This window comes from Pantoea alhagi (assembly GCF_002101395.1).
Lineage (GTDB): Bacteria > Pseudomonadota > Gammaproteobacteria > Enterobacterales > Enterobacteriaceae > Mixta > Mixta alhagi.
Window position 1 is genome coordinate 745,822 of the sequence record NZ_CP019706.1, and the last position, 57,671, is coordinate 803,492.

The 57,671-nt window shown below is 54.9% G+C and carries 47 protein-coding genes, 1 pseudogene and 1 riboswitch (2 of these 49 only partly in view); of the genes and pseudogenes, 19 read left to right on the top strand and 29 right to left on the bottom strand.

Annotated features, from left to right (window positions below; all coding sequences use genetic code 11):
- The 14 genes from murC to ilvI form a co-directional block, all read right to left on the bottom strand.
- On the bottom strand, window positions 1-184 hold the start of the coding sequence (gene murC, locus B1H58_RS03505; protein WP_085068003.1) for a UDP-N-acetylmuramate--L-alanine ligase. It extends 1,292 nt beyond the left edge of the window; 184 of the gene's 1,476 nt are visible here — the first part of the coding sequence; the start codon lies at window positions 182-184; its stop codon lies off the left edge, out of view.
- 45 nt (window positions 185-229) lie between these two features.
- Window positions 230-1,291 (bottom strand): undecaprenyldiphospho-muramoylpentapeptide beta-N-acetylglucosaminyltransferase, encoded by a 1,062-nt coding sequence (gene murG / locus B1H58_RS03510; RefSeq protein WP_085068004.1) that lies wholly within the window; start codon window positions 1,289-1,291, stop codon window positions 230-232.
- Window positions 1,288-2,505, bottom strand: a complete 1,218-nt coding sequence (ftsW, locus tag B1H58_RS03515) for a cell division protein FtsW (protein ID WP_085068005.1) — start codon at window positions 2,503-2,505, stop codon at window positions 1,288-1,290. The genes murG and ftsW overlap by 4 nt, the downstream gene beginning before the upstream one ends.
- The gene (gene murD / locus B1H58_RS03520; protein ID WP_085068006.1) at window positions 2,505-3,821 is read right to left on the bottom strand and encodes a UDP-N-acetylmuramoyl-L-alanine--D-glutamate ligase; all 1,317 of its coding nucleotides are present in this window, start codon (window positions 3,819-3,821) and stop codon (window positions 2,505-2,507) included. The genes ftsW and murD overlap by 1 nt, the downstream gene beginning before the upstream one ends.
- Window positions 3,822-3,823: 2 nt before the next feature.
- Window positions 3,824-4,906, bottom strand: a complete 1,083-nt coding sequence (mraY, locus tag B1H58_RS03525) for a phospho-N-acetylmuramoyl-pentapeptide-transferase (protein ID WP_085068007.1) — start codon at window positions 4,904-4,906, stop codon at window positions 3,824-3,826.
- A complete protein-coding gene (gene murF / locus B1H58_RS03530; RefSeq protein WP_085068008.1) occupies window positions 4,900-6,261 on the bottom strand; it encodes a UDP-N-acetylmuramoyl-tripeptide--D-alanyl-D-alanine ligase in 1,362 nt (453 codons plus the stop codon). Before murF ends, mraY begins: the two co-directional genes overlap by 7 nt.
- Complete coding sequence (murE, locus tag B1H58_RS03535) at window positions 6,258-7,745, bottom strand: UDP-N-acetylmuramoyl-L-alanyl-D-glutamate--2,6-diaminopimelate ligase (RefSeq protein ID WP_085068009.1); 1,488 nt, start codon at window positions 7,743-7,745, stop codon at window positions 6,258-6,260. Before murE ends, murF begins: the two co-directional genes overlap by 4 nt.
- Window positions 7,732-9,501 (bottom strand): peptidoglycan glycosyltransferase FtsI, encoded by a 1,770-nt coding sequence (locus B1H58_RS03540; RefSeq protein WP_085068010.1) that lies wholly within the window; start codon window positions 9,499-9,501, stop codon window positions 7,732-7,734. Before B1H58_RS03540 ends, murE begins: the two co-directional genes overlap by 14 nt.
- A gap of 15 nt (window positions 9,502-9,516) precedes the next feature.
- Complete coding sequence (ftsL, locus tag B1H58_RS03545) at window positions 9,517-9,837, bottom strand: cell division protein FtsL (protein WP_085068011.1); 321 nt, start codon at window positions 9,835-9,837, stop codon at window positions 9,517-9,519.
- Window positions 9,834-10,772 carry a 16S rRNA (cytosine(1402)-N(4))-methyltransferase RsmH gene (rsmH, locus tag B1H58_RS03550; protein ID WP_085068012.1) on the bottom strand — a complete coding sequence of 313 codons (939 nt, stop codon included), beginning with the start codon at window positions 10,770-10,772 and terminating at the stop codon, window positions 9,834-9,836. The genes ftsL and rsmH overlap by 4 nt, the downstream gene beginning before the upstream one ends.
- A gap of 2 nt (window positions 10,773-10,774) precedes the next feature.
- Window positions 10,775-11,233, bottom strand: coding sequence for a division/cell wall cluster transcriptional repressor MraZ (gene mraZ, locus B1H58_RS03555; protein ID WP_085068013.1), 459 nt, complete (start codon window positions 11,231-11,233; stop codon window positions 10,775-10,777).
- Between the two features lie 537 nt (window positions 11,234-11,770).
- Entirely contained in the window at window positions 11,771-12,775 is a 1,005-nt protein-coding gene (cra, locus tag B1H58_RS03560) for a catabolite repressor/activator (RefSeq protein ID WP_085068014.1), read from the bottom strand.
- Window positions 12,776-12,969: 194 nt separating this feature from the next.
- Complete coding sequence (gene ilvN, locus B1H58_RS03565; protein WP_085068015.1) at window positions 12,970-13,461, bottom strand: acetolactate synthase small subunit; 492 nt, start codon at window positions 13,459-13,461, stop codon at window positions 12,970-12,972.
- 2 nt (window positions 13,462-13,463) lie between these two features.
- Window positions 13,464-15,188: an acetolactate synthase 3 large subunit gene (ilvI, locus tag B1H58_RS03570; protein WP_085068016.1), complete on the bottom strand. Its 1,725-nt coding sequence runs from the start codon at window positions 15,186-15,188 to the stop codon at window positions 13,464-13,466.
- 752 nt (window positions 15,189-15,940) lie between these two features.
- Here ilvI and leuL point away from each other — a divergent pair.
- From leuL to leuD, 5 genes are all read left to right on the top strand, one after another.
- A complete protein-coding gene (gene leuL / locus B1H58_RS21255; RefSeq protein WP_353738452.1) occupies window positions 15,941-16,024 on the top strand; it encodes a leu operon leader peptide in 84 nt (27 codons plus the stop codon).
- 99 nt (window positions 16,025-16,123) lie between these two features.
- Window positions 16,124-17,689, top strand: coding sequence for a 2-isopropylmalate synthase (gene leuA / locus B1H58_RS03575; RefSeq protein ID WP_085068017.1), 1,566 nt, complete (start codon window positions 16,124-16,126; stop codon window positions 17,687-17,689).
- 2 nt (window positions 17,690-17,691) lie between these two features.
- Window positions 17,692-18,783 carry a 3-isopropylmalate dehydrogenase gene (gene leuB / locus B1H58_RS03580; protein ID WP_085068018.1) on the top strand — a complete coding sequence of 364 codons (1,092 nt, stop codon included), beginning with the start codon at window positions 17,692-17,694 and terminating at the stop codon, window positions 18,781-18,783.
- Window positions 18,784-18,785: 2 nt separating this feature from the next.
- On the top strand, window positions 18,786-20,186 hold the full coding sequence (gene leuC, locus B1H58_RS03585) for a 3-isopropylmalate dehydratase large subunit (protein WP_085068019.1): 1,401 nt from the start codon (window positions 18,786-18,788) through the stop codon (window positions 20,184-20,186).
- 10 nt (window positions 20,187-20,196) lie between these two features.
- Window positions 20,197-20,802 (top strand): 3-isopropylmalate dehydratase small subunit, encoded by a 606-nt coding sequence (gene leuD / locus B1H58_RS03590; RefSeq protein WP_085068020.1) that lies wholly within the window; start codon window positions 20,197-20,199, stop codon window positions 20,800-20,802.
- 53 nt (window positions 20,803-20,855) lie between these two features.
- Here leuD and B1H58_RS03595 read toward each other — a convergent pair whose 3' ends face one another.
- The gene (locus B1H58_RS03595) at window positions 20,856-22,034 is read right to left on the bottom strand and encodes an MFS transporter (RefSeq protein WP_085068021.1); all 1,179 of its coding nucleotides are present in this window, start codon (window positions 22,032-22,034) and stop codon (window positions 20,856-20,858) included.
- A gap of 327 nt (window positions 22,035-22,361) precedes the next feature.
- Here B1H58_RS03595 and sgrR point away from each other — a divergent pair, with 327 nt between their 5' ends.
- The 4 genes from sgrR (at window position 22,362) to thiQ (ending at window position 27,475) form a co-directional block, all read left to right on the top strand.
- Window positions 22,362-24,023, top strand: coding sequence for an HTH-type transcriptional regulator SgrR (sgrR, locus tag B1H58_RS03600; protein ID WP_085068022.1), 1,662 nt, complete (start codon window positions 22,362-22,364; stop codon window positions 24,021-24,023).
- A gap of 37 nt (window positions 24,024-24,060) precedes the next feature.
- A riboswitch (TPP riboswitch) is annotated at window positions 24,061-24,163 on the top strand.
- Between the two features lie 45 nt (window positions 24,164-24,208).
- Entirely contained in the window at window positions 24,209-25,195 is a 987-nt protein-coding gene (gene thiB, locus B1H58_RS03605; RefSeq protein WP_085068023.1) for a thiamine ABC transporter substrate binding subunit, read from the top strand.
- Window positions 25,171-26,781: a thiamine/thiamine pyrophosphate ABC transporter permease ThiP gene (thiP, locus tag B1H58_RS03610; RefSeq protein WP_085068024.1), complete on the top strand. Its 1,611-nt coding sequence runs from the start codon at window positions 25,171-25,173 to the stop codon at window positions 26,779-26,781. The genes thiB and thiP overlap by 25 nt, the downstream gene beginning before the upstream one ends.
- The gene (gene thiQ, locus B1H58_RS03615) at window positions 26,765-27,475 is read left to right on the top strand and encodes a thiamine ABC transporter ATP-binding protein ThiQ (protein ID WP_085068025.1); all 711 of its coding nucleotides are present in this window, start codon (window positions 26,765-26,767) and stop codon (window positions 27,473-27,475) included. Before thiP ends, thiQ begins: the two co-directional genes overlap by 17 nt.
- Window positions 27,476-27,563: 88 nt before the next feature.
- On the opposite strand, the gene B1H58_RS03620 is transcribed toward thiQ, so the two are convergent.
- The 3 genes and pseudogenes from B1H58_RS03620 to B1H58_RS21260 form a co-directional block, all read right to left on the bottom strand.
- Window positions 27,564-28,328, bottom strand: coding sequence for a DedA family protein (locus tag B1H58_RS03620; RefSeq protein ID WP_085068026.1), 765 nt, complete (start codon window positions 28,326-28,328; stop codon window positions 27,564-27,566).
- Window positions 28,329-28,520: 192 nt separating this feature from the next.
- Window positions 28,521-28,664 (bottom strand): DUF943 family protein, encoded by a 144-nt coding sequence (locus B1H58_RS03625; RefSeq protein WP_085068027.1) that lies wholly within the window; start codon window positions 28,662-28,664, stop codon window positions 28,521-28,523.
- Window positions 28,665-28,677: 13 nt separating this feature from the next.
- Window positions 28,678-28,818, bottom strand: a pseudogene (locus tag B1H58_RS21260) (DUF3289 family protein); the annotation flags it as partial.
- Between the two features lie 239 nt (window positions 28,819-29,057).
- On the opposite strand from B1H58_RS21260, the gene polB reads away from it, so the two are divergent.
- The 3 genes from polB (at window position 29,058) to rluA (ending at window position 35,152) form a co-directional block, all read left to right on the top strand.
- Entirely contained in the window at window positions 29,058-31,418 is a 2,361-nt protein-coding gene (polB, locus tag B1H58_RS03630; protein ID WP_085068028.1) for a DNA polymerase II, read from the top strand.
- Window positions 31,419-31,571: 153 nt separating this feature from the next.
- Window positions 31,572-34,475 carry an RNA polymerase-associated protein RapA gene (gene rapA / locus B1H58_RS03635; RefSeq protein ID WP_085068029.1) on the top strand — a complete coding sequence of 968 codons (2,904 nt, stop codon included), beginning with the start codon at window positions 31,572-31,574 and terminating at the stop codon, window positions 34,473-34,475.
- Between the two features lie 23 nt (window positions 34,476-34,498).
- A complete protein-coding gene (rluA, locus tag B1H58_RS03640; RefSeq protein ID WP_085068030.1) occupies window positions 34,499-35,152 on the top strand; it encodes a bifunctional tRNA pseudouridine(32) synthase/23S rRNA pseudouridine(746) synthase RluA in 654 nt (217 codons plus the stop codon).
- Between the two features lie 516 nt (window positions 35,153-35,668).
- On the opposite strand, the gene djlA is transcribed toward rluA, so the two are convergent.
- Window positions 35,669-36,496 (bottom strand): co-chaperone DjlA, encoded by an 828-nt coding sequence (djlA, locus tag B1H58_RS03645; protein WP_085068031.1) that lies wholly within the window; start codon window positions 36,494-36,496, stop codon window positions 35,669-35,671.
- A gap of 146 nt (window positions 36,497-36,642) precedes the next feature.
- On the opposite strand from djlA, the gene lptD reads away from it, so the two are divergent.
- The 6 genes from lptD to apaH are packed head-to-tail and all read left to right on the top strand — an operon-like array spanning window position 36,643 to window position 43,483.
- Window positions 36,643-39,039, top strand: a complete 2,397-nt coding sequence (gene lptD / locus B1H58_RS03650; RefSeq protein ID WP_085068032.1) for an LPS assembly protein LptD — start codon at window positions 36,643-36,645, stop codon at window positions 39,037-39,039.
- A gap of 53 nt (window positions 39,040-39,092) precedes the next feature.
- Window positions 39,093-40,388 (top strand): peptidylprolyl isomerase SurA, encoded by a 1,296-nt coding sequence (gene surA, locus B1H58_RS03655; RefSeq protein WP_085068033.1) that lies wholly within the window; start codon window positions 39,093-39,095, stop codon window positions 40,386-40,388.
- Window positions 40,378-41,370 carry a 4-hydroxythreonine-4-phosphate dehydrogenase PdxA gene (pdxA, locus tag B1H58_RS03660; RefSeq protein ID WP_085068034.1) on the top strand — a complete coding sequence of 331 codons (993 nt, stop codon included), beginning with the start codon at window positions 40,378-40,380 and terminating at the stop codon, window positions 41,368-41,370. Before surA ends, pdxA begins: the two co-directional genes overlap by 11 nt.
- A complete protein-coding gene (gene rsmA / locus B1H58_RS03665) occupies window positions 41,363-42,184 on the top strand; it encodes a 16S rRNA (adenine(1518)-N(6)/adenine(1519)-N(6))-dimethyltransferase RsmA (protein ID WP_085068035.1) in 822 nt (273 codons plus the stop codon). Before pdxA ends, rsmA begins: the two co-directional genes overlap by 8 nt.
- A gap of 4 nt (window positions 42,185-42,188) precedes the next feature.
- On the top strand, window positions 42,189-42,566 hold the full coding sequence (gene apaG / locus B1H58_RS03670; RefSeq protein ID WP_085068036.1) for a Co2+/Mg2+ efflux protein ApaG: 378 nt from the start codon (window positions 42,189-42,191) through the stop codon (window positions 42,564-42,566).
- Window positions 42,567-42,619: 53 nt separating this feature from the next.
- Window positions 42,620-43,483, top strand: a complete 864-nt coding sequence (gene apaH / locus B1H58_RS03675; protein WP_085068037.1) for a bis(5'-nucleosyl)-tetraphosphatase (symmetrical) ApaH — start codon at window positions 42,620-42,622, stop codon at window positions 43,481-43,483.
- 30 nt (window positions 43,484-43,513) lie between these two features.
- On the opposite strand, the gene B1H58_RS03680 is transcribed toward apaH, so the two are convergent.
- Both B1H58_RS03680 and folA read right to left on the bottom strand, forming a co-directional pair.
- Entirely contained in the window at window positions 43,514-45,397 is a 1,884-nt protein-coding gene (locus tag B1H58_RS03680) for a PhoX family protein (protein ID WP_085068038.1), read from the bottom strand.
- A 106-nt stretch (window positions 45,398-45,503) separates the two neighbouring features.
- Window positions 45,504-45,989, bottom strand: coding sequence for a type 3 dihydrofolate reductase (gene folA, locus B1H58_RS03685; protein WP_237172446.1), 486 nt, complete (start codon window positions 45,987-45,989; stop codon window positions 45,504-45,506).
- Between the two features lie 631 nt (window positions 45,990-46,620).
- Between folA and B1H58_RS03690 the strand changes: the two genes are divergently transcribed.
- A complete protein-coding gene (locus B1H58_RS03690; protein WP_085068040.1) occupies window positions 46,621-47,289 on the top strand; it encodes a bactofilin family protein in 669 nt (222 codons plus the stop codon).
- Between the two features lie 98 nt (window positions 47,290-47,387).
- Here B1H58_RS03690 and B1H58_RS03695 read toward each other — a convergent pair whose 3' ends face one another.
- The 8 genes from B1H58_RS03695 to ileS all read right to left on the bottom strand — a co-directional run.
- Window positions 47,388-48,536 (bottom strand): porin, encoded by a 1,149-nt coding sequence (locus tag B1H58_RS03695; protein WP_085068041.1) that lies wholly within the window; start codon window positions 48,534-48,536, stop codon window positions 47,388-47,390.
- Between the two features lie 145 nt (window positions 48,537-48,681).
- Window positions 48,682-51,909, bottom strand: a complete 3,228-nt coding sequence (gene carB, locus B1H58_RS03700; RefSeq protein ID WP_085068042.1) for a carbamoyl-phosphate synthase large subunit — start codon at window positions 51,907-51,909, stop codon at window positions 48,682-48,684.
- 26 nt (window positions 51,910-51,935) lie between these two features.
- A complete protein-coding gene (gene carA / locus B1H58_RS03705) occupies window positions 51,936-53,081 on the bottom strand; it encodes a glutamine-hydrolyzing carbamoyl-phosphate synthase small subunit (protein WP_167373280.1) in 1,146 nt (381 codons plus the stop codon).
- Between the two features lie 456 nt (window positions 53,082-53,537).
- Window positions 53,538-54,356 carry a 4-hydroxy-tetrahydrodipicolinate reductase gene (dapB, locus tag B1H58_RS03715; RefSeq protein WP_085068045.1) on the bottom strand — a complete coding sequence of 273 codons (819 nt, stop codon included), beginning with the start codon at window positions 54,354-54,356 and terminating at the stop codon, window positions 53,538-53,540.
- Between the two features lie 529 nt (window positions 54,357-54,885).
- The gene (gene ispH, locus B1H58_RS03720) at window positions 54,886-55,839 is read right to left on the bottom strand and encodes a 4-hydroxy-3-methylbut-2-enyl diphosphate reductase (protein WP_085068046.1); all 954 of its coding nucleotides are present in this window, start codon (window positions 55,837-55,839) and stop codon (window positions 54,886-54,888) included.
- A complete protein-coding gene (gene fkpB / locus B1H58_RS03725) occupies window positions 55,836-56,291 on the bottom strand; it encodes an FKBP-type peptidyl-prolyl cis-trans isomerase (protein ID WP_085068047.1) in 456 nt (151 codons plus the stop codon). The genes ispH and fkpB overlap by 4 nt, the downstream gene beginning before the upstream one ends.
- The gene (gene lspA, locus B1H58_RS03730; RefSeq protein WP_085068048.1) at window positions 56,288-56,800 is read right to left on the bottom strand and encodes a signal peptidase II; all 513 of its coding nucleotides are present in this window, start codon (window positions 56,798-56,800) and stop codon (window positions 56,288-56,290) included. The genes fkpB and lspA overlap by 4 nt, the downstream gene beginning before the upstream one ends.
- Window positions 56,800-57,671: the end of an isoleucine--tRNA ligase gene (gene ileS / locus B1H58_RS03735; protein ID WP_085068049.1), read on the bottom strand. The gene runs 1,945 nt beyond the window's last position; 872 of the gene's 2,817 nt are visible here — the last part of the coding sequence; the start codon falls outside the window, past its right edge — the gene reads right to left on this strand; the stop codon is at window positions 56,800-56,802. Before ileS ends, lspA begins: the two co-directional genes overlap by 1 nt.

A 57,671-nucleotide genomic window follows, 5' to 3' on the forward strand; every position in this document is an offset into this window, starting at 1 on the left:
CGGTCAGATGCTGCGTCACGGCATTAGGCGCTAAATCGGAACCGCTAATCTGATAACCTTCATTGGCCAACACTTCGGCAATACCGCCCATGCCGGCACCGCCGATGCCGACAAAGTGAATGTGCCGGACGCGACGCATCTCGGGCACGATAGAACGCAGTTTCGCCAGTTGTTGAGTATTCATCGTTTCTTTTGCCTGTCGGTACCGCAGTACCTTCTCTTAATTCTGTTAGCGCGCTACGGCGCTGACTTCTGCCGCTACCCGTTCGGTGGCATCGGGAATCGCTACCTGACGCGCCTTTTGCGCCATCAGCAGCAGCGTGGGTCGATCCCACTGCTTTAACGTTTCCGCCACCCCATTCGCAGTAAACTGCGGCTGCTCAAAAATTTTGGCTGCGCCCGCTTTTTCCAGCGGGAGCGCATTCCAGTACTGCTGACGATCTTTATGCTGAAAAGGCACAAAAATAGCCGGAAGGCCCGCAGCAGCGACTTCGCTTACCGTCAGCGCGCCGGAGCGGCATACCACCACATCGGCCCACCCATAGGCCGCCGCCATATCGTCAATAAATTCAGTAATTTTATGCTGATGCGCGCCATCCGCTGCGGCATACGCGGCCAGAACATCGCTCTGCGCCCCTTTCCCGGTCTGATGCCACAACGTAATGCTATCGCCCATCAGTGCCGCAACCTGCGGCATCGTCTGGTTAAGCACGCGCGCGCCCTGACTGCCACCAACGACCAGAACCCGAATCGGACCTTCACGGCCAGCCAGACGCTGCTCCGGGCGGCTTAGCGCCAGCACATCGGTGCGCACCGGATTGCCCACGACCTCGGCATGCGGAAACGCGCCGGGAAATGCCTGCATCACTTTCGTTGCCAGCTTCGCCAGCCATTTATTGGTTAACCCGGCAATGCCATTCTGTTCATGCAGCACTACCGGAATACCGCAGCTCCAGGCCGCCAGGCCGCCGGGCCCTGAAACATAGCCGCCCATGCCAAGCACGACATCAGGCTTCCAGGCTTTCATAATGCGGCGGGCCTGACGCCAGGCGTTGAAAATCCGCACCGGCGCAGCCAACATCGCCTTAAGCCCTTTGCCACGTAATCCGCTAATGCGGATAAAATCGATTTCGATACCGTGTTTCGGCACCAGATCGGCTTCCATACGATCGGCGGTTCCCAGCCAGCGTACCTGCCAGCCCTGCGCCATCAGATGATGCGCAACGGCCAGGCCCGGGAACACATGTCCGCCGGTACCGCCAGCCATTACCATCAACCGCTTTCCACTCATCGCGCACCTCGGGTAAACGCCTGCGCTTTGCTCAGACGCGTCTCATAATCTATGCGTAACAACAACACGATGGCCGTCGACATAATGATCAGACTGGAACCACCGTAACTAATCAATGGCAACGTCAGGCCCTTAGTAGGCAGCATACCCGCTGCCGCGCCGACGTTTACCAACGCCTGGAAGCTAAACCAGACGCCAATCGAGCAGGCCAGAAATCCGGAAAAGCGCTGATCAATCTCCAGCGCACGTCGGCCAATCGACATCGCCCGAAAAGCGACGAAGAATACCATTAACAGCGCTAAAACCACACCGATATAACCGAGTTCTTCCCCGATAATGGAGAAAATGAAATCGGTATGCGCCTCTGGTAAATACTCCAGTTTTTGCACGGAGTTACCTAACCCCTGCCCCCAAAACTCACCGCGTCCGAACGCCATCAGCGACTGGGTTAACTGGTAGCCGCTACCAAACGGATCTTCCCAGGGATCCCAGAAGGAAGTAACGCGGCGCATACGGTAGGGTTCAGCAATGATCAACAGGATCACCGCAAAGATGCCGGATCCGATAATTGCCAGAAATTGCCACAGCTTGGCGCCTGCCAGGAACAACATCGCCAGCGTAGTAACAAACAGCACCACCACCGTTCCCAGATCCGGCTGCGCCAGCAGCAGCACCGCCAGTACCACCATCACGCCCATCGGTTTACAAAAGCCCCAGAAGTTATTACGTACCTCTTCGACTTTACGCACCAGATAGCTGGCGAGATAACAAAACAGCGAGAGCTTGGACAACTCGGCTGGCTGAATACGCAGTGGTCCCAGCGCAATCCAGCGCGATGCGCCGTTTACCGAGCTACCAACCACCAACACAATCAACAGCATCAATACCGAGGCCAGTAGCATCATATTGCTGTAACGCTGCCAGACCTCCATCGGGATACGCAGCGTGATCAGCGACATCCCCAATGCCAGCAGCAGATAAAACGCATCACGCTTGGCAAAGAAAAACGGATCTTCAGACAGACGCTGTCCTACCGGCATAGAGGCGGAAGTCACCATTACAAAGCCGATAATCGCCAGCCCGAAGGTCAACCACAGCAGGGTACGGTCATACAGCACCATGGTGGCCGTATCACTATTTTCCCGGCTGCCCATTACCCACTCGCGCAGGCGCACCGCTACGCCGCCCGCCAGCCCTAAGCCTGGAATACGCATCAGCCCAGCTCCCGCGCCAGCTGGGCGAATCGATCGCCGCGTTGTTCAAAATTACGGAACTGATCAAGACTGGCGCAGGCCGGCGACAGCAGAACAATATCGCCCGGCTGCACCTGCGGCGCGATAGCCCGCATAGCCTGCTCCAGCGTTTCTGTCTGACTGGAGATTTCCGGGCGCAGTGCCGCCAGTGCCGCACCGTCACGGCCATAGCACCAGACACGGATAGCATCACCCTGCAAATAACGCGTCAGCGAGGAGAAATCGGCAGATTTGCCATCGCCGCCCAACAGCAGCCACAGCGTACCCTGCGCTTTTAATCCGCTGAGCGCCGCTTCCGTGCTGCCGACGTTGGTCGCTTTAGAGTCATTGATCCAGCGTACACCGTTGCGTTCATGCACCAGTTGAAAACGATGCGCCAGCCCACGAAAAGTGGTTAAGGCTTTCAGACTGCTGGCGCGCGGAATGCCGACCGCATCCGCCAGCGCCAGCGCAGCCAGCGCATTGGTATAGTTATGCAGCCCAACCAGCGTCATCTCTTCGGTATTCAGTACCTTTTCACCATGCACCCGCAACCAGATGCTGCCCTGCTGGCGGTTGAGATGATAATCGCCTACGTCAACGCCGAAGCTAACGCAGCGTTTATCGGCACCGCGTACCGGCATGGTTAACGCATCATCAGCATTCACTACGCAAACTGCCGCATTTTCATAAATACGCAGCTTGGCGGCACGATATTGCTGCAGCCCCAACGGATAGCGATCCATATGATCTTCACTGACGTTCAGAATGGTTGCCGCTGCCGCTTTCAGGCTGTGGGTGGTTTCCAGCTGGAAGCTGGAAAGTTCCAGTACATAAAGCTGGGCCGGCTGCTGCAACAGACTGAGCGCCGGCAGGCCAATATTTCCGCCCACGCCCACGGCCCAGCCAGCGGCCCGCGCCATCTCTCCTACCAGGCTGGTGACAGTACTTTTCCCGTTCGAACCGGTGATCGCCACTACTGGCGCCTGTGCTTCACGACAGAACAGTTCAATATCACCAATAATTTCAACGCCTGCCTCTGCCGCTTCCATCAGCAGCGGATGCGCCAGGGCCATGCCCGGACTGGCGACAATCAGATCTGCGGCCAGCAGCCAGTCGCCGTTAAGTGAGCCCAAATAGCGCTCCACGCTGTCAGGCAGCTTATCCAGGCCAGGCGGTGACACTCGGGTATCCATCACGCGCGGCGTTACGCCCTGCGCTAAAAAGAAATCAACACAGGAGAGGCCGGTCAGCCCTAGCCCGATAATGACCACTTTTCTACCCTGATAGTCAGCCATAGTTAACGCACCTTAAGGGTTGCCAGGCCAATCAGCACCAGCATCAGCGAAATGATCCAGAAACGCACGATGACGCGCGGCTCCGGCCAGCCTTTCAGTTCATAATGGTGATGAATGGGTGCCATACGGAAAATACGCTGGCCGCGCAGCTTAAAGGAGCCTACCTGCAGGATCACCGACAGCGTTTCCACTACAAACACGCCGCCCATAATCACCAGCAGGAACTCCTGGCGCAGCAGCACTGCGATAGTGCCCAGCGCGCCGCCTAAGGCCAGTGAACCCACATCGCCCATAAACACCTGAGCGGGATAGGTGTTAAACCATAAGAAGCCAAGCCCGGCACCCACAATGGCGGTGCAGACAATCACCAGTTCACCGGCGTGGCGCAGATAAGGAATATGCAGATAGCCGGCAAAATTCATGTTACCGGTGGCCCAGGCGACCAGCGCAAAACCGGCGGCCACAAAGACCGTTGGCATAATCGCCAGGCCATCCAGCCCGTCGGTCAGATTAACCGCGTTGCTGGTGCCAACAATAACAAAGTAGGAAAGCAGAATATAAAGCAGCCCCAGCTGCGGCATCACATCTTTGAAAAAGGGCACCACCAGCTGTGTCGCCGGTGTATCTTTCCCGACAGCATACATGGTGAAGGCTACCGCCAGCGCAATCAGCGACTGCCAGAAATATTTCCAGCGGGCGATCAGGCCTTTGGTATCTTTACGCACGACTTTGCGGTAATCATCCACAAAGCCCACAATGCCATAGCCGATCAGCACCGTTAACACGCACCAGACGTAAGGGTTAGAAGGATAAGCCCACATCAATACCGAAATGGTAATGGAGGTCAGGATCATGATGCCGCCCATGGTCGGCGTGCCGCGCTTGCTAAAGTGCGACTCTGGCCCTTCGCTACGCACCACTTGTCCAATCTGCAACTTTTGCAACCAGGCGATCAGGCGCGGCCCCATCCACAGCGAGATAAACAGCGCGGTCAGCAGGCTGACAATGGCGCGAAACGTCAAATATGAAAAGACGTTAAAGCCGGAATAAAAAGCGACCAAATGTTCGGCCAGCCAAACTAACATGTTCCTTTCTCCTGTAAGGTTTGTATTACCTGCTCCATGGCGGCGCTACGAGAACCTTTAACTAAAACGGTAATCACCTGATGCTCAGCAAGCAGCGATAATAAACGCGCGCTCAGGGCCGCTTTATCGCTGAAGTGTTCGCCGACGCCGCTGGCATCGCTGATATGCTGGCTTAACGATCCCACGCTCAGTACCTTATCGATACCAGCGTGACGGGCGGCCTCGCCAACCTGACGGTGGCATTCAACCGCTTCCTCGCCCAGCTCCGCCATATCGCCGGTAACCATCACGCGATAGCCCGGCATATCCGCCAGAACCTGCGCAGCGGCGGTCATCGATCCGACATTGGCGTTATAGCTGTCGTCCAGCAGCAGCTTTTGCGGACCGAGAATAATAGGGAACAGACGCCCTGGCACCGCCTGCAGCGTGGCTAACCCCTGAGCAATGGCCTCAAGCGGCGCGCCAACCGACAGTGCCAGCGCACTGGCTGCCAGCGCATTGGCGACATTGTGACGACCCGGCAGCGGCAGCAGCACCGCCACGTCGCCCTGCGGCGTATGCAGCGTAAAAGCCGTTCCCTGTGATTTCACCGTCACATCGGTGGCGCAGAAATCTGTGGTTGCCCCTTCGGCGGCGGAAAATCGCCAGACGCGCTGCTGGGTTAACTGGGTTTGCCAGCGCGGCCAGTCATTGCTGTCGGCATTGATAATGGCCGTTCCCGTTGGCGGCAGTCCGAGGAAAATTTCGCCTTTCGCTTTCGCCACGCCCGCCAGAGAACCAAAGCCCTCCAGATGCGCAGCGGCGAGGTTGTTGACCAGCGCACTTTCCGGACGCGTTAAACCGGTTGTCCAGGCGATCTCGCCCTGATGATTAGCGCCCAGCTCAATGACTGCATACTGGTGCGTCGCATTAAGACGCAACAGCGTCAGCGGCACGCCGATATCATTGTTCAGGTTGCCTGCGGTATAGAGCGTTTCGCCGCACTGACGCAGAATGGCAGCCGTCATCTCTTTTACCGAGGTTTTACCGGAGGAGCCAGTCAGCGCCACCACGCGGGTATTGACCTGCTGGCGAACCCAGGCAGCCAGCTCGCCCAGCGCGATACGTGTATCGCTTACCACCACCTGCGGCACATCAATTTGCAACCGCTTACTCACCAATAATGCTGCCGCACCTTTAGCAACCGCGTCGCTGGCAAAATCATGCGCATCGTAGCGCTCGCCCTTCAGGGCGATAAACAAACAGCCTGCGCTGACCTTACGCGTATCGGTGGTCACTTCGGCAATCTGCAGATCGCCGCCGATCAGCGTGCCGTGAGCAATTTGCGCCAGCGTTTCCAGGGAAACCGGAATCATGCCATCACCCCCAGCAAACGTGCGACGGTAACGCGGTCGGAATAGTCCAGACGGCGATTACCGACGATCTGATAATCTTCATGCCCTTTACCGGCAACCAGTACGATATCCTGCGGTCCGGCCTGCATAATGGCGTTGGTTACCGCTTGCGCGCGTCCCGCCATTACGCGAGCGCGGCCCGGGTCGAGCAGACCGGTGAGAATATCGTCAACAATCGCGCCCGGATCTTCGCTGCGGGGATTGTCGTCGGTGATCACCACAATATCGGCAAACTGTTCAGCAATGGCGCCCATTAATGGCCGTTTGCCTTTATCGCGGTCGCCACCGCAGCCAAAGACGCACCAGAGCTGACCCTGGCAATGCAGACGCGCCGCTTCCAGCGCCTTTTCCAGCGCATCCGGCGTATGGGCATAATCCACCACCACCGTTGGCTTGTCTGGCGCGCTAAAAACTTCCATCCGTCCGCAAACCGGCTGCAGCTGACGTGCGCTGGCCATTAACTGCGCCAGCGGATAATCCAGCGTTAACAGCGTCGCTAACGCCAGCAGCAGATTGCTGACGTTGAAAGCGCCCATCAGGCGGCTTTCCAGCTCGCCATCGCCCCAGCTGGAAGCAAAACGAATCGTGGCACCGTTATCGTGATAATGAATGTCGGTGGCTTTCAGCCAGCGACCATGCTGAGCGGGCAGTACGTTATCAGCCATGGTGACGGCAACCGCATCGGGCAGTCTCTCCAGCCAGCGCCGCCCAACCTCATCGTCGGCATTGATAATCGCTTCGCCCACCTGATGTTCGGAAAACAGCAGCCACTTCGCAGACTCATAGCGCGTCATATCGCCATGGTAATCCAGATGATCGCGGCTCAGGTTGGTAAACACCGCCGCAGCAAAAGGCAGCGCCGCCACACGATGCTGCACCAGCCCGTGAGAGGAAACTTCCATTGCCGTCAGGGTGGCTCCCTGCTCAACCAGCGAGTTCAGCATATGCTGCACATCAACCGCCGAGCCGGTGGTATTTTCAGTGGGGATCAGATGACCATACAGGCCGTTACCGACGGTGCCCATTACCGCGCCGGTTTCGCCGAGCAGGTTCGCCCACTGCGCCAGCAGTTGCGTGGTGGTGGTTTTACCGTTGGTCCCGGTTACGCCGATTAAACGCAACTGCTCGCCAGGCTGCTGATAAAAACGCCCGGCAAGCGCCGACAGACGCTGTGGCAGCTGCGACAGATAGATAACCGGTACGCCATGCATTTCGCGAATTTCGCCATCCTCCGCCTCGCCGGCGGCTTCAGCGATAACTGCCGAAACGCCCTGTGCGATAGCCTGAGGGATAAAACGTCGCCCATCAACGTTATGGCCGGCAACAGCCACAAACAGATCGCCGGACGCCGCCACGCGGCTGTCCAGTGTCATTTCACGAAGCGGACGCTCCGGCGCGCCAGGCACCCACGGAGCCAGTAAGTCGCGCAAGTTACGATCTGTCACTTGATTCCTCTTTCTTGTTGTTGACCAGGTCATTCTTTTCAACCGGGGTCGGCAAGGCATCTGGCTCAATATTCATGGTGCGCAGAACGCCGCCCATGATGGCGCCGAATACCGGTGCCGACACCGCACCGCCATAATATTTACCCGCCTGGGGATCGTTGATGACCACCACCAGCGCAAAGCGCGGATGGCTGGCTGGCGCCACGCCAGCGGTATAGGCAATATATTTATTCACGTAGCGGCCATCAGGACCGACTTTTTTCGCGGTCCCGGTTTTGATGGCGATACGATAACCTTTGATTGCGGCTTTGACGCCGCCGCCGCCGGGCAGCGCGACGCTTTCCATCATATGAACCACGGTTTTCACCACTGATTCAGGGAAGGCGCGTTCGCCCGGTACCGGCGGATCCACTTTTGTGATTGATAGTGGACGCGCGATGCCATAGCTGCCGATGGTGGCGTAAACGCGCGCCAGCTGTAACGGCGTTACCATCAGCCCATAGCCGAATGAGAAGGTGGCCCTTTCAATATCGGACCACCTTTGTTTATGGGGATACAGGCCACTGCTTTCCCCGACCAACCCCAAATTGGTTGGTTTGCCCAATCCAAAGCGTGAATATGTTTCCACTAGTGCTGAGGAGGGCATCGCTAACGCCAGTTTTGATACGCCGACGTTACTCGACTTCTGCAGAACCCCAGTCAGGGTCAGTTCGTTATAGCGCGCCACATCTTTGATTTCATGACCATTAACGCGATAAGGCAGCGTATTCAGCACGCTGTTTTCGCGCACGACACCGCGCTGCAGCGCGGTCATCACCACCATTGGTTTCACGGTGGAGCCGGGTTCAAAGATGTCGGTGATAGCGCGGTTGCGCATCACATCTTTTGGCGTATTGCTGAGATTGTTGGGGTTGTAGGCCGGGCTGTTAGCCATCGCCAGCACTTCGCCGGTGTTGACATCAACCAGCACCGCCGTGCCGGATTCCGCCTTGTTAAAGGCCACGGCATTGTTCAGTTCGCGATAGACCAGCGCCTGCAAACGTTCATCGATACTGAGCGCCAGATTATGCGCTGCCTGACTGTCTACCGAAGAGATATCTTCAATCACGCGGCCAAAGCGATCTTTACGTACCGTTCTCTCGCCCGGCTGGCCGGTTAGCCAGCGGTCAAAACTTTTCTCGACGCCCTCAATGCCCTGCCCATCAATGTTGGTAAAACCGATAAGATGAGAGGTCACCTGACCTGCAGGATAGTAGCGGCGGGATTCTTCCCGTAAGTGGATGCCGGGCAGCTTAAGCTTTTTGATGTAGTCGCCAATCGCCGGATTGACCTGGCGCGCCAGATAGACAAAGCGGCCTTTAGGATTGGCATTTACGCGGTTAGCCAGCTGATCAAGAGGTACAGAGAGCGCGTCGGCCAGCGCTTTCCAGCGGCTGTCAAGCGTAATGCCGCCGCGATCGTGCAGCTCTTTTGGATCGGCCCAGATGGCATTAACCGGCACGCTAACAGCCAGCGGCCTGCCGGCACGGTCGGTGATCATTCCGCGCGCGGTAGGAATCGACTGAACGCGCAGAGAACGCATATCACCTTCGCGCACCAGCCTGTCGGGATTAATGACCTGCAAATAGGCAACACGCAACAGTAGTCCGATCAACGCAAGAAAGATCCCGCCGCACAGCAACGCAAAACGCCAGCTGACAAAGCTGGCCTGATCTTCCTGTTTTTTCAACTTAAGCGCTTTGGTAGCGGATCTCATGGAGTCCGGAATTCCTTATTGCTGTACCACAATATTTTCCTGTGCCGGGTCGACATGTTGCATCTGCAATTTTTCCGTCGCCGTGCGCTCAACGCGGCTATGATCGCCCAGCGCGTTCTCTTCCAGAATCAGGTTACGCCACTCAATATCCAGCGCGTCGCGTTCCAGAACCAGCTGTTCACGCTGAGCGGTCAGCAAACGCGTTTTATGCGCGGTTGTAACCACCAGCACCGCTGAAATCAGCACGGCAACCAGCAGCAGCAGCGGAATCTTAGCGTGCCGCAGCAGATCGCCGCCGATAACGCCGGGCAGGCTGTGACGCTCATTGCCAATCATGATGCGTTGCGCTCCGCAATACGCAGCACCGAGCTACGCGCACGCGGGTTTTCAGCCACTTCCGCTTCACCCGGCATCATTTTCCCCAGCGCTTTTAACTGGCGACCACCCAGCTTTTGCAACTGCGCTTCCGTCATTGGCAGCCCTGCTGGCACCTGTGGTCCACGGCTCTGCTCGCGCATAAAGCGTTTTACCAGGCGATCTTCCAGTGAATGGAAGCTGATAATTGAGAGACGTCCGCCCGGCGCCAGGGCAACCAGCGCGCCTTTTAATGCCTGCTCAATCTCTTCCAGCTCGCTGTTAACCCAGATGCGAATAGCCTGAAAACTCCGCGTGGCCGGGTGCTTGAATTTGTCCTTGATCGGCGTTGCGGCGGCAATCACCTCCGCCAGCTCTTTGGTGCGTGTCATGGGTTGCAGGCGGTTACGCTCCGCAATGGCGCGTGCAATACGCTTAGCAAAACGCTCTTCGCCATAGGTTTTCAGCACAAAAGCGATATCGTTCTCTTCTGCCTGCAGCAGCCACTCGGCGGCCGAAAGCCCGCGAGTTGGATCCATGCGCATATCCAGCGGCCCATCGCGCATAAAAGAAAAGCCGCGTTCGGCATCATCCAACTGCGGCGAAGAGACCCCTAAATCCAGTAAAATACCGTTGATTTTGCCGGTTAAATCGCGCGCCTCAACATAATCCGCCAGCGCGGAAAACGGACCGTGAATAATGGTAAAGCGCGGATCGTCAATCGCTGCGGCCGCGGCAATGGCCTGAGGATCGCGATCGATGGCAAACAGTTTGCCCTGCTCTCCCAACTGAGAAAGGATCAGGCGTGAGTGTCCGCCCCGACCGAAGGTACCATCGATGTAGATGCCATCTTCTTTAATATTGAGCGCGTTGACGGCTTCATCCAACAGCACCGTGGTATGTATAAAATTATCCATAGTTATAACGACAAATCCTGCAACCGCTCTGAAAGCGGCTCCTGAGCAGCTTGCTCAGCGTCAATATCTTCCCTGACTTGTTGATACCAGGTCTGTTCATCCCACAGTTCAAACTTATTAAACTGTCCAACCAGCATCACTTCTTTTGTCAGACTGGCGTGCTGGCGCAGCGTACTGGCCAGCAACAAGCGCCCCGCGCTATCCATCTGACATTCGCTTGCATGTCCTAACAGCAACCGCTGCACACGACGCTCTGCAGGGTTCATGCTGGATAAGCGAGAGAGTTTTTGTTCAATAATTTCCCATTGGGGTAAGGTATAAAGCAGCAGGCAAGGCTGATGGAGGTCAATGGTGCATACCATTTGGCCTTCCGACTCCTCAATCAGCGTTTCGCGATACCGCGTAGGCACAGCCAGCCGCCCTTTGCTATCGAGGTTGACTAAGGTGGCGCCACGAAACATGTCAGCAAATGCCCTCAGTTACCCTTTTTTGCCACTTTACTCCACAATTTCCCACGAAAGGAGTTTACGGAGCGGAGGAAATCATTGTCAAGCCACGCAATGGGCGAAGCGAAATTATTTCTTGAGGAATAAAATGATCAAAAGTTAAGAATGAACTGACTTTGCAAACATCTGAAAAAATAAACTAATGAATAGTGGTAAAAAAATCAGAGCTGAAATAAAAACGGGCAAAAAGAATACAATTTTTATTGCCTGTCAGACAGGGGTACGCTTTGCGACACAGGCGACATTTTAGGGACATTCTGATAAAGCTTTCATGACACACCCGACGTCTGGCGCGGCGGTTGGCCTGCTGAAGGAAAAGAGAATAAGAGAGGTGGTAAGAAAAAAGCACCCAGCCACTTTACTTTAATTTACTTAATATGGCTTCAGATCGCTTTAAAATAAGCCTCTTTTTTATTAGTGGCGATTTTAAAAGCAAAAATATTTAAATATGTAAAAAAGGCAGCAGCGCTGCCTTACAATTAACTATTCATGTTACGTACGACTTAATTTTCCGCGTCGAACCAGATTGCGCCTAATCCGGGTTAAACCTGGTTTTGGCCTGCGCGGTTCATCCAGACTTGCCAATACTAATTCCAGTACCCGCTCCGCAACATCGCGATGACGCTGCGCCACTGCTAATACCGGGCACTCAAGGAAATCGAGCAATTCATGATCGCCAAAGGTGGCGATAGCCAGATCGGTTGGTAGCCGCCCTTCTCGCTGCAGCGTGACATCCATTACGCCCTGCAACAGACCAAACGAGGTGGTAAAAAGCGCCTCAGGCATTGGATGCTCTTCCAGATAATTTTCAAACAGCGCCGCAGCCGCTGCCCGCTCAAAACTGTTGGCATAGATGAAATCAATAGGACGCTTATCATCGCGCCAGGCCTCGCGGAATCCCATTTCTCGCAGGAAACTCACTGAAAGTTCAGGTAGCGCGCCGAGATAAAGCACGTTTTTTACCGGCAGCTGACGCAATTCAGCTGCCAGCGCCTGCGCATCTTCCTGATCGGCACCAACCACGCTGGTAAAGTGTTCACGATCCAGCGCACGGTCCAGCGCAATAATCGGCAGCGAATTATTCGCCCAGCGCTGGTAGAAAGGATGCTCCGGTGGCAGAGAGGTGGAAACAATGATGGCATCGACCTGACGCTGCAGCAGATGTTCAATGCAGCGCATTTCATTATCCGGCTGGTCTTCTGAACAGGCGATAAGCAGCTGATAACCGCGCTGACGCGCCTGACGTTCCAGATAGTTGGCAATACGCGTATAGCTGGTATTCTCCAGATCGGGAATAACCAGCCCGATTGAACGCGTTCTGCCCGCCCGCAGCCCGGCAGCTACCGCGTTTGGATGGTAATTATGCTCGCGCACGACCGCCATCACTTTCTCAACGGTTTTATCGCTGACACGATACTGCCGGGCCTTGCCATTGATGACATAGCTGGCGGTGGTACGCGACACGCCGGCAAGACGCGCTATTTCATCCAGTTTCACAATCACTCCACATCGGTAATGCCATGGCGCAGGCCAATAGCCGCAGCATAGCTAAGGGTAAGTTTTTTTTACATCTAACCGCAGAAAGCGCCAGCGGGCAACCGCTTTTAATGGCAAAAATGAGGCATATCAGAAAATAAAAAAACCCGACAGAACGCCGGGTTAGCAACAGAATGGATTATCACTTTGGATGATTAACGCATAATACGATCGCCACGTGAAACGCCTACCACGCCAGAGCGCGCAACTTCGACAATTTCCGCTACGTCCCGTAACGTACTAAGAAACGCATCCAGTTTATCGCTGGTACCGGCCAGCTGAACCGTGTAAAGCGTTGGCGTCACGTCAACGATCTGCCCACGGAAGATCTCCGCGCTACGCTTTACCTCTTCACGCCCATAGCCGCTGGCCTGAATTTTCACCAGCATAATTTCCCGCTCGATATGCGCGCCCTGCCCCAGCTCGGTAACGCGCAGCACGTCCACCAGCTTGTGCAGTTGCTTTTCAATCTGCTCCAGCGCCTTTTCATCGCCAACAGTCTGAATCGTCATGCGTGACAAAGTAGGATCGTCAGTCGGCGCGACCGTCAAACTTTCAATATTGTAGCCACGCTGTGAAAACAGACCGACCACGCGGGACAATGCGCCAGATTCATTTTCCAGCAGAACCGATAAAATACGACGCATAATTAAGTCCTCTCCGTTTTGCTTAACCACATTTCGTCCATACTGCCACCGCGGATCTGCATTGGATAAACATGCTCGCTGCCGTCCACGTTAACATCCACAAATACCAGGCGCCCCTGCGCGACCGTTTCCAGCGCCAGCGCCAGTTTTTCTTCCAGTTCAGACGGATGAGAAATCGAGATGCCTACATGACCGTAGGCTTCTGCCAGCCGCACGAAATCCGGCAGCGATTCCATATAAGAATGGGAGTGACGACCAGAGTAGATCATATCCTGCCACTGCTTAACCATGCCCAGATAGCGGTTGTTCAGGTTCAGCACCAGAACCGGCAGGTTGTACTGCAGCGCAGTGGAAAGCTCCTGAATATTCATCTGGATACTGCCATCACCGGTAACGCAAACCACCGTTTCCTGCGGCAGCGCCAGCTTAACCCCGATCGCCGCAGGCAGGCCGAAGCCCATGGTGCCAAGGCCGCCAGAGTTAATCCAGCGGCGCGGCCGCTCAAAAGGATAGTAGAGCGCAGCGAACATCTGATGCTGACCAACATCGGAGGTGACATACGCCTCGCCTTTAGTCAAACGCCACAGTGTCTCGATCGCTGCCTGCGGCTTGATCTTGTCGCTGTTGCGATCAAACTCCAGACATTTACGCGCGCGCCAGCCTTCGATGCTCTGCCACCAGTCGCGCAGGCTATCGAAATCCTGACGCGTATCGCCTTCCGGCAGCAGCTCCAGCATCTGTTGCAGCACCTGACGCGCATCGCCGACCACCGGAATATCCGCCGCGACGGTTTTTGAAATTGTCGTCGGATCGACATCAATATGCAGCACGGTGGCGTCCGGACAATATTTCGTCAGATTATTGGTGGTGCGATCGTCGAAACGTACGCCAACGGCAAAAATAAGATCGGCGTTGTGCATCGTCATATTGGCTTCATAGGTGCCGTGCATTCCCAGCATCCCCAGATTTTGACGATGCGTGCCCGGAAATGCGCCCAGCCCCATTAATGAATTCGTAACCGGCAGATTGAGCTTTTCCCCCAGGGCTTGCAACTCTTCGTGACAGCCGGAAAGAATGGCGCCGCCGCCCACGTACATTACCGGCCTTTTCGCCCCCAGCAATGCCTGAACCGCGCGTTTGATCTGCCCTTTGTGCCCTTGAGTGGTCGGGTTATAAGAACGCATGCTGACGCTTTCCGGCCAGACATACGGCAGCTTACTGGCAGGGTTAAGAATATCTTTCGGCAGATCGATCACCACCGGGCCAGGACGGCCGCTGGCAGCCAGCCAGAACGCTTTTTTGATGATGATCGGGATCTCTTCGGTCTGTTTCACCAGAAAGCTGTGCTTTACGATAGGGCGTGAAATGCCCACCATATCGCACTCCTGAAACGCATCGTAGCCGATAAGCGAAGAAGGAACCTGTCCGGACAGCACCACCATCGGAATAGAATCCATATAGGCAGTGGCGATGCCGGTGATGGCGTTGGTTGCGCCGGGGCCAGAGGTGACCAGCACCACGCCGACGTCCCCCGTTGCGCGCGCGTAGCCGTCGGCCATATGCACTGCGCCCTGCTCATGACGCACCAGCACATGGTCAATACCGCCTACGGTTTGTAGCGCGTCATAAATATCCAGCACTGCCCCGCCGGGGTAACCAAAAACATGCTTTACGCCCTGATCGATTAACGATCGGACCACCATCTCAGCTCCTGATAACATCTCCATTTTTGCCTCCCGGCTTTCAGTTTGCTTTCTATTCAGGCCGTTACCCACCATCGTCGCGCAATGCACCAGCGTCTGGCGATGGCTCTACGCAGAGTTAAACAGTGTGTTAATGCTCAAACCCTGAAATGCATTTTCAGGGGCAGGTACAGGGGGAATAAAGCCCTTGCAGATTTTTATCTTGGCTTTTGACAATTAACATAACCGCAGAAATCTTGTTGGGTAAACCCTAAACTTGTCGGCAGGTTCGCAGTGGTTTTCTTAATTTCGCTGTTAACCAGACCGATTGACAGAAAAAACGCTGAATCTGCCGCTTAATATCAGCGCATTATGCTGTGTATCGGTTTATTCATAGCAAAAACTTATCATTATCAGTTTTTTTAGCGTAACCGAAGCCGTAAAAGAAAAAACAGGGAATTATCGCTGGTAAGATATTCTGCCATACCCAATGGATTTGCTATTTTGTCCGGCAAATGTGCCGACGTTTCGGTATAAAAAATTCTGCTTTGGCCTTAACAACGCCTTATCAATCAATACCTTTCACAGGCCAAAAATATTTAACTATTTGATTTATAAGTATTAAGAAAAATTAAAAATCAACAAATATCATATATTCTGTTGATAACATCTGCTGTGATATTTATCTCTTTTCCATCAACCCTTTTTATACAATTTACGGCCACCGTCAGGGTTGACATCACTCACGCGATCAAGTACCAATAAAAACAGCACAGAAATTAATGGAGCCTGATTCAATGATTCGTTCATTCCGCCTACTTGGACTACTACTAAACGCATATCACTTGCGCGGTAGTCGTGTGGGCGGAATCAATCACTGATTCAGGCTAACAAAACGAAAAAACCCGCGCCAATGCGCGGGTTTTTTTATGCTCGTGACACAGGCGAACCGGTAAAAGCCAACTGAAAGGAAAAATACGATGAGCCAACAAGTCATTATTTTCGATACCACTCTGCGCGACGGCGAGCAGGCTTTGCAGGCCAGTCTGAGTGTTAAAGAAAAACTGCAGATTGCTCTGGCGCTGGAGCGTATGGGCGTAGACATCATGGAAGTCGGCTTTCCGGTTTCATCTCCTGGTGACTTTGAGTCCGTGCAGACCATTGCCCGCACCATTAAAAACAGCCGCGTCTGTGGGCTGGCACGCTGCGTGGAAAAAGATATCGATGCTGCTTATGAAGCGCTGCGCGTGGCGGAGGCTTTCCGTATTCACACCTTTATCGCCACCTCGCCAATGCATATCGCCACCAAGTTACGCAGTACCTTGCCAGAGGTGATTGAGCGCGCGGTCTATATGGTAAAGCGTGCGCGTAACTACACCAGCGACGTTGAATTCTCCTGTGAAGATGGCGGTCGTACGCCGATTGATGATCTGTGTCGCGTCGTGGAAGCAGCAATTGATGCTGGTGCCACTACCATCAATATTCCGGATACCGTTGGCTATACGCTGCCGCACGAATACGCGCATATTATCGCTTCGCTGCGTGAGCGGGTGCCCAACATCGATAAAGCGATTTTATCAGTGCATACCCATGACGATTTAGGCATGGCGGTTGGCAACTCCATAGCGGCAGTTATGGCTGGCGCACGTCAGGTTGAGGGGACGCTGAACGGGTTGGGTGAACGCGCCGGTAACTGCGCGCTGGAAGAAGTGATTATGGCAATAAAGACCCGCGCCGCCATGATGAACGTTCACACCAATATTCATCACCATGAAATCTGGCGCACCAGCCAGACCGTCAGCCAGATCTGTAATATGCCGATCCCGGCGAATAAAGCGGTGATTGGTTCCAATGCTTTCGCCCACTCCTCTGGTATCCATCAGGATGGGGTGCTGAAAAATCGTGAAAATTACGAAATCATGACGCCGGAGTCGATTGGTCTGAATCAGGTTCAGTTGAACCTGACATCACGCTCCGGCCGCGCGGCAGTAAAACATCGCATGGAAGAGATGGGTTATCAGGAAAGCGATTATAACCTCGATTCGCTGTATGACGCCTTCCTGAAACTGGCGGATAAAAAAGGTCAGGTATTTGACTATGACCTGGAAGCGCTGGCCTTTATTAACAAACGAAACGAAGAGCCGGAATATTTCCAGCTGAAGGATTTCAACGTCCAGTCAGGCTCCTCCATCACTGCCACCGCCTCGGTGCATATGATCTGCGGCGATGAGATTCAGTCAGAGGCCGCCACCGGCAACGGCCCGGTAGATGCCGTTTACCAGGCGATTAACCGTATCACCACCTTTGATACTGAACTGGTGAAATATCAGCTCACCGCGAAAGGCCACGGCGAGAATGCGCTGGGCCAGGTTGATATCGTGGTTGACTACAACGGGCGGAAATTCCACGGCGTGGGCCTGGCGACCGATATTGTTGAATCCTCCGTTAAAGCGATGGTTAACGCATTAAATACTATCTGGCGCGCCAAACAGGTGGAGCAGGAACTGCAGCGTAAATCGATTAAAGAACAGAAGGAAACGGTATAACCATGACGCAAACTCATCATATCGCAGTATTACCGGGCGACGGTATTGGTCCTGAAGTCATGGCTCAGGCGATAAAAGTACTGGCGGCGATTCGTCAGCGTTTTGGCATGCGCATTACCACCAGTGAATATGACGTAGGGGGCATTGCCATCGATCGTCACGGTGAACCGCTGCCTGCCGCCACGGTGACCGGTTGTGAACAGGCGGACGCGATCCTGTTTGGTTCGGTCGGCGGGCCAAAGTGGGAGCATCTGCCACCGGCTCAACAGCCGGAGCGCGGCGCGCTGCTGCCCCTGCGTAAACATTTCAAGCTGTTCAGCAACTTGCGTCCCGCCAGCTTATATAAAGGTCTGGAGGCTTTCTGCCCGTTGCGCAGCGATATAGCCGCGCGTGGCTTCGATATTCTCTGCGTTCGTGAACTGACCGGCGGCATCTATTTCGGTCAGCCGAAAGGCCGCGAAGGCAGCGGTATGCATGAAAAAGCCTTTGATACTGAAGTCTATCACCGCTTTGAAATCGAACGCATCGCCCGTATCGCCTTTGAGTCAGCGCGTAAACGTCGCAGCAAAGTGACCTCCATTGATAAAGCAAATGTGCTGCAAACCTCGGTTATGTGGCGTGAGATCGTCAGCGAAGTGGCGAAAGATTACCCGGATGTAGAGCTGGGCCATATGTATATCGATAACGCCACCATGCAGTTAATTAAAGATCCGTCGCAGTTTGATGTGCTGCTCTGCTCTAACCTGTTTGGCGATATTTTGTCTGACGAGTGCGCCATGATTACCGGCTCGATGGGTATGCTGCCCTCTGCCAGCCTGAACGAGCAGGGATTTGGTCTCTACGAACCCGCTGGTGGCTCCGCTCCGGATATCGCCGGTAAAAACATTGCTAACCCGATCGCGCAAATCCTGTCGCTGGCACTGCTGCTGCGCTATAGCCTGGATGCGGATGAGGCAGCTAACGCCATTGAAAGCGCCATTAACCGCGCACTGGAAGAAGGTTATCGCACCAGCGATTTGGCCGGTAACGGTCCCTCTGTAAGCACCGACGAAATGGGCTCAATGATTGCCCGCTTTATCGCCGAGGAAGTATAAAAATGAGCAAAACATTATACCAGAAGCTGTTTGATGCCCATGTCGTGCATGAAGCGCCCAACGAGACGCCGCTGCTGTATATCGATCGTCACCTGGTGCATGAGGTAACCTCACCGCAGGCCTTCGACGGGCTGCGCGCCCATGGCCGCAAGGTCCGCCAGCCGTCAAAAACCTTTGCGACCATGGATCATAACGTCTCGACGCAAACCAAAGACATCAACGCCTCCGGCGAGATGGCGCGTATTCAGATGCAGGAGCTGATGAAAAACTGCGCCGAGTTCGGCGTCCAGCTGTATGACCTGAACCATCCTTATCAGGGCATCGTGCATGTTATCGGCCCGGAACAGGGGATGACGCTGCCGGGCATGACCATCGTCTGCGGCGATTCCCATACGGCGACGCACGGTGCTTTCGGCTCGCTGGCCTTCGGCATCGGCACTTCAGAGGTAGAGCATGTGCTGGCGACGCAGACGCTGAAGCAGGGCCGTGCTAAAACCATGAAGATTGAAGTCACCGGCCAGGCCGCGCCCGGCATTACGGCGAAAGATATTGTGCTGGCGATTATCGGCAAAACCGGCAGCGCGGGCGGTACCGGTCACGTTGTAGAGTTTTGCGGTCCGGCGATCGAAGCGCTGAGCATGGAAGGACGCATGACATTATGCAATATGGCGATTGAGATGGGCGCGAAAGCGGGCCTGGTTGCGCCCGATGACACCACCTTTAACTATCTGAAAGGCCGTCAGTTCGCACCGCAGGGTGAACAGTGGGAACAGGCCGTTAATTACTGGCGTACCCTGAAGTCGGACAGCGACGCGCATTTCGATGCCGTAGTCACGCTGGACGCCGCTGAAATAGCGCCGCAGGTTACCTGGGGCACCAACCCCGGGCAGGTGATCGCGGTTAATCAGCAGATCCCTGACCCCGCCTCTTTCACCGATCCGGTAGAGCGCGCTTCGGCGGAAAAAGCGCTGGCCTATATGAACCTGCAGCCTGGCATAAAGCTGACCGACGTGAATATCGATAAAGTCTTTATCGGTTCCTGCACCAATTCACGCATTGAAGATTTACGCGCCGCCGCAGAAATCGCTAAAGGGCGTAAAGTTGCACCGGGCGTGGTTGCTATGGTGGTGCCAGGCTCAGGCCCGGTAAAAGCGCAGGCGGAAGCAGAAGGACTGGATAAAATTTTTCTTGAGGCGGGTTTTGAATGGCGTCTGCCGGGGTGCTCTATGTGCCTGGCGATGAACAACGATCGCCTGAACCCCGGCGAGCGCTGCGCCTCCACCAGCAACCGTAACTTTGAAGGCCGTCAGGGCCGTGGTGGACGCACGCATCTGGTTAGCCCGGCAATGGCTGCCGCTGCCGCCATCGCTGGCCGTTTTGCTGATATCCGTGAACTGAACTGAGGAATCGATCGTGGCGAAAAAATTTACTCAACATACCGGTATTGTCGCCCCGCTGGATGCGGCTAACGTTGATACCGATGCGATTATTCCCAAGCAGTTTTTGCAAAAGGTGACCCGTACCGGCTTTGGTCAGCACCTGTTTCACGACTGGCGTTTTGAAGATGACGCGGGCACGCAGCCGAACCCCAGCTTCGTACTGAATAAGCCGCAGTTTCACGGCGCGAGCATCTTACTGGCACGGGAAAACTTTGGCTGCGGCTCATCACGCGAACATGCGCCCTGGGCATTAACTGATTTTGGTTTTCAGGTGGTGATCGCGCCCAGCTTCGCCGATATTTTTTATGGCAACAGCTTTAATAATCAGCTGCTGCCGGTACGGTTAAGTGAAGAAGAAGTAGATGAGCTGTTCCGTTTGGTCGCGGCCCAGCCTGGCATTCAGTTTACAGTGGATTTAACCAGCCAGACGGTTAATGCCGGCGATAAAACTTACGCTTTTGAAATCGATAGTTTTCGTCGCCACTGCATGATTAACGGTCTCGACAGTATTGGTCTGACGCTGCAGCATGATGCGGCTATCGCCGATTACGAACAGAAACAGCCCGCTTTCCTGCGTTAATCAGTAACAGGCCTTCCGGCGGTTGGCGTCGGCAGGCCTGCTTTTCTGTCCCCCTATGCGTTACGCACCCGCGTCGCCAGCGCAAAAGACCCTAGCGCCAGCCCCAGTGCCAGCCAGTAGACCGTATAGTGTCCAAACGACTCCGCCAGCGTTCCCTGTAAGAGACCGGCAAGAATGGTGCCGGTTGAGATACTGTTAGTGAATAAGGTGGTTGCTGCGCCTGGTCGCCCCGGCATGAGATCCTGGAACCACAACATGCCGATTCCGGCGATAATGCCGATAAACAGCGCGTTAAAAACCTGCAAAAACATCAGCGCAGTGCGCGACTGAAACAGCACCAGTCCCAGATAAAACAGCACGCCGGAAGCGATGGCGATCAACATAATACGCCGCTTGCCGGTACGTTTTACGAAATGTCCGGCTAACAGCATAATCGGGATCTCCAGCCCGGCGGCGGTGCCCATCAGCAGCCCAGCCAGCCGCTCGGGAAGCCCCAGCACCGTACTAATATAGAGCGGCATATCAATGATATACATGGTGTTGCAGGTCCACATCATCATGGATGCCATAAACAGCAGCCGTACATCTTTATTGCGCCAGGCGCTGATCTGCGTCAGCAGCACTTCCGGCGACTGCTCAACGCGCGGCACCGACGGCAGCGCAAAGCCAACCAGCGTCAGACAAATCAGAAACAGGATCGCTGCCACCACAAACATCGTGGTAAAGCCATAATTTAGCGCCAGCGCAAAAGAGAGCGGCGGCCCAATCACCCATGCCAGCGAAAGCTGGGCACGCATGACCGAACTAAACATCACCACTTCACGCGCCGAACGGTCGGCATATTCCCGCGCCAGGGCAAAAATTTGCGGCATGGAAACGCTGGCCAGCGAAGAGAGCAGCACGCCAAGGGTAATCAGCGTCAGGTAATGACGGTTAAAGGCAAACAGCAGGGCATTCACCAACGCCATCGAACAACAGAACAGGATCAGCTTACGGCGATCGCCCCGATTATCCGAGCGCTTCGCCAGCAGTAAACTGACCACAATCCCGGCTACCGCGTTAACGGTATAAAACAGGCCTACCCAAAAAGGCCGCACGCCGACCTCATGCGACAGGAACAGGCTCAGCGTTGGCGCCTGCAGAGCACCAGCAATACCCACCATAAAAGAGACGGCCATAAAAGCGAGATAAACCGGATTCAGACGGCGGCGGCGCGTCAGCAGAAATTTCATAACGTTTCCTGTACCTGGAAAAAGAATGGTAAGCACCTGCAAAACAGACGCCGCAGGCAGACACACGAGCTGCATGGCTACGGTTATCGTTGTAGAAGAAAGCACAGGAAAACGAAAAAAGCCAGCAGCGTCAATGCCTGCTGGCGGTGTAATTGCACTCTACTCAGATGTAATAGCGGGGCGAGAGTTCCACAATATCGAACAGGCCCCGCCAGGATAAAAGTACGCCAGCCAATAAGGCTGCCTCCCGCACTTTTATCTGCCGTTATTATCGCCATAATAAGGGAACGGAAAAACTACCCAATCCTTTAACAGAGTTCCCCTTTTATGCCTTCATCACGCCTGCAACATCATTTTATTCGTCTGTGGCAGAGCTGTAACGGCCAGACGCAGGAAACCACGCTGCAACTACTGGCGCAACAGATGCACTGCTCGCGTCGCCATATGCGTAACCTGCTAAATGCGATGCAGGCTGAAGGCTGGCTGCGCTGGGAGCCAGAGGCAGGACGTGGCAAACGTTCACAGCTGCATTTTTACGCCACCGGGCTGGCGCTTCGACAGCAACGCGCCGAAGAGCTGCTGGAGCAGGATCGCATTGAACAGCTGGTGCAGTTGGTTGGCGATAAAAACCAGGCGCGACAGATGATCACCTCGCGCCTGGGACGCAGCTTTCGTCAGGGCAAACATATTCTGCGCATTCCCTATTATCGTCCGCTGCTTAACCTGCTGCCCGGCTCGCCGCTGCGTCGTTCGGAAACCCATCTGGCGCGGCAGATTTTCAGCAGTCTGCTACGCATAAATGAGGAAAACGGGGAACTGGAACCGGATATTGCCCACCACTGGCAGTGCCTTTCACCACAGCACTGGCGTTTTTATTTGCGTCCCGCTATTCAGTTTCATCATGGCCGCGAGCTGGATATGACGGATGTGATCCTTAGCCTGCAGCGTCTGACGTCACAGCCGCTCTTCTCCCACTTAAGCGCGATTGAATCACCTACGGCCTGGACGCTGGATATTCACCTTAGTCAGCCCGATCGCTGGCTGCCGTGGCTGTTAGGCAGCGCCAGCGCAATGATCCTGCCCAGAGAGTGGCCAGAGCTGCCCAACTATAGCCGCCAGCCGATCGGTACCGGCCCCTATTCAGTGGTGCAGAACCAGCAGTCGCAACTTAAGATACAGGCGTTTGATGACTATTTCGGCTATCGCGCCCTGATTGATGAGGTCAACATCTGGGTACTGCCTGAAATCAGTGAAGAGCTGGTTTACGCAGGCGTTAAACTACAGGGCGGCAATGAGGATGAGAAATCGGAAGAGAGCCGGCTTGAGGAAGGCTGCTACTTTTTACTGTTCGATCAGCGTTCGGAAAAAGGGCGCGATCGGCAGTTACGCCGTTGGGTCAGCACCCTGCTAAACACCATAACGCTGCTGAACAACGCAAGCGCCGGTTATCAGCGCTACTGGTTTCCCGCCTGGGGATTGCTGCCGCGCTGGCATCATCGCCCGCAACAGCACACGCTTGACAAACCGGAAGGGCTGACTGAACTGACGCTGACCTGGTATAGCGATCATATTGAACATCAGGGCATTGCCAGGCTGCTGGAGCCATTGCTGGCGGCGCAGGGGGTCCGCCTGATTACGCAGGAGATCGATTACGCCAGCTGGTATCACGGCACGGCGAAAAGCGATCTCTGGCTGGGCAGCGTTAACTTTACCCTGCCGCTGAAGTTTTCCGTTTTTGCCCTGCTGTATGAACTGCCGCTGTTACATCACTGCATCGATATTGACTGGCAGGCTGATGCCGGACGCTGGCGTCGGCAGGAACTTTCGCTGGCGGAATGGTGTCAGGCGCTGGTAAATAACCATCACCTGCATCCGTTGTTTCATCACTGGCTGCTGCTGGAAGGTGAGCGCAGTATGCGCGGTGTGCGGATGAATACGCTGGGCTGGTTTGATTTTAAGTCTGCATGGTTCGCGCCGCCGGAAACCTGATGCTTTCGTTAACTCACCGAAAACACTACACTAACAGCCGTTCTCAACGGGGTGTGGAAAACAACAAACTTTCCACTGAGAGAAACCCGTCGAACCTGATCCGGTTAATACCGGCGTAGGGATTTGAGATGCGGTATCCCCTCAGATCATGCGCCCTGTTATTTTTCCTCCTCAAGGAGCGCAACGTGTTGAAAAAATTTTTGCCCGTTCTGCTGTTGCTGTCTGCCCCGGTTTTGGCTGCCAGACCCACGTTAACCGTTTATACCTATGACTCCTTCGCTGCTGAATGGGGCCCTGGCCCGGCGGTAAAGAAAGCATTTGAAGCGCAATGCGGCTGCGAACTGAAGTTTGTCGCACTGGAAGATGGCGTGTCGCTGCTGAATCGTCTGCGTATGGAAGGTAAAAACAGCAAGGCTGATGTGGTGCTTGGGCTGGATAATAACCTGATTCAGGCGGCGGAACAGTCCGGTCTGTTTACGCCCGGCAACGTCGATACTGCCAGCCTGACGCTGCCGGACGGCTGGCATAACCGCACTTTTATTCCCTATGACTACGGCTATTTCGCCTTTGTATACGATAAAAACAAGCTGAAAAATCCGCCGCAAAGCCTGAAAGAGCTGGTTGAGAGCGATCAACCGTGGCGGGTGATCTATGAAGATCCGCGTACCAGCACGCCGGGCCTCGGCCTGCTGCTGTGGATGCAAAAAGTGTACGGTGACGATGCCCCGCAGGCGTGGCAGAAGCTGGCGAAGAAAACCGTTACCGTTACCAAAGGCTGGAGCGAAGCCTACGGTCTGTTTTTGAAAGGCGAAGGCGACCTGGTACTGAGCTACACCACCTCTCCGGCTTATCACCTGATCGCCGAGAAAAAGGATCACTATGCGGCGGCGAATTTTGCTGAAGGGCATTACCTGCAGGTTGAAGTTGCGGCGCAGCTGAAAAACAGCAGCCATCCGCAACTGGCGCAGCAGTTCATGCAATTTATAATCAGTGAACCGTTCCAGCAGACGATCCCCACCGGCAACTGGATGTATCCGGTAACCAAAACCGCCCTGCCCGACGGTTTCAACACGCTGACGGTGCCGAAAACCGCGCTGGAGTTTACGCCTCAACAGGTTGCGCAGCAGCGCGCTGAATGGATTAATACATGGCAACGCGCCGTCAGCCGCTGATCCCCGGCTGGCTGTGGCCTGGCCTGCTAACCGCCACGCTGCTGGTTACCGTGGCGCTGCTGGCCTTTGGCGCGCTGTGGTTTAACGCGCCGGAGAGCGACTGGCGCAGCCTGCTGCAGGATAGCTATCTGCGGCATGTGGTTGCGTTTTCATTCTGGCAGGCGCTGCTTTCTGCACTTTTGTCAGTGGTTCCGGCGATTCCGCTGGCGCGGGCGCTCTGGCGGCGGCGTTTCCCTGGTCGTCAGCTGCTGCTGCGGCTATGTGCGATGACGCTGGTGCTGCCGGTCCTGGTGGCAGTGTTCGGTTTGCTGAGCGTTTACGGACGCGAAGGCTGGCTGGCGCAGCTCTGTGCGCTATTCGGCGTCAGGTATGATTTCTCTCTCTATGGGTTACAGGGCATTTTGCTGGCGCATGTGTTCTTTAATCTGCCGCTGGCGACACGTCTGCTGTTGCAGGCGCTGGAAAATATTCCCGGCGAACAGCGTCAGCTGGCGGCTCAGTTAGGGATCGAAGGCTTTAATTTCTTCCGCCTGGTGGAGTGGCCCTGGCTACGCCGCCAGATTTTACCGGCGGCGGCGCTGATTTTTATGCTCTGTTTCGCCAGCTTCGCTACCGTGCTATCGCTGGGCGGCGGACCGCAGGCGACCACCATCGAACTGGCGATCTTTCAGGCGCTCAGTTATGACTACGATCCTGCGCGGGCAGCCTTGCTCTCTCTGTTGCAGATGGTTTGCTGTCTGGGGCTGGTGATGCTAAGCCAGCGCCTGAGTAAGGCACTGCCTGGCGGCGATGTTTCTCTGAACGGCTGGCGCGCGGCCCATCGCAGCCTGGGCTCACGGCTGCGGGATACGCTGTGCATTACGCTGGCGCTACTGTTACTGCTGCCGCCGCTGCTGGCGGTGATTGTTGACGGCGCGCTTCAGGGCTTTAGCAGCCTGCTGCACCAGCCGGCTCTCTGGCAGGCAACCTGGACTTCGCTGCGAATTGCACTGGCCGCCGGTCTGATTGCCGTGCTGTTAACCATGCTGCTGCTGTGGAGCAGCCGTGAGCTGCGTCAGCGTCAGCGCCTGCTGGCCGGGCAGGCACTGGAGATGAGCGGCATGTTGATCCTCGCAATGCCAGGCATTGTACTGGCGACCGGCTTCTTCTTGCTGCTTAACAGCAGCGTCGGGCTGCCGCAGCAGGCAGATGGCATCGTGATCTTTACCAATGCGCTGATGGCGATCCCGTACGCGATGAAAGTGCTGGAAAATCCCATGTATGACATTACCGAACGCTATCAGCGTCTCTGTTTGTCACTGGATATTCGGGGCTGGCAACGGGTGCGGATGATTGAGCTGAAGGCGTTGAAGCGGCCGCTGACTCAGGCGCTGGCCTTTGCCTGCGTGCTTTCCATTGGCGATTTTGGCGTTGTCGCGCTGTTTGGCAACGCCGATTTTCGTACGTTGCCCTTCTATCTTTATCAGCAGATTGGCGCCTATCGCAGCGCCGATGGCGCGGTGACAGCGCTGCTGCTGCTGTTGCTCTGCTTTATTCTGTTCACTCTTATTGAAAAGCTACCGGGACGCCATGCTAACGCTGACTAATCTCACCTGGATGTATCACCATTTGCCGATGCGTTTTACGCTGTCGCTGCAGCCGGGCGAACGCGTTGCAGTGCTGGGCCCCAGCGGCGCCGGTAAAAGTACCCTGCTCAGTCTGGTAGCCGGTTTTCTGTCGCCGCACAGTGGCACTATCGTACTCAACGGCGCGGATCATACGTATAGCGCTCCCGCCCAGCGCCCCGTATCGATGCTTTTTCAGGACAATAACTTATTCGCGCATCTGACCGTGGCGCAGAATATTGGGCTTGGGCTGCATCCGGGATTAAAGCTGAATGCGGCGCAACACCAGCAAATAGACAACATCGCACAGCGGGTAGGACTGGAAGCCTGTCTGGATCGTCTGCCAGGCGCACTTTCCGGCGGGCAGCGCCAGCGGGCCGCACTGGCGCGCTGTCTGGTGCGGGAAAAACCGCTGCTGCTGCTGGATGAGCCATTTTCCGCGCTCGATCCCGCGCTGCGTAAAGAGATGCTGGCGCTGGTGGATGAAGTGTGCCGTGAACGCAAACTTACCTTGCTGATGGTGTCACATAGCCTGGAAGATGCCGCACAGATTGCTGCACGCAGCGTGCTGGTGGTTGACGGGCGGATTTACTGGGATGGCGCAACCCATACCCTGCTGCGCGGAGAAACTGAGGCGGCGGAAGTGCTGGGCATTCACTACCTGCGTAAAGAGTAGATAAGCATTATCGCCTCCAGTGCGAGGCGGCAGGCGAAACGGGTTATTATGCCCGTTTCACCATGGGTTATGGCTGAGGTAACGCCCCTTACCCTACGAACACCTTCCATAATAGCTGGCGAAAAACCGGCATCATCGGATGAAACTGGAGTGCCGTCAGGCTGCCCACACCAAGTATAAAGCCCAGCGGCGCCAGCCAGCGCAGCCGCTCCACCGGCAGCCAGCGCGTCGCCCAGTCACGCTGTTTGTCGGCGCGCCACCAGCGCCAGCATAGCCATGCCCCCAGCCAAAGCAGCAGTGCCACCGCCAGCAGCAGCCAGATAAAACCGCCGCTCTGCGTATCCTTCGGTACATCGATCGCCACTCCGGCCAGAATGCCCGGCAACAGATAAAGCGGCGGCCATAAAATACTGCCAATGATGCTCGGCAGCAGAAACTTACGCGCCGGCAACTCCAGCATCCCTGCAGCCATCGGAATAAGCGGCCGCGTTGGCCCAACAAAGCGCCCCACCAGAATGGTGAACATGCTGTGCTGATGCAGTGCATGCTCGGTTCGTTCCAGCATTTTTTGATGCTTTTTCAGATAGCTCCAGCGATGCAGTGGCCCCTGAAATTTCCAGCCAATACCATAGGAGATCCAGTCAGCCAGCAGGCAGCCCACCAGCCCTGCTGCCCAGGCGGGATAAAGCCCCAACTGGCCGCTGCCCACTAACGCGCCCAGGCTAGCCATCATGACCGTGCCTGGCAGCAGCAGGCCAACCAGCGCCAGCGATTCCAGAAAGGTTACCAGCGCTACGGCAAATAGCGCCCATTCAAGCGATTGAGTAATCAGGTGTTCCAGCCAGGCTTCCATAAGCGTCCTCTGAGTCATCTTCGGCTGGATTGTCCTGAGCGGATAAGATAGCGTCAAGTAGGGATTTGTATGGGGATATTGACAGGAATTGACAACGACTTTACCGCTGTCAAAGAAGCGTAGCGCTCTGCCCTGCCACAGAAAAGCGCGCTGGTCGGAATGATGGCAGGCTGGCGGCTCTGCGTTTCTGATTTAGTTAAATCCAACTTCAACCAGCTCGCCATTCGCTTTTTGTATATAGCGGGTATCGTTCAGCCAGTAGCTGACCTCGCCATTACGCGTCAGGGTGATATACATTAACCGGTCCTTTTCGATACAGTTATTCGGTGGCGGCATATCATATGGTCAATCATCTTATTAACAGCTGGCGATAAGGGCTATAGATGGAGAAAGGCCAGCTCAGGCTGCGCATTTCATCAAACAACAGCTGCGTGCAGGCTTTATGCGAACAGCTTCCCGCGTTGTTAACGGCGTGGGGCGATAAAAGTGCGACTGCGGTAAATTGAACGGAGTAAGCCGTACGCCGGTGTAAGGGTTAACTTTCTCTGATACATCGGTAAGACGGTAGCGTTTTTGCAGCTAGTCAGCCGTCAGGTCGCCATATCGCATATCCGCAGCCGCCCTGTCATTCATTTTTCGCTGAGGCTCCCTGTCCATAATCAACGCGCCTCAGGCACTGGATAAATAACCATGTTATACTGCCCTTTGTTTCAGATAAGAGGGCTTCTGGTGAGCAACATCCGCGCAGGCTTTTTGCTGACGCGCCACTGGCGCGATACGCCCAACGGCACCGAAATCGTGCTTTGGCTGGCCACTGACCAGGGGCCGCAGCGTGTTGTATTACCGCCGCAGGAATCCGTTGCCTTTTTGCCCGCCGAATATCAGCAGCAGGCGCAGCGGTTGCTGGCCGATGAACGCCACTGGCGGCTTACGCCGCTCGCGCTGAAAGACTTTCGCCAGCGCCCGGTGCTGGGGCTCTACTGCTCGCAGTATCGTCAGCTACAGCGGCTGGAAAAGCTGCTGCGCGAAAACAACATTCCACTCTATGAAGCAGATGTGCGCCCGCCGGAGCGTTTCCTTATGGAGCGCTTTATTACTGCACCGGTCTGGTTTAGCGGGGAGTCCGCAGGCAACGATCTCATCAATGCCCGCCTTAAACCGCACCCCGACTACCGTCCGCCGCTGAAGTGGGCCTCGCTCGATATAGAAACCACCCAGCACGGCGAACTCTACTGTATTGGCGTTGAAGGCTGCGGCCAGCGCATTGTCTGGATGTTAGGGCCGGAAAACGGCGATGCCAGCCAGATCGATTTCGAACTGCACTATGTCGCCAGCCGCCCGCAGCTGCTGGAAAAGTTGAACGCCTGGTTCGCCAGGCAGGATCCTGATGTGTTGATTGGCTGGAACGTCGTGCAGTTTGATCTGCGCGTGCTGCAAAAGCACGCTGACCGCTACGGCATTCCGCTGCGTCTGGGCCGCAATCAGCAGCCGCTGGAGTGGCGCGAGCACGGCTTTAAGCCGGGCGTGTTTTTTGCCCAGGCGGCGGGCCGCCTGATTATCGACGGCATCGAAGCATTAAAGTCTGCTTTCTGGAATTTTGACTCGTTTAGCCTGGAGTCGGTGGCGCAACAGCTGCTGGGCGAAGGCAAAGCGATCAACAATCCGTGGCAGCGCATGGAAGAGATCAATCAGCGTTTCGCCAACGATAAACCCGCGCTGGCGCGCTATAACCTGAAAGACTGCGAGCTGGTTACCCGCATTTTTGAGAAAACCGAGCTGATGCCCTTTTTGCTGGAGCGCGCCAGCGTCAACGGTCTGGCGGCGGATCGCCACGGCGGATCGGTGGCCGCCTTCAGCCAGCTCTATTTCCCGCGTATGCATCGAGCCGGCTTTGTCGCGCCGAATCCCGGCGAGATTGCGCCGGAAGCCAGCCCCGGCGGCTATGTCATGAATTCGCGTCCCGGCCTGTATGATTCAGTGCTGGTGCTGGATTATAAAAGCCTCTATCCCTCAATTATCCGTACTTTTTTGATCGATCCGGTTGGACTGATTGAAGGGCTGGCGCATCCGCAGGATGATGCCTCGGTGCCCGGCTTTCGTCACGCACGCTTCTCGCGACATAATCACTGCCTGCCTGCGATGGTTAATCAGATCTGGCAGGGGCGGGAAGAGGCGAAGCGTCAGGGCAATAAGCCTTTATCGCAGGCCTTAAAGATTATTATGAACGCCTTTTATGGCGTACTGGGCACCAGTGCCTGTCGTTTTTTCGATCCGCGTCTGGCCTCTTCCATTACCCTGCGCGGGCATGAAATTATGCAGCAGACGCGCCAGCTAATAGAAGCACAGGGTTACGAGGTAATTTATGGCGATACCGATTCCACCTTTGTCTGGCTGAAATCGCCTCATGACAGCGCCAGCGCTGATGCCATTGGCCGGGAGCTGGTGAACCATGTTAATCAGTGGTGGCGCGTCCATTTACAGGCGGAATACCAGCTGGACAGCGCGCTGGAGCTGGAATATGAAACGCACTTTGTTCGTTTTCTGATGCCGACCATTCGTGGCGCGGAACAGGGAAGTAAAAAGCGCTATGCCGGTTTGATTCGTGAAGGCGATCGGGAACGGATGGTATTTAAAGGGCTGGAAACGGTACGTACCGACTGGACACCGCTGGCGCAGCTGTTCCAGCAGGAGCTGTACGGACGTATTTTTCGCGGGCAGCCCTGGCAGGACTATATTCGCACTACGGTCCAGCAGCTGCTGGACGGCAAGCTGGATGAGCAGCTGGTCTATAAAAAGCGGCTGCGTCGCCCTCTGCATGAGTATGAGCGCAATGTGCCGCCGCACGTGCGCGCCGCGCGTCTGGCGGATGAGCATAATCAGAAGCTGGGCCGTCCGCTGCAGTATCAAAAAGGCGGTTCTATCCGCTACGTAATCACCACTTCCGGCCCGGAACCACTGGAGGCGCGAACGTCGACGCTGGACTACGATCACTATTTACTTAAGCAGCTACAGCCGGTGGCTGACGGGATATTACCCTTTGTGCAGGATGACTTTGCTACACTGATTACCGGGCAGTTGGGGCTTTTTTGACAGGTGACGAATCCATTACCTTCCAGTACCATAGCGCCCTTCCTGAACTTCACCGCTCCTGAGCATCAGCCAGACACCCTATTGCCTGGCCGCAACGCTATTGTCCGAGCGGGAGCATGACATCTGTTATTACGAGAATCGAGCTAAATATCTATGCCTTTTACACTTGGTCAACGCTGGATCAGCGACACGGAAAGCGAGCTGGGACTGGGAACTGTGGTTGCACTGGATACCCGTATGGTTACCCTGCTTTTCCCTGCTACCGGTGAAAACCGTCTCTATGCCCGAAATGATTCTCCCATTACCCGTGTGATCTTCAATCCCGGCGATACCGTGACCAGTCATGACGGCTGGCAGCTGGAAGTGGCCGAAGTGCGCAATGATAATGGCCTGGTAACCTATATCGGTACCCGTCTGGATACTCAGGAATCCGTAGAGCTGCGCGAAGTGCTGCTCGACAGCAAGCTGGTATTCAGCAAGCCGCAGGATCGTCTGTTCGCCGGTCAGCTTGACCGTATGGATCGTTTTGCGCTGCGTTTTCGCGCGCGTCGCTATCAGAGCGAGCAGTATCGTTTGCCGATCAGCGGCCTGCGCGGCATGCGCACCAATCTGATCCCGCATCAGCTGCATATCGCTCACGATGTGGGCCGTCGCCATGCGCCGCGCGTACTGCTGGCGGATGAGGTTGGCCTGGGTAAAACCATCGAAGCGGGGATGATTATTCATCAACAGCTGCTGGCTGGTCGCGCCGATCGCGTGCTGATTGTGGTGCCGGAGACGCTGCAGCATCAGTGGCTGGTGGAGATGCTGCGCCGCTTTAACCTGCGCTTTTCGCTGTTTGACGATGCGCGCTATGCCGAAGCGCAGCACGACAGCGACAACCCGTTCGATACCGAGCAGTTAGTTATCTGTTCGCTGGATTTTGTGCGCCGTAATAAGCAGCGTCTGGAGCTGCTGGCGGATGCCGAATGGGATCTGCTGGTGGTGGATGAAGCGCATCATCTGGCCTGGAGCGAAGGCGAGCCGAGCCGCGAATATCAGGTGATTGAGCAGCTGGCGGAGCAGATACCTGGCGTGCTGCTGTTAACGGCAACGCCCGAGCAGCTGGGCATGGAGAGCCACTTTGCCCGTTTGCGTCTGCTGGATCCCGATCGTTTCCACGATTTCGAGCAGTTTGTCGCTGAGCAGCAAAATTATCGTCCGGTGGCCGATGCGGTTGCCATGCTGCTGGAAGACAAGGCGATCGGCAACGATGAGATGAATGCGCTGAGCGAGCTTATCGGCGAGCAGGATATTGAGCCGCTACTGCAAACCGCAAACGGCAAGGGTGAAGGCAAGCAGGCTGCGCGCGAAGAGCTGATTCGTATGCTGATGGATCGCCACGGCACCAGCCGCGTGCTGTTCCGCAACACCCGTAACGGGGTAAAAGGTTTCCCGCAGCGCGTGCTGCATCAGATCCGTTTGCCGCTGCCGACGCAGTATCAGACGGCTATTAAGGTTTCGGGCATTATGGCGGCGCGCAAGTCAGCCGAAGAGCGCGCGCACGATATGCTTTATCCGGAGCAGATTTATCAGGAGTTCGAAGGCGACAGCGGCACCTGGTGGAACTTCGATCCGCGCGTTGAATGGCTGATGGGCTATCTGACCAGCAACCGTGATGAGAAGGTTCTGGTGATTTGTGCCAAGGCGGCGACCGCCCTACAGCTGGAGCAGGTGCTACGCGAACGCGAAGGTATTCGCGCTGCGGTATTCCATGAAGGTCTTTCGCTGATCGATCGCGATCGCGCCGCTGCCTGGTTCGCCTCGGAAGAGGATGGCGCACAGGTGCTGCTCTGCTCTGAGATTGGTTCAGAAGGTCGTAATTTCCAGTTCGCAAATCGGCTGGTAATGTTCGATTTGCCGTTTAACCCCGACTTGCTTGAGCAGCGCATTGGGCGTCTTGATCGTATCGGCCAGGCGCGTGATATTGAAATCATGGTGCCTTATCTGGAGAAGACCGCACAGTCGGTGCTGGTGCGCTGGTATCACGAAGGCTTAAATGCCTTTGAACACACCTGCCCGACCGGTCGCACCGTATACGATAGCGTGCACGATCAATTGATCGGATATCTGGCCGCGCCGGAGAATAGCGAAGGTCTGGATGAGTTTATTCATGCCTGCCGCAAGCAGCATGACACGCTGCGCTCTCAGCTGGAGCAGGGCCGTGACCGCCTGCTGGAGCTGAATTCTAACGGCGGCGCGAAGGCCGAGGCGCTGGCCGATGAGATTAGTCAGCAGGATAATCATATTGAGCTGGTGAATTTCGCGCTTAATCTGTTCGATATTGTCGGCATTAATCAGGAAGATCGCAGCGATAATCTGATTGTGCTGACGCCTTCCGATCATATGCTGGTGCCTGATTTCCCGGGTCTGCCGGAAGAAGGCTGTACCATAACTTTCGATCGTGCACAGGCGCTGTCGCGTGAAGACGCACAGTATGTGACCTGGGAGCATCCGATCATCCGTAACGGTCTCGATCTGATTCTGTCCGGCGATACCGGCAGCTGCGCCCTGTCGCTGTTAAAGAACAAGGCGCTGCCGGTCGGCACGCTGCTGATGGAGCTGATTTATGTGGTTGAAGCACAGGCGCCAAAGCATCTGCAGCTGACGCGTTTCCTGCCGCCGACGCCGATGCGTCTGTTGGTGGATCGTAAAGGCACCAATCTGGCCGATAAGGTGGAGTTTGAGAGCTTTAACCGCCAGCTGAACGCGGTGAATCGTCATAACGGCAGTAAGCTGGTGAATGCGGTGCAGCAGGATGTGCATGCTATTCTTCAGCTGGCAGAGCCGCAGGCAGCGGAAGCGGCGCGTAAGCTGATTGACGCCGCGCGTGTTGAAGCCGATGAGAAGCTGAGCGCCGAGCTGGAGCGTTTGCAGGCGCTGAAAGCGGTTAACCCAAATATCCGTGAAGATGAGATCGCCGCGCTGGAGAGCAATCGTAGCGAGGTGCTGGCCAGCCTGAACGATGCCGGCTGGCGTCTGGATGCGCTGCGTCTGATCGTGGTTTCTCATCAGTAAGCTAACCGGAGAACGCACAGGCTATGGAACTCTATAACCCGCCGCTGGAACCCTGGCTGCATATTCTGTATCAGGACGATCACATTATGGTGGTTAATAAGCCGAGCGGGTTATTGTCTGTCCCTGGGCGTCTTGAGGAGCATAAGGATAGCGTGATGACGCGCATTCAGCGTGATTTTCCGCAGGCTGAATCGGTGCATCGTCTGGATATGGCAACCAGCGGGGTGCTGGTTGTAGCGCTGAATAAAGCTGCAGAGCGTGAGCTGAAGCGTCAGTTTCGCGAGCGCGAGCCAGAGAAGAGCTATGTTGCCCGAATCTGGGGGCATCCGCAGAAAGACGAAGGTCTGGTGGATTTGCCACTGATTTGCGACTGGCCAAATCGTCCAATGCAAAAAGTCTGTTTTGAAACCGGTAAGTCGGCGCAAACGGAGTATCAGGTGCTGGAGCGGGCGGCAGATAATAGCGCCCGTATTCAGCTGAAGCCGATCACCGGACGTTCGCATCAGCTCCGCGTGCATATGCAGGCGTTAGGGCATCCGATTTTAGGCGATCGTTTTTATGCGCATGAGGCGGCGCTGGCAATGGCGCCTCGCCTACAGCTGCATGCGGAGTGGCTGACGATTACGCATCCCGCATTTGGCAATAAGATGACGTTTCGCCAGCCCGCCGATTTTTGATGCGTCAGCGGCGGTTTGATGCAGTCTGGATGCGCGCGCCGACGTCAGCGGCTGACGGGGCGCTCCGTAAAGACGTCGTTAACCCATCCCTGGGGCCTCCGCCGCGTCATCCCTGACGCGGAGGCTTTACTCCGGCCCCGTCTGCCGCTTCTCATATTTCCGCGTCGCCTGCCCGCTACTGATTTAACTATCGTGAATCCTGTTTACCGCTTCCCTGAGCTTGCGGGTTCTCTGCCGCTGATTTGATCATCGTGATATCTGTTTGCCGTTGGGTTGGCACGATGTGGTTTACAAAGGTTAAGTATCGCAAGCGCGGGCTCAAGGGAGTGGGAGGGCCGGGGCCGTGAGGCGGACCTCCCGCGCCAGGGATGGTGCGGGCGGAGGCCCCAGGGATGGGTGCATGCCGTGCCGCCGATGGCCCCGGCCCTCCCGCGACCAGCACGAACCAAGCCGTAGACGAGCGCCGAGCCCCGCAATCAGCACGAACCTACCGCTGACTAGCGCCCGCCTGCGCAGCTATTTAAAATTTCGTTCCTTGCGAATCAGATCCCACGCAGCCTGAATCTCCTGCGCCTTCTGCTTCGCCATCTCCATCATCTCCGGCGGCAGCCCTTTCGCTACCAGCTTATCGGGATGATGTTCCGCCATCAGCTTACGCCAGGCGCGCTTAATGGTCATATAATCATCAGTGGGTTTCACGCCTAACACTTTACAGGCCGCCTCCAGCGTGGGTCCCTGCTGCGCGCCATAACCTTGCCCGCCCTGCCCGCTGCCGCCCCACGAATGATATCCGCCGCCAAACTGCTGGCCGCCTTCCATCATGCGCAGAAACTGATCGAACTGCGTGCGCGAAATACCTAACTCTTCCGCGATCACATACAGCACCTGACGCTCGTTAGGATGCAGTGAACCATCGGCAAACGCGGCCTGAATCTGAATCTCTAAAAACATCCTGATCAGATCAAAGCGTCCAAAACAGGCGCTGCGTAACTCACGCAGCTTATTGCGCAGCGGATAATCGCTCTGCTTGCCTTCACGAAACGCCTGCTGCGCCTGGGCGCGCGCCGTGCCGTGTAGCTGCATGCGATCCATCTGCTGGGAGGCGATCTGGATATCCGCTTCGGTTACCCGGCCCTTGGACTTGGTAAGATGCCCCATCACCTGAAACGTGGTGCGGAAAAAAATCGATTGCCGGGTCTGATTGTTAGAAAACCAGGCTTTTCCCTGTGTCTCACGGATTTTATCGACTAAGTGACCCAGCACCAGCCCTAACAGCAGTCCCCAAAAGCCTGCTCCGGATAACAATCCCAACAGCAGACCAATTACTTTTCCCCAATAGCGCATATACTCCTCAATTCGCCATGCCGAAGGCTAAAAATTGCATTATCATACCTGTCATTTATCTCACTGCCTAACGGCAACGCGGACAGACAAGGATTAACACTGGCGCAACGCAGTTCAGTACGTTAGTCTCTGACCGTTTTGTCGGCATGATGCCAGTAATTACGGAATTCTCGATACCGCGTATGAAAAAACGTATACCCACACTGCTGGCCACGATGATTGGCGCAGCGCTTTATAGTCAGCACGCCCTCGCCGACGATTTAATGTCGCAGTGTATGCTGGGCGTACCAAACTATACTCGTCCCGTCGTTCAGGGTGACGCCAATCAACTGCCGGTAACGATACATTCTGATGATGCGAAGGGTAACTATCCCGACGATGCCGTATTTACCGGCAAAGTGGATATTCAGCAGGGCAACAGCCGCCTGCGATCCGACGAAGTTCAGCTGCATCAGCGTCAACAGCCTGGCCAAACCACCCCACTTCGCACCGTCGATGCGCTGGGTAATGTGCACTATGATGACAACCAGGTCATCCTGAAAGGTCCGAAAGCCTGGTCTAACCTGAACACCAAAGATACCAACGTCTGGAACGGCGATTATCAGATGGTGGGACGTCAGGGGCGAGGCACCGCCGATCAGATGAAACTGCGCGGCAACAACCGCTACACCATCCTGGAAAACGGCACCTTTACCTCATGTCTGCCGGGCAGCAATAGCTGGAGCGTGGTCGGCTCGCAGGTTATTCAGGATCGTGAAGAGGAAGTGGCTGAAATCTGGAACGCACGCTTTAAAATTGGCGCCGTCCCGGTTTTCTACAGCCCTTATTTGCAGTTGCCGATCGGCGATCGACGTCGCTCTGGTTTCCTGATCCCTAACGCCAAATACAGCAACAATGATGGCTTCCAGTTTGCGCTGCCCTATTACTGGAACATCGCGCCGCAGATGGATGCCACCATTACACCAAACTATCAGAGCAAGCGCGGCCTGCAGTGGCAGAACGAATTCCGCTATCTGACCACCGCCGGTAGCGGCCTGATTGAATTTGACTATCTGCCGAGCGACGACGAATACAAGCGTGACGAAGCTGCGCGCGGTAATGACGATGGCGACTCTAACCGCTGGCTCTTCTTCTGGCGTCATTCGGGGGTGTATGAACAGCACTGGCGCTTTAACGCCAACTACACCAAAGTCAGCGATCCTTACTATTTCAACGATCTCGACTCTAAATATTATTCCACGACCGACGGCTACGCCACGCAGAAGTTCAGCATCGGCTATGCGGATACCAACTGGGACGCCACGCTCTCCAGTAAAGACTTCCAGATCTTTGATACCAACCGTTCAAGAAACGTCTATCGTGCGCAGCCGCAGTTCGACTTTAATTACTACAAAAATGACATTGGGCCGTTCGATACCCATCTTTATGCGCAGGCGGTGCAGTTCACCAACGTAAACGACGAGCTGCCAGATGCGGTACGTCTGCACCTGGAGCCTACCATTAATCTGCCGCTGGCTAACGAATGGGGAAGCCTGAATACCGAGGCGAAACTGCTGGCGACCCACTACCAGCAGAGCAATGTTGACTATTACAATTCTCTTACGAGGAACGCAGATAATCAGCTAAAAGAAAGCGTTAACCGCGTTATGCCGCAGTTCAAAGTGGATGGCCGCATGGTGTTTGAGCGCAACATGAACTGGGCAGAAGGCTACACCCAGACGCTTGAACCGCGCATGCAGTACCTCTATGTTCCCTACCGCGACCAGAGCCATATCCAGGCGTATGACTCTACGCTGCTGCAAACTGACTATACCGGCCTGTTCCGCGATCGTACTTACAGCGGCCTGGATCGTATCGCTTCAGCCAACCAGGTCGCCAGCGGCCTGACCTCACGTATTTATGATACCGATCTGGTTGAACGTTTTAACGTATCCGTAGGTCAAATCTACTCGTTTACCCCGTCGCGCACCGGGCTGAACAGCACCAGTGACGATGATGACACCGGCAGCCTGATCTGGGCTGGTGACACCTGGTGGCGCGTTAGCGACCGTTGGGGCGTACGCGGTGGCCTGCAGTATGATACGCGTCTGGATAATATTGCGCAGGGCAACGCGGTGGTGGAATACCGTCGTGACGCTGATCGCATGATGCAACTGAACTACCGTTACATCAGTCCGGAGTATGTGGCCAGTGCACTGAACCGTAACATTACCAACAATCCGATTTACGAAAACGGTATTTCGCAGGTTGGGATGACGGCCAGTTGGCCAATCGCTGACTCCTGGGCCGTAGTGGGCGCGTACTACTACGATACCAAGGAGAAAAAGGCGGCTGATCAGTTGTTAGGCTTACAGTATAGCTCCTGCTGTTATGCTATCCGCGTGGGTTACGAGCGTAAAATCAACGGCTGGGAAAACAGCGAAAGTAAGTATGAAAACCAAATCTCATTCAACATTGAGTTGCGTGGCCTGAGCCCGAACTACGGACTGGGCTCCAACCAAATGCTACGTGAGGGCATTCTGCCTTACCAGCGCGCTTTCTGATGTTGTAATGTTTGACAGGCAAACCCGCAGTGCGGAAAGAAAATGGAAAAAGTATGAAGAACTGGAGAATGCTGATACTGGGTGTGGCGCTGGCCGCTAACACCGCGATCGCAGCCCCGCAGGTAGTTGATAAAGTCGCCGCCGTGGTGAATAACGGCGTCGTTCTGGAAAGTGATGTTGATAGCATGATGCATTCGGTGAAAGCGCAGGCGCAGCAGGCTGGACAGCAGCTGCCTGATGACCGCACGCTGCGCCATCAAATTGTTGAACGTCTGGTGATGGATAATATTATCCTGCAGATGGGCAAGCAGATGGGCGTACAGATCTCCGATCAACAGCTGGACCAGGCGATAGCCAACATTGCCGCGCAGAACCGGATGTCGCTGGATCAGATGCGCAGCCGCCTGGCCTATGACGGCGTTAATTACAACGCCTACCGCGAGCAGATCCGTAAAGAGATGCAGATTGCGGAAGTGCGTAACAATGAAGTACGCCGTCGCGTAACCATTCTGCCGCAGGAAGTCGAGACGCTGGCTAAACAGGTTTCGGCGCAAAATACGCAAGGCACCGAACTCAATATCAGCCATATCCTGCTGCCGCTGCCGGAAAACCCGACGCAACAGCAGGTGGACGATCAGGAAAATCTGGCGAAACAGCTGATGAGCGAACTCAAGAGCGGCGCTGACTTCGGTAAGCTGGCGGTCACCTACTCTGCCGATCCGCAGGCTCTGCAGGGCGGCAACATGGGCTGGGGCAAAATTGAAGAGTTGCCGACCCTGTTCGCTCAGGCGGTGAGCACAGCGAAAAAAGGCGATATCGTCGGTCCTATCCGCTCAGGTGTTGGTTTCCATATCCTGAAAGTGAACGACCTGCGCGGCGAAAAACAGAATATCTCAGTGACCGAAGTTCATGCGCGTCACATTCTGCTGAAGCCGTCGCCGATTCTTACCGATGACCAGGCGCGCCAGAAACTCACGCAGATTGCTGCCGATATTAAAAGCGGCAAAATCAGCTTTGCGGCGGCAGCCAGACAGTTATCTGACGATCCGGGTTCAGCGAACCAGGGCGGCGATCTGGGCTGGAGCTCACCGGAAATTTTCGATCCGGCCTTCCGTGATGCGCTGCTTCGTCTGCAGAAAGGCGAAACCAGTCAGCCGATTCACTCCTCTTTTGGCTGGCACCTGATTCAGCTACTGGACACGCGTCAGGTTGATAAAACTGATGCGGCGCAAAAAGAGCGCGCTTACCGTCTGCTGTTTAACCGTAAGTTCGCTGAAGAAGCGCAAACCTGGATGCAGGAACAGCGCGCCAGCGCCTATGTGAAAATTCTGGATGCCAATGCTCAGTAACGCTCGCGTTGTTATCACTCCCGGCGAACCCGCCGGGATTGGTCCTGATGTTACATTGCAGCTGGCGCAGCGCGACTGGCCGGTTGAACTGGTGGTTTGCGCCTCGCCCCAGTTGCTGACGGAACGTGCCCAACAGTTGGGTTTGCCGCTGACGCTACGCCAGTATCAACCGGGCACCCCTGCACAGCCGCAGCGGGCCGGTACGCTAACCGTTTTGCCGGTTGAGCTGGCTGCGCCGGTTATGGCCGGGGAGCTGACGGTAGCTAACAGCCACTACGTGCTGGAAACTCTTGCCCGTGCCTGCGATGGCTGTCTCAGCGGTGAGTTCTCTGCGTTGATTACCGGCCCGGTGCATAAAGGCGTTATTAACGACGCCGGTATCGCCTTCAGCGGCCACACCGAATTTTTTGCCGACCGCGCTGCCTGCGAACGCGTGGTGATGATGCTGGCTACCGAAGAGCTACGGGTCGCGCTGGCTACCACGCATCTGCCGCTAAAAGCGGTGTCAGACGCCATTACCGAAGCCAGCCTGCATGAAGTGATCTCTATTCTGCATCAGGATTTACAGCGTAAGTTTGGCATTAGTCAGCCGCATATTCTGGTTTGCGGCCTGAATCCGCACGCTGGCGAAGGCGGACATATGGGTCGTGAAGAGATCGATACCATTATCCCGGCGCTGGATAAGCTGCGTCAGCAGGGCATGCAGCTCACCGGCCCGCTGCCGGCGGATACGCTGTTTCAGCCCAAATATCTCCAGCCTGCCGATGCGGTTCTGGCGATGTATCACGATCAGGGCCTGCCGGTTCTGAAATATCAGGGCTTTGGCCGCGCGGTGAATATCACCCTTGGCCTGCCATTTATCCGTACCTCCGTTGACCATGGCACCGCGCTGGAACTGGCCGGTCAGGGTAACGCTGATGCGGGAAGCTTCATCACGGCGCTTAATCTCGCCATCAATATGATCAAAGAAGTCAATGAATAATCGTGTCCACCAGGGTCATTTCGCCCGCAAACGTTTTGGACAAAACTTCCTTAACGACTCCTACATTATCGACAGCATCGTTGCGGCGATTCATCCGCAGCGCGGCGAAGCGATGGTAGAGATCGGTCCCGGCCTTGGTGCCCTGACTGAGCCCGTCGGCGAGCGCCTTGATGCGCTGACCGTTATTGAGCTGGATCGCGATCTTGCAGCGCGTCTGCAAACCCATCCGTTCCTCGGCCCCAAGCTGACTATTTTTCAGCAGGATGCCATGACCTTCGATTTTGCCCAGCTCGCAGCTGAGCGCGGTCAACCGTTGCGTGTCTTTGGCAATCTGCCCTACAACATCTCTACGCCGCTAATGTTCCACCTTTTCAGCTATACTAGTGCGATCAAAGATATGCACTTTATGCTGCAAAAAGAGGTAGTCAACCGCCTGGTTGCTGGCCCGGACAGTAAAGCCTATGGACGTTTAAGCGTGATGGCGCAATATTATTGTCAGGTGATTCCAGTACTGGAAGTGCCGCCGGAATCCTTTACGCCAGCGCCTAAAGTGGATTCCGCCGTGGTTCGCCTGGTGCCGCATGCTGTGCAGCCACATCCGGTTGAGAATGTTCGTGTGCTGAGCCGCATTACCACCGAAGCCTTCGGCAAGCGCCGTAAGACACTGCGCAATAGCCTTGGCCATCTGTTCAGCGCTGAGGTCATGGAAAATCTGGGCGTTGATGGCAGTCTGCGTGCGGAAAATGTTACCGTTGCGCAATATTGCCAGTTAGCAAACTGGTTATCTGCGCATCCCGAGTCGCAGGAGAGCTAAACGCATGATTGAGTCGTCCCGAGTTTGTGTTCAGGTACAGAGTTTTTACGTCGAATCGCAATCTGCCCCGGATGAAGATCGCTACGTGTTCGCCTATACCATTACCATCCGCAATTTGGGGCACGAAAAAGTGCAGCTACGTAGCCGTTACTGGTTAATTACCAACGGCAACGGGCGCGAAACGGAAGTTCAGGGCGATGGCGTTATCGGTGAACAACCCTCGATTGCGCCAGGCGATGAATTTCAATATACCAGCGGCGCAGTACTGGAAACGCCGATGGGCACTATGCAGGGACACTATGTGATGATTGACGAACGAGGCGAACAGTTTCATGTCGATATTCCCGTCTTTCGCCTCGCGGTGCCTTCGCGCATTCACTGATGAGAAACCCGGCTACGGCCGGGTTTGCCGTTTCTTCTCCGGATAATTATTTCATGAGTACATACCTTATTGGCGATGTTCACGGCTGCTACGATGAGCTGCACTCTCTGCTGCAACAGGTCGCCTTTGATGCTGAAAAAGATACGTTGTGGCTAACCGGCGATCTGGTCGCTCGCGGGCCAGGCTCGCTGGAAGTGCTGCGCTATATGCGTTCGCTGGGCAGCGCGGTACGCATGGTGCTGGGCAATCACGATCTGCATCTGCTGGCGGTTTTCGCGGGCATCAGCCGTAATAAACCGAAAGATCGTCTCACTCCTCTGCTGGAAGCGCCTGACGCGGATGAGCTTATCAACTGGCTACGCCGACAGCCGCTGCTGCAGGTAGATGAAGAGAAAAAGCTGGTTATGGCGCATGCCGGCATCACGCCGCAGTGGGATATTGAAACGGCGAAAATGTGTGCGCGAGAAGTTGAGTCTGTGCTCTCCAGCGACAGCTATCCGCTCTTTCTTGATGCGATGTATGGCGATATGCCGAATAACTGGACGCCAGAACTCACCGGCCTGGCACGCCTGCGCTTCAGCACCAACGCGCTGACGCGGATGCGCTACTGCTTTCCCAATGGGCAGTTAGATATGATTTGCAAAGACGCGCCCAATTCAGCGCCGCCACCGTTGAAACCCTGGTTTACTATCGCAGGCCCGGTAGCGCGCGATTATACGATTATTTTTGGCCACTGGGCTTCGCTGGAAGGCAAAGGCACGCCGGAAGGGATTATCGGTCTGGATACCGGTTGCTGCTGGGGCGGCACGCTGACCATGCTGCGCTGGGAAGATCGTCAGCTGTTTATTCAGCCTTCTAACCGCCTGCAGGCCAGTGAAGCCGGAGAAATCACCCCGGCCGCGCTGCGCTCCGAATAATAACCGGGCCAGATGGCCCGGCATTGATTCTTATGCCCCGACAATACCGCCATCTTCACGAGTGATCATGATCACTGAAGAGCGCGGACGCGGACTGTTATGAGGGAAGTGAGAATCGCCCTCTTCTCCTGGGTGCTGTACGTTGACAAACATAGTGCGGTAATCCGGCGTAAAGGTGATACCCGTTAGCTCGCAGGATTTCGGTCCCACCATAAAGCGACGGATTTCACCGCTGTTGGGATCCCCGACCAGCATCTGATTATTACCCTGCCCCTGATAATCGCCCTCATTACTGTATTTCCCGTCGGTCAGGATCCACAAACGTCCGGCGCTATCAAAGCCCAGCCCGTCCGGGCTGTTAAAGGTATTGTCTGCCGTGATGTTAGGCGTACCACGCTGCACACCCTGCGGGTGCGCAATCGGGTTGCCGCACAGCACAAAAATGTCCCAGCTGAACTGCTGTGCCGTGGCGTCGCCCTGCTCATCCCAGCGAATAATCTGGCCATAAATATTGTCGGGACGCGGGTTAGCCGCATCCACCGGCATCTTTTCATTACCGCGCTTGTTGTTATTGGTCAGCGTACAGTAAGCGCGACCATCGTGCGGATTCACCGCTATCCACTCAGGGCGATCCATACGCGTGGCTTTCACCACATCCGCCGCCGCGCGCGCGTTAATCAAAATATCCGCCTGACTCTGGAAACCGTTTTCTGCGGTCAGTTCGTTTTGTCCGTGAACCAGCGCCAGCCAGCGGCCCGTCCCCTTCAGCGGCGTACCGCTTTTATCACCTTCGAACACCGCGACGTACAGCGTTCCCTCATCCAGCAGCGCTTTATTTGCTGCTGGATTAGCGTGATCAACTTTGCCCGTGGAGACATATTTATAGATATATTCGCCACGCTCATCGTCGCCCATATAAACCACCAGCTCACCGCTTTTTGCTACCGTCACCGCCGCGTTTTCATGTTTGAAACGCCCCAGCGCGGTACGCTTTACCGGCACCGAGGTGGGGTCGAGCGGGTCTATCTCTACGATCCAGCCGTGGCGGTTAAATTCGTTGGGGTTTTTTGCCACGTCAAAACGATCGTCAAAATCGGACCAGTTGCGCTCCGGCTCGCTGGCGTTGAGCGTATAGCGTTTCTGCTGCGCTGTGGGTTTGAAATCAGCGGCTTTGGTGCCGAAGTAGGTGTCGAAGTTCTCTTCGCAGGTAAGGTAAGTTCCCCAGGGAGTTTTGCCGTTGGCACAGTTGCCAAAGGTGCCCAGCACCGTTTTCCCTTCGGGATCGGCTGCGGTTTGCAGCGCCGCATGGCCTGCTGCCGGTCCGGAAAAATGCATCAGGGTGTTGGCGGTAATACGACGGTTATAGCGTGACGGACGCACCACGCGCCAACGATTGTCTTCGCTACGTGCAACCTCAACGATCGATACGCCATGCCCCGCCTGCGATTTTTTTACATCTTCCAGGCTGGTCGCCTTGCTGCCGCCGTGAGGGAACAGGTACTGTTCGTTTACATACTCATTATTGATTGCCATTACGCCACGGTTATCATCCAGGGCGAAAAAGCTCATACCATCATTATTATCACCGAACTGCTTTTCCTGATCGGCCGCGCTGTTATTTCCCTGAGGATCGAACGCAGGGGCGCCATCTACCAGCGGCTCGCCCCAGGAGATAAGCACCTCAGCCCGATAGCCCGGCGCGATAGTGATTTCATCAGCGGTAGAAGCAGGAATCGCCGTAAATCCCAACAGCGGGCTACCGTTCGGTGCTGACTGCACCTTAGCCAGAGCAGAAAAGCTGACGCCGCCGCCAAGAAAGCCTGCCAGCCCTAATGCGCCGGTTCCGGCCAGCAATTTACGACGCGCCGGGCTTGGCAGTGATTCCATGTTTAATTCAAGGATTTTATCGCTCATTTTGCATTGCTTCCCGTTATGGTTTCCCAGACTGGAAGCAATGCTAGAGGGCAAAAATGACAGCAATGTTACAGCTGGCGGATAAGCACGCTTTTAACCGACGTTATCAGCGGCGTTCAAGAATTTCAAAGCAGTAGCTGTGAGAATTTTTCTCATCGGCGTCATGAAATTCACTGAACACCGACTGCCATTCGTCCGGTTCGTAATCAGGGAAATGCGTATCGCCTTCCACTTCCGCATCAATGTGCGTCAGATAAATTCGATCGGCGCGGTCCAGCATCTGCTCATAAATACGACCACCGCCAATGACCATGATCTCTTCAACGTCGCCCGCTGCTGCTAAGGCATCGTCCAGTGAGGTCACCCAGGTTACACCATCCGTTGCTTTTCCTGGCTGGCTGCTGACCACAATATTATGGCGTCCCGGCAGCGGGCGGCCAATTGATTCCCAGGTCAGACGCCCCATAATTACGGGTTTATTCAATGTATTCCGCTTAAACCAGGCTAAGTCCGCAGGCAGATCCCACGGCATAGCGTTTTCCATCCCAATAACGCGATCGGCTGCTAAAGCCGCTATCAGGCTTATCATCATAAATTCTCAACAGGGTGTAAAATTGGCGCCATCATACGTAAAGGCGAAACTTTCGTCGATAGTCTGGTCAATGGATTTACGTAAAGGTTTTTAAACCGTGACTGAGGTGACAAAGGTAGCCGTTTCAGCCCCAGTTTGGGGCTTTTTCAGGGAAAGGCAGCGGCGCAACATCCTGGAAGCATCGGCGAACGTTCTTCTTGTTACAGTCAGCAAGAATTTGCCTCATTATCATGCGTTCAGAGCACGTATGCTATTCAACGGGGCTGGATATTCGGGCGGTTATTTCTGTGCGGCGCGACAAGAAGTGATATAAGTTCCCTTGAATATTTCATGAAATATCGATAATTTTAAGCACAGTTCAATTGCTATTTTCTGTTTGACCTTTAATCCCCAGAATAGCCATCAATTTAAGGCCTATTCCTTGTAATTAAAAATATCAGGACATAGTATATTCTCTAATATAATTTTCTTTACACTCATTTAATAATAAATCCGTTCGAACTCTTCGCCAAACGCTCTGCCACTGCAGTAAGAGATAGTACAGGGTGAATATGCCGTTCTTCATCTTATCGCGTGTCGGTTAAAGAATTAACACAGACATCGCAGGCACAGGGAGTTATAACAGGCTAATATGGACAGGCAATATTTTTTCTTTAATGGTGGCATCTGCTGCTGGCTACTGGCGCTGGTAGCAAGCTTTTTCTCTTTAACCTGGGCGGGCGTCTTCGGATCTCTGGCCGCCGGGTCATTTTTACTTCACAGCTTACAATGGAAGATCCTGACTATGTTTAAAAAACCAAATAAATCGGCAGAAATAGCGGCAAAAAAAGAGGCTATTATCCCAACCAATGCGCCGGATAAAACGACACCTCATGAAGAACAGGCCAATAATACGGTGATTGCCCGTGATGTCTGTTTTGAAGGGAATCTCAAAGCGGTAGGCCAGGTGTATATTTATGGCGAGGTGCAGGGAAATATTATTACTAACGAAGGTGTAGTAAAAGTTATGCGTAGCGGGCTGGTCAACGGCAATATTACCAGCAAGGAATTAATTATTAACGGCACCGTCAAAGGCGAATGTAAAGCTGAATCGATGGATATTGGCGAGCATGCAAATATTAATGGCGCGCTTGATTATGTCACGCTGTCGGTGAAAAAAGGTGCCATGTTTGTAGGTAGTGTGGAAACCTCCAGAAAGCCTGAGAACGCCGTTAACGTGGTTGGCATTGCTCCCACGCCTGCCGTTTCCGGCAAGGAGTTGCCCAACACGCCGGAAAAAAGCAAAGCCAGCCAAGCCTGAACAGTTATGCGGCAGAGCGATTAGCGTTAAAAAACCTGAGCGCCAGTGATGACATTCAGGTTTTAATCAGTTAACGGCGCTACGTCGAATAGCGATTATTAGAAATCGTAACGCAGGCGCACCAGGTTCATATCCCCCAGATCGTCGCTGCTGGAGGTGAAAACGTGTTCGTAATCGATACGGAAGCCGTAATCGAGCTGTAACGTCACGCCGACGCCGTTGTCGATGCGCTGGTAATCGCGGCCGCGGGTATATTCCAGACGATCACCCATAACGTAAGGCTGCACCGATTTCACCGCATAGCGCTGCACCGGAATGGTGTAGCCGACAAAATACTCTATGCCCCACGCTTCATTGGCAAAGTAGTTATCAACGCTGCGTTTCTTACTCGGCGAGAAGTTCTGGTACCAGCCGCCGCCCAGCGCCAGCGTCCAGTTGTCCGGTTTCCAGCTCAGCGAGGTGCCAATGATGTTCTGATCGTAGCCTTTGCTGTCACCGTTGCCTGGATTGCGCATTTCAGCACGAGTGTAGTTCCATGCGGTGCCCCAGGAGAGATCCGGCGTCAAATGGTAGTCCACACCCAGTGAGCCGCCGCCCTGACGCTTGTAGCGCAGGCCGTTGCCCGGCAGATACTCGGTATCTTCCAGTAGCCAGGAGGCGTAGAGATCGGCATCGCCGAAGCGATTTTTATACTTCAGCTGTTTACGTGCGCGGTAGGTGCCGTCGTAATCACCGTTGATGCCGATATTTGACGCCTGGGCCAGCATATCGTAATCCCAGATATCCGTTTTGGCGCCGACGACGTCATAGTAAACGCTGTTCTGCTGACCAAAGGTCAGCTGGCCCCAGCGCTGGCTTTTAAAACCGGTGTAAAGCTGGCGGCGCGAAGTATCACGCGCGCCTTCAGCGTAGTGGTTATCCCAGTTGAACAGCGCCGGAATATTGACGCCCAGTTCATAATAGCCCAGCCAACTGACATCTTCGGTCAGATAATATTCCGCACCGAAGCGAAAGCGCGTGCCGCCGTCAAATCCGTTGCGCTTATAAGAGCCGCGATCGCTGTCGCCGGTGATATTGTTGAACTGCGGACGGATGCTGCCGCCCACCGCAAACTTCAGACGGCTTAACGCATCGTCCGGTTGGGCATCTTGTTTAATCAGCGTAATTTCCGCCTGGCTGGTGAAAGGCAGCGCAGCGAGCAGGCCGACGCCACAATAGTATGCAATAACACGCTTAGAAAAATTCATTCTTTATCCTTTAACATCCTGACAAACCCGGCGCGATAAGGTCCGTTACCTTCTCGCCAGTCAAAATGCGCGTCCTTTACGGCACATAAATCGCGCCCATAAAAAAACGGCTCCCGGGAGAGCCGTTATCGGTTAAATCACTAACTTATTTAGCATTAATTTGTGCGTGCATTTCCTGTACGGAAATCACTTTCTCCGTTGGGTCAGCATTCAGCGCCATCGCGGTAGCAAAGCCGCCATTCAGCGTGGTGTCATAATGCACTTTGTACTGCAGCGCACTACGGCGAATCACGCGTGAATCCTCAATGGCCTGCCGTCCTGCAGTGGTATTGACGATATAGCTGTATTCGCCGTTTTTCAGACGGTCCTGAATATGCGGGCGTCCTTCATGCACTTTGTTCACCAGACGGGGGTTAATGCCTGCTTCACCCAGCACAACCGCCGTACCGTGCGTAGCATCAAGCTCAAAGCCGAACTTCAACAGTTTGGCAGCCAGATCAACCACTCGTTTTTTGTCGCCTTCACGTACCGACAACAGCGCCCGGCCCTGCTTTTTCATGTTGGACTGCGCGCCCAGCATCGCCTTGGAGAACGCTTCAGCAAAGGTGCGGCCAACGCCCATCACTTCACCCGTCGAGCGCATTTCCGGTCCAAGAATCGGGTCCACGCCAGGGAACTTGTTAAACGGCAGTACTACTTCTTTCACTGAATAGTAAGGTGGAATAACTTCTTCAGTTACGCCCTGCTCCATCAGTGTTTTACCGGCCATGACGCGCGCGGCAACTTTTGCCAGCGGCACGCCGGTCGCTTTAGAAACGAAAGGCACGGTACGTGCGGCGCGCGGGTTAACCTCAATCAGATAAACTTCGTTATCTTTTACCGCAAACTGCACATTCATCAGACCGCGTACGCAGAGCTCAAACGCCAGCTTCTCTACCTGCTGACGCATGACATTCTGAATTTCCTTGCTCAGCGTATAGGCGGGCAGTGAACAGGCGGAATCACCGGAATGCACCCCGGCCTGCTCGATATGCTCCATGATGCCACCAATCAGCACACGCTCGCCGTCGCAAATCGCATCAACATCAACTTCTACCGCGTCGTCCAGGAAACGATCCAGCAGCACCGGCGCATCGTTAGATACGGAGACAGCCGTCTGGAAGTAGCGCTTCAGATCCTGCTCGTCATACACAATTTCCATCGCCCGGCCGCCCAGCACATAAGAAGGACGCACCACCAACGGATAACCAATATCTGCCGCTTTCTGTACCGCCTGTTCCAGCGCCGTTACCGTGGCGTTCGCAGGCTGCTTCAGGCCCAGGCGATCTACCGCCTGCTGGAAGCGCTCGCGATCTTCCGCACGGTCGATAGCGTCCGGGCTGGTACCGATAACCGGTACGCCAGCGGCTTCCAGCGCACGCGCCAGTTTCAGCGGCGTCTGGCCGCCGTACTGCACGATAACGCCTTTTGGCTGCTCAACTCGTACGATTTCCAGCACATCTTCCAGCGTTACCGGCTCAAAATAGAGACGGTCGGAGGTGTCATAATCGGTTGAAACGGTTTCCGGGTTGCAGTTGACCATAATGGTTTCATAACCATCTTCGCGCAGCGCCAGCGCAGCATGAACGCAGCAGTAGTCAAACTCAATGCCCTGACCGATGCGGTTTGGTCCGCCGCCCAGTACCATGATTTTTTCACGATCCTGGTTTGGATTCGCTTCGCACTCCTCTTCATATGTGGAGTACATATAGGCGGTATCCGTTGAAAACTCGGCGGCGCAGGTATCAACGCGCTTATAAACCGGATGCAGGTTGTACTGCTGGCGCAGCTTGCGTACTTCCGCTTCGCTTACGCCGGCCAGATCCGCCAGACGCGCATCGGCAAAGCCTTTGCGCTTGAGCGTGCGCAGGAAATCGGCATTCAGGCCGTTAATGCCTTCCTGAGCAACCTGCTCTTCCAGACGCACCAGCTCTTCAATCTGTACCAGGAACCAGCGATCGATATTGGTCAGGTTAAATACGCCGTCTACCGACAGGCCAGCACGGAACGCATCGGCTACGTACCAGATACGCTCGGCGCCTGCATCTTTCAGCTCGCGGCGGATACGTGTCAGCGCATCGGCATCATCCAGATGCACTTTTGGATCAAAGCCGTTAGCGCCGACTTCCAGTCCGCGCAGCGCCTTCTGCATTGACTCCTGCAAGGTGCGGCCAATCGCCATCACTTCACCAACCGATTTCATCTGGGTTGTCAGACGATCGTTGGCACCGGCAAATTTTTCAAAGTTAAAGCGCGGGATTTTAGTCACGACATAGTCGATCGAAGGCTCGAACGAAGCAGGCGTACGGCCGCCGGTAATGTCGTTCATCAGCTCATCCAGCGTGTAACCTACCGCCAGCTTCGCCGCGACTTTAGCGATCGGGAAGCCGGTGGCTTTGGAGGCCAGCGCCGAGGAGCGGGATACGCGCGGGTTCATCTCGATAATAATCAGGCGGCCATTTTTGGGGTTCACCGCGAACTGCACGTTAGAGCCGCCGGTTTCCACGCCGATTTCACGCAGTACCGCCATCGAGGCGTTACGCATGATTTGGTACTCTTTATCGGTCAGGGTTTGCGCCGGCGCAACGGTGATGGAGTCGCCGGTGTGGATGCCCATCGGATCGAAGTTTTCAATGGAGCAGACGATAATGCAGTTATCATTCTTATCGCGCACTACCTCCATCTCATACTCTTTCCAGCCAATCAGCGATTCATCAATCAGCAGCTCTTTGGTAGGTGAGAGATCTAGGCCGCGTTCGCAAATCTCTTCGAACTCTTCGCGGTTATAGGCGATGCCGCCGCCGCTGCCCCCCATAGTAAAAGAGGGACGGATAATGCAGGGGAAGCCGACATCCGCCGCAACCTGCAGCGCTTCTTCCATATTGTGCGCAATGCCGGAGCGCGCCGTTTCGAGGCCAATCTTCTTCATCGCCTTATCGAAACGCTGGCGGTCTTCCGCTTTATCAATCGCGTCCGCCGTGGCGCCAATCATGGTCACACCGAACTCCGCCAGCACGCCCTGACGCTCCAGCTCCAGCGCGCAGTTCAGCGCCGTCTGGCCGCCCATGGTAGGCAGTACCGCATCGGGACGCTCTTTCTCAATGATTTTACGCACCACTTCCCAGTGGATCGGCTCGATATAGGTGGCATCCGCCATTTCCGGGTCGGTCATGATGGTTGCCGGATTGGAGTTAACCAGAATAACGCGATAGCCTTCTTCGCGCAGCGCCTTACAGGCCTGTGCGCCGGAATAGTCAAACTCGCACGCCTGGCCGATAACAATCGGGCCAGCGCCCAGAATCAGGATGGATTTTAAGTCAGTACGTTTTGGCATTATCTCTGTTCCTTTCCTGAAATTTATTACTGGCCGGCACGGGCCGCTTCAATCAGTTCGATAAAGTGATCGAACAGCGGCGCCGCGTCATGCGGGCCTGGGCTGGCTTCCGGATGTCCCTGGAAGCTAAACGCGGGTTTATCTGTGCGGTGAATGCCCTGAACCGTCTGATCGAACAGTGAGACATGGGTCACGCGCAGGTTGGCGGGCAAATCGTTTTCATCAACCGCGAAGCCGTGGTTTTGCGCGGTAATCATCACGGTGTCGTTATCAAGATCTTTTACCGGGTGGTTGCCGCCGTGATGACCCAGCTTCATTTTTACCGTTTTTGCCCCGCTGGCCAGCGCCAGCAGCTGATGACCGAGGCAGATACCGAATACTGGAATCTCTGTTTCCAGGAAACGCTGAATCGCGCGGATAGCATAGTCGCACGGCTCCGGGTCACCCGGTCCGTTTGCCAGGAAAATACCATCGGGATTGAGCTTCAGCACCTCTTCCGCCGACGTCTGTGCCGGGACCACCGTCAGGCGACAGCCGCGATCCACCAGCATGCGTAAGATATTTCTTTTTACGCCGAAATCGTAAGCGACCACATGGTAAGGCAGCTCTTCTGCAGTTTTTGCAGCAGGCAGGCCTTCATCCAGCGTCCAGCTTCCCTGTGTCCAGCTGTAGGTTTCGCGGGTACAAACCTCTTTTGCCAGATCCATACCTTTCAGGCCGGGGAACGCCTGCGCTTTTTGTAGCGCCAGCTGCGCATCCGGCGCGTCGCCCGCAATGATGCAGCCATTCTGCGCACCCTTTTCACGCAGCAGACGCGTGAGTTTACGCGTATCGATATCGGCGATAGCGACAATATTGTTGCGTTTCAGGTAAGCCGACAGCCCTTCTTCGTTACGATAGTTGCTGGCGATCAACGGCAGATCGCGAATAACCAAACCCTGCGCATGTACCTGAGAGGATTCTTCATCAGCGACATTAGTGCCGACATTACCGATATGGGGATAAGTAAGAGTGACAATCTGGCGGGAATAGGAAGGATCTGTGAGGATTTCTTGATAACCGGTCATTGAAGTATTGAAAACTACCTCTCCCACCGCCGATCCTGTGGCCCCGATGGCCCGACCGTGGAATTGGGTTCCGTCTTCCAGAACCAAAATCGCTGACTTATTCAAAACGTCCTCCAGGGAATAAACAGTCATAATATTTGCATATTAATTCATAACGTATCGATGAATCAATGCAAAAACCGCTGTTATTGTCGATTTTTGGCAAATTGCGCGCATTCTAATGATCGACTTATGGAATGTCTACCCTAAAGGCCATTTTTTATGCCTGTTTTAGCCATCACAGGCCAAAAAGATAAGATTCCCCCTAAAACAGAGGCTATTCCTGACAAGAAAACCGATTGCATCCAGCAAACAACAGCAAAAAATATGTTAACGTGTAAAAAAGTGGACCAAATGGTCAAATTTAGCTTTATCAACACAACAAAAATCAGGAAAACCCACATAAAAACAAATCAGAACAACTTTCATTCACCAAACCCGCATTATTCAACAAAAAGAAAAAGAGCCTATAGATGGCCCTTTAAAATTATATAGTTATATCAAAAAGTGATTTTATGTATATTACAAATAATCAAGATCAAGCACGCTCTTCATATCATAAAGCCCTGGGTTTTTGCCATTAACCCACTTAGCCGCTTTTACCGCGCCTTTTGCAAAGGTCATGCGGCTGGAGGCCTTATGGGTTATCTCCAGACGTTCGCCAATGTCTGCAAACATAGCGGTATGCTCGCCTACAATGTCACCTGCACGTACGGTAGCGAATCCGATAGTTTGCGCGCTGCGCTCTCCGGTATGACCTTCACGCGCGTAAACCGCATGATCATTAAGCGACCAGTTCATCGCGTCAGCAATAGCTTCTCCCATCGCCAGCGCTGTGCCGGAGGGAGCGTCAACTTTATGGCGATGATGCGCTTCGATGATTTCGATGTCCGCATACTCGCCCATGACTTTCGCCGTTTTTTCCAACAGCTTCAGCATTAAATTTACGCCAATGCTGAAGTTAGCGGCAAATACGATGCCGATCTCCTGAGCCGCCTGTTTAATCGCAGCCTTACCTGCATCGTCAAATCCCGTAGTGCCAATCACCATCCCTTTGTTATGACGGCGGCAGAAATCAAGATATGACAGCGTTGCTTCCGGGCGGGTAAAATCTATCAGGATATCGAAATGATCCACCACCGCCTCAAGGCTGTCGCTTATTGCCACCCCAAGCGTACCGATACCTGCCAGTTCGCCAGCATCGCTGCCGGTCAGTGAAGAACCTTCTCGGGCCAGCGCCGCGCCAAGCGAGACGCCTTCAGCCTGATCTATCGCCTGAATTAACTGTCGTCCCATCCGTCCAGGCGCGCCGACAATAGCTATGCGGATATCATTGCTCATATTTATTCATTCCTGACTGAAGTCTGTGCATACAAAACGCCAATTAGGTTAAACAGCGGATGCATAGCGCGCCACCATTAAATGAGATAATAAGAATTTTGTGCTGACAGCTGATGATTATCAGAAAATTGATTTATAACGGTTGGCTGGGCGGGAAACGCGCCGTAAATAGCCTTTGGCGCGCTGAGCTAAACGCCAGATAACTGGCGAAAAGGATGATGTGACTTGTCAGACCGAGGCCGTCTTTTTCTCGCGGGCGGCGGCAATAATTCCCATAATAGCCATCCCGCCTGATATTGCCATTCCGACAATCCCTGCCGTCATAACAAGGAAGCCCAGCCCCAGAGCTGGCCCCCCAGTTTAACGCACAGAATAAAAAGCCTGCATGTAACAGAAAAATGCTACTGCAAGCTTCCTGCTCACTCAATGCAGCCAGAAAACATGAGTAAAATCTAACGTTTAAAGGATTATACTGGCGGGAAGAGAGACAAAAACGCCCGGAACGGAACAGCATTCCGGGCGATGCAGATCAACCGATCTGGCGGGTTTCCAGACGTAACTCTTTGGGCACTTCAAAAACAATATTTTCTTCACGTCCGCTCAGTTCAGTGACCTCGTCGCCACCAAACTCGCGTAGCCGTTGGATCACTTCCTGTACCAGGATATCGGGTGCGGAAGCGCCTGCGGTAACGCCAACGCAATCAATGCCCTGCAGCCAGCTCTCCTGGATATCAGCGGCGGAATCGATCAGCTGTGCACGCTTACCGGCACGCTGAGCCAGTTCTGCCAGCCGGTTGGAGTTGGATGAGTTTTTGGAGCCGACAACCAGCACCACATCCGCTTCGGCAGCCAGACTGCGTACGGCTTCCTGACGATTAGTGGTGGCGTAGCAAATATCATCTTTACGCGGCCCAACGATATTCGGGAAACGCTGGCGCAGCGCATCGATCACCGCCGAGGTATCATCAACTGACAGCGTGGTTTGCGTCATAAAGCACAGGTTATTTTCATTTTTCACCTGTAGTTTAAACACATCCTCTGGCGACTCGACCAGGTACATGCCCCCCTGGGCGTTGCTGTATTGCCCCATGGTGCCTTCCACTTCCGGATGGCCCGCATGACCGATCAAAATCGCTTCGGTGCCTTTGCGACTGGCGCGTGCCACTTCCATATGCACTTTCGTTACCAACGGACAGGTTGCATCAAACAGCATGGTCAGCTGACGTGCTTTTGCCTCGGCCCGTACCGCCTGAGAAACGCCATGTGCAGAAAAAATCAGGATCGCGCCATCCGGCACTTCGGTAATTTCTTCAATAAAAATCGCACCGCGCTCACGCAGACTATTGACGACGTAGCGGTTATGCACCACTTCATGACGCACGTAGATCGGCGCGCCATACATTTCCAGCGCCCGCTCGACAATGCTGATGGCGCGGTCGACGCCAGCGCAAAAGCCGCGCGGATTAGCTAACAGGATCCTCATGCGCCGCCCTCCAGAACCGGGTTAACTTCCAGTACTTCAATATCGAAATGAACCGTATGCCCCGCTAAAGGATGATTAAAATCCACGGTGATTGAATCCCCGGCGATCTCGCGGATCACGCCGGGCATCTCGCTGCCGTCCATACCGGTAAACAGCATAATGGCACCGATCTCCGGCTCGCCCGCCTGTATAAAATCACGGCGGGAAAAGTATTGGATCAGATCGGGAATAACGTTGCCAAAGGCCGCCTCCGGCTCAAGCGCGAACGCTTTCTTATCGCCCGACTGCAACCCCAGCAGCGCCGCTTCCAGTGGTTCTGAAAGGCTGCCGTCGCCAAGGCGAAACAGTGCCGGTTTGCCATTAGCGCGCGTGGATTCAGCCGTAGAGCCATCTTCCAGTTTTAAGGTGAAGTGCAGCAGCACCGCGCTATCGCGCTGTACAGAATCGGTCATGCCTTGCCCTTTTGCTTCGCCTGCTTGCCGGATGGCGTGATAAAGCCCTCCAGCACGATCAGCGCGGCGCCAACGCAGATACCGCAGTCGGCAATATTGAAGGTGGCGAAATGCCACCCGCCAATATAGAAGTCGATAAAATCGACGACAAAGCCGTGCCAGGCGCGATCAAACAGGTTACCCAGCGCGCCGCCAATAATCAGCGCGTAGGCAATATTGTTAAGTTTTTGGCTGGCGGCAGTACGATACATCATTACCAGTAGCGCCACCGCAATCGCGATGGCGATACCCGCAAAGAACCAGCGCTGCCAGCCGCCTTTATCCGCGAGGAAGCTAAAAGCCGCCCCGTAGTTATGGGCATAAAACAGATTGAGATACGGCATAATCGGTATCGTTTCATGCAGCGCCATGTTGTTCATCACCCACAGCTTGCTGGCCAAATCGATACCAATGACCACCACCACCAGCCAGAGCCAGCGCAGTCCGGTTGCAAAAAGAGAATTACGCATCAGGCAAACTTACGCTCTTCGCCGTTACCGGCAACGTTAGTGACGCAGCGTCCGCAGATATCCGGGTGTGCGGCGTCCAGTCCAATATCGGTAGTGTAATGCCAGCAGCGCGGGCATTTCTCGCCTTCCGCTTTATGCAGCACGATTTTCAGACCTTTTAACGCTTCGCTCTGCTGTGCTTCTTCCGGCGCCAGTGCATAATCCGCAACCTGAGCCCCTGAGGTCAACAGCACAAAGCGCAGTTCATTACCCAGCGCGGTCAGTTTCTCAGCCAGCGCGGCGTCAGCATACAGCGTGACCGTTGCTTCCAGCGAACCGCCGATACGTTTGTCGCTACGCGCCTGCTCAATCACCTTGTTTACTTCGCTACGCACTTTCAGCAGCTCAGCCCAATAGGCATCGTTCAGCGATTCGCCTTCATCCAGACCAAACAGGCCGTCATACCACTCTTCGGTAAAGACATACTGCGCGCGTTTACCCGGCAGATAGCCCCAGATTTCATCGGCGGTAAAGGACATGATCGGTGCCATCCAGCGCACCAGCGCCTCGACGATATACCACAGCGCGCTCTGACAGCTGCGACGCGCCACGCTGTCGCTTTTCGCGGTGTACTGACGATCCTTAATGATATCGAGATAGAAAGAGCCCATCTCGATCGAACAGAACTGCATCAAACGCTGCACAACTTCATGGAAATCGTAGCTGGCATAAGATTTGATGATATCCGCCTGCGCTGCCTGCGCACGGCCCACGGCCCAGCGATCCAGCACAACCATCTCTTCCGGCTTCAGCAGATCGGTTTCAGGATTGAAGCCGTTGAGGTTCGCCAGCAGGAAGCGCGCAGTATTACGGATACGACGGTAAGCATCGG

What these genes read in the sequence shown, in the direction of transcription:
- rsmH (WP_085068012.1), bottom strand. Translation starts at nt 10,772, where the DNA reads ATGGATAATTTTATACATACCACGGTGCTGTTGGATGAAGCCGTCAAC.
- mraZ (WP_085068013.1), bottom strand. Translation starts at nt 11,233, where the DNA reads ATGTTTCGTGGCGCCACCTTAGTCAACCTCGATAGCAAAGGGCGGCTG.
- thiQ (WP_085068025.1), top strand. Translation starts at nt 26,765, where the DNA reads ATGCTAACGCTGACTAATCTCACCTGGATGTATCACCATTTGCCGATG.
- leuB (WP_085068018.1), top strand. Translation starts at nt 17,692, where the DNA reads ATGACGCAAACTCATCATATCGCAGTATTACCGGGCGACGGTATTGGT.
- B1H58_RS03690 (WP_085068040.1), top strand. Translation starts at nt 46,621, where the DNA reads ATGGACAGGCAATATTTTTTCTTTAATGGTGGCATCTGCTGCTGGCTA.
- B1H58_RS03625 (WP_085068027.1), bottom strand. Translation starts at nt 28,664, where the DNA reads ATGCCGCCACCGAATAACTGTATCGAAAAGGACCGGTTAATGTATATC.
- B1H58_RS03540 (WP_085068010.1), bottom strand. Translation starts at nt 9,501, where the DNA reads ATGAGATCCGCTACCAAAGCGCTTAAGTTGAAAAAACAGGAAGATCAG.
- apaH (WP_085068037.1), top strand. Translation starts at nt 42,620, where the DNA reads ATGAGTACATACCTTATTGGCGATGTTCACGGCTGCTACGATGAGCTG.
- leuC (WP_085068019.1), top strand. Translation starts at nt 18,786, where the DNA reads ATGAGCAAAACATTATACCAGAAGCTGTTTGATGCCCATGTCGTGCAT.
- B1H58_RS03595 (WP_085068021.1), bottom strand. Translation starts at nt 22,034, where the DNA reads ATGAAATTTCTGCTGACGCGCCGCCGCCGTCTGAATCCGGTTTATCTC.
- sgrR (WP_085068022.1), top strand. Translation starts at nt 22,362, where the DNA reads ATGCCTTCATCACGCCTGCAACATCATTTTATTCGTCTGTGGCAGAGC.
- thiP (WP_085068024.1), top strand. Translation starts at nt 25,171, where the DNA reads ATGGCAACGCGCCGTCAGCCGCTGATCCCCGGCTGGCTGTGGCCTGGC.
- folA (WP_237172446.1), bottom strand. Translation starts at nt 45,989, where the DNA reads ATGATGATAAGCCTGATAGCGGCTTTAGCAGCCGATCGCGTTATTGGG.
- carB (WP_085068042.1), bottom strand. Translation starts at nt 51,909, where the DNA reads ATGCCAAAACGTACTGACTTAAAATCCATCCTGATTCTGGGCGCTGGC.
- lptD (WP_085068032.1), top strand. Translation starts at nt 36,643, where the DNA reads ATGATGCCAGTAATTACGGAATTCTCGATACCGCGTATGAAAAAACGT.
- ilvI (WP_085068016.1), bottom strand. Translation starts at nt 15,188, where the DNA reads ATGGAGATGTTATCAGGAGCTGAGATGGTGGTCCGATCGTTAATCGAT.
- leuA (WP_085068017.1), top strand. Translation starts at nt 16,124, where the DNA reads ATGAGCCAACAAGTCATTATTTTCGATACCACTCTGCGCGACGGCGAG.
- apaG (WP_085068036.1), top strand. Translation starts at nt 42,189, where the DNA reads ATGATTGAGTCGTCCCGAGTTTGTGTTCAGGTACAGAGTTTTTACGTC.
- dapB (WP_085068045.1), bottom strand. Translation starts at nt 54,356, where the DNA reads ATGAGCAATGATATCCGCATAGCTATTGTCGGCGCGCCTGGACGGATG.
- B1H58_RS03680 (WP_085068038.1), bottom strand. Translation starts at nt 45,397, where the DNA reads ATGAGCGATAAAATCCTTGAATTAAACATGGAATCACTGCCAAGCCCG.
- leuL (WP_353738452.1), top strand. Translation starts at nt 15,941, where the DNA reads ATGATTCGTTCATTCCGCCTACTTGGACTACTACTAAACGCATATCAC.
- ispH (WP_085068046.1), bottom strand. Translation starts at nt 55,839, where the DNA reads ATGAGGATCCTGTTAGCTAATCCGCGCGGCTTTTGCGCTGGCGTCGAC.
- pdxA (WP_085068034.1), top strand. Translation starts at nt 40,378, where the DNA reads ATGCTCAGTAACGCTCGCGTTGTTATCACTCCCGGCGAACCCGCCGGG.
- fkpB (WP_085068047.1), bottom strand. Translation starts at nt 56,291, where the DNA reads ATGACCGATTCTGTACAGCGCGATAGCGCGGTGCTGCTGCACTTCACC.
- ftsW (WP_085068005.1), bottom strand. Translation starts at nt 2,505, where the DNA reads ATGCGTATTCCAGGCTTAGGGCTGGCGGGCGGCGTAGCGGTGCGCCTG.
- rsmA (WP_085068035.1), top strand. Translation starts at nt 41,363, where the DNA reads ATGAATAATCGTGTCCACCAGGGTCATTTCGCCCGCAAACGTTTTGGA.
- surA (WP_085068033.1), top strand. Translation starts at nt 39,093, where the DNA reads ATGAAGAACTGGAGAATGCTGATACTGGGTGTGGCGCTGGCCGCTAAC.
- murG (WP_085068004.1), bottom strand. Translation starts at nt 1,291, where the DNA reads ATGAGTGGAAAGCGGTTGATGGTAATGGCTGGCGGTACCGGCGGACAT.
- B1H58_RS03620 (WP_085068026.1), bottom strand. Translation starts at nt 28,328, where the DNA reads ATGGAAGCCTGGCTGGAACACCTGATTACTCAATCGCTTGAATGGGCG.
- rluA (WP_085068030.1), top strand. Translation starts at nt 34,499, where the DNA reads ATGGAACTCTATAACCCGCCGCTGGAACCCTGGCTGCATATTCTGTAT.
- murD (WP_085068006.1), bottom strand. Translation starts at nt 3,821, where the DNA reads ATGGCTGACTATCAGGGTAGAAAAGTGGTCATTATCGGGCTAGGGCTG.
- murF (WP_085068008.1), bottom strand. Translation starts at nt 6,261, where the DNA reads ATGATTCCGGTTTCCCTGGAAACGCTGGCGCAAATTGCTCACGGCACG.
- ftsL (WP_085068011.1), bottom strand. Translation starts at nt 9,837, where the DNA reads ATGATTGGCAATGAGCGTCACAGCCTGCCCGGCGTTATCGGCGGCGAT.
- mraY (WP_085068007.1), bottom strand. Translation starts at nt 4,906, where the DNA reads ATGTTAGTTTGGCTGGCCGAACATTTGGTCGCTTTTTATTCCGGCTTT.
- djlA (WP_085068031.1), bottom strand. Translation starts at nt 36,496, where the DNA reads ATGCGCTATTGGGGAAAAGTAATTGGTCTGCTGTTGGGATTGTTATCC.
- rapA (WP_085068029.1), top strand. Translation starts at nt 31,572, where the DNA reads ATGCCTTTTACACTTGGTCAACGCTGGATCAGCGACACGGAAAGCGAG.
- B1H58_RS03695 (WP_085068041.1), bottom strand. Translation starts at nt 48,536, where the DNA reads ATGAATTTTTCTAAGCGTGTTATTGCATACTATTGTGGCGTCGGCCTG.
- ilvN (WP_085068015.1), bottom strand. Translation starts at nt 13,461, where the DNA reads ATGCGTCGTATTTTATCGGTTCTGCTGGAAAATGAATCTGGCGCATTG.
- lspA (WP_085068048.1), bottom strand. Translation starts at nt 56,800, where the DNA reads ATGCGTAATTCTCTTTTTGCAACCGGACTGCGCTGGCTCTGGCTGGTG.